Raw genomic sequence first — 52,529 nt, 5'->3', positions numbered from 1 at the left:
CGCAGCCGCGCAACCGTGTGGCGCTCAAGGTCAATATCAATGAAGGCACCGTAGCTGGGCTGACCAGATCGTCATGGGGCCACAGGGCCTTGGGCGCGCAGATGCGCACGTCCATGCCGAGCTTGGCGCCCACCAGCAGCAGCGAGTTGCCCATGTTGTTGCGGGCGTCGCCCAGGTAGGCGTAGCTGATGTCGTGGATCGGCTTGTCGGCGTGCTCGCGCATGGTCAGCACGTCGGCGATCATCTGGGTCGGGTGGTATTCGTCGGTCAGGCCGTTGAACACCGGCACCCCGGCGAACTTCGCCAGTTCCTCGACGATTTCCTGCTTGAAGCCGCGGTACTCGATGGCGTCGTACATGCGCCCCAGGACCCGGGCGGTGTCCTTCATGCTTTCCTTGTGGCCGATCTGCGACGAGTTCGGGTCGATGTAGGTGACGTTGGCGCCCTGGTCATAGGCGGCGACTTCGAAGGCGCAGCGGGTACGGGTCGAGGTCTTCTCGAAGATCAGCGCGATGTTGTTGCCTTTGAGGTGCTGCTGCTCGGTGCCGGTGTATTTGGCGCGTTTCAGGTCGCGGGACAGGTCGAGCAGGTAACGCAGCTCCCGTGGAGTGTGGTGTTCCAGGCTCAGCAGGTTACGGTTGTGGATATTGAAAGCCATGATGGATCTCCTTTGATTTCGGTCGTCCACTTGCCGGGGCCCTTTGTGGGGGCAACGGCAAGCTGCTGTATTCGAATGAGGGCGCTTAGTAGTCGATCGGATCGCGCACGATCGGGCAGGTCATGCAGTGGCCGCCGCCACGGCCACGGCCGAGTTCGCCGGCGCTGATGGTGATCACTTCCACGCCAGCCTTGCGCAGCAGGGTGTTGGTGTAGGTGTTGCGGTCGTAGCCGATGACCACACCGGGCTCCAGGGCCACCACGTTATTGCCGTCGTCCCACTGTTCGCGTTCGGCGGCGAAGCTGTTGCCGCCGGTTTCCACCACGCGCAGTTGCTTGAGGTTCAGGGACTCGGCCACCACCTCGATGAACGACTTGTTCTCCCGTCGCACGTCCATGCCGTACGGCTTGCTGCTGTCGGGGCGGATGACGAACGGCACGATTTCCTTGACCACTTCCGGGAAGACCGTGACCAGGTCGCGGTCGCAGAAGCTGAACACGGTGTCCAGGTGCATCGCCGCCCGGGATTTCGGCAGGCCGGCCACCACCACTTTCTCCACCGCGCCCTTGGCGAACAAGGACTGCGCCAGCTGGCCGATGGCCTGGCGCGAGGAGCGCTCGCCCATGCCGATCAGCACCACGCCGTTGCCGATCGGCATCACGTCGCCGCCCTCGAGGGTGGCCTGGCCGTGATCCTTGTCCGGGTCGCCGTACCAGACTTCGAAGTCGGCGTTGGTGAACTCGGGGTGGAATTTGTAGATGGCGTTGGCCAGCAGGGTTTCCTGGCGACGGGCCGGCCAGTACATCGGGTTGAGCGTCACGCCGCCGTAGATCCAGCAGGTGGTGTCACGGGTGAACTGGGTGTTGGGCAGCGGCGGCAGCAGGAAGCTGGAGTGGCCCAGGTAGTCGCGGTACATCTTGATCACGCTGGCGCCTTCGCTTTCCGGCAGGTCCTCGCCGGCCACGCCACCGATCAGGAACTCGGCCAGCTTGCGCGGCTCCAGGCCTTCGAGCCAGCTGCGCACTTCGTTGGTCAGGCCGACACCGACGGTGTCGGGGGTGATCTTGCGATCCAGGATCCATTTCAGGGCTTCGGGGTTCTGGATCGTATCGGTCAGCAGGTTGTGCATTTCCAGGACTTCGACGCCACGCTCGCGCATCTTGGTGACGAAGTCGAAATGATCGCGCTTGGCCTGGTTGACCCAGATCACATCGTCGAACAGCAGCTCGTCGCAGTTGTTCGGGGTCAGCCGCTGATGGGCCAGGCCTGGGGAACAAACCATGACTTTGCGCAGTTTGCCGGCTTCGGAATGGACGCCGTACTTAACTTTTCCCGTGGTCATTACAGTGATCCTCCAGAGGTAAAAACAATAGTGCTGTTACAGGGTCAGGAAGCCGGTGTAGAGCCCATAGGCGGCCACCAGGGCGCCTATGACCACTGCGGCGAAAATCAGCTTCTCGACGTTGGTGAAAACCGGTTTGCCCAACTCCAGCTTGGCCTTGGCGAACAGGATCGCGCCGGGGGCATAGAGCAGGGCGGAAAGCAGCAGGTACTTGACCCCGCCGGCGTACAGCAGCCAGATCGCGTAGAGCAGGGCGATGCCACCGATGAACAGGTCTTTCTTGCGTTCGGCCAGGGCCGTTTCGTAGGTTTCGCCGCGCACTGCCAGCAGCACGGCATAGGCCGCCGACCACAGGTAGGGCACCAGGATCATCGAGGTGGCGAGGTAGATCAGCGACAGGTAGGTACTGGCCGAGAACAGGGTGATGACCAGGAAGATCTGCACCATGACGTTGGTCAGCCACAGGGCGTTGACCGGCACGTGGTTGGCGTTTTCCTTGCGCAGGAACTCCGGCATGGTGTGGTCCTTGGCCGCGGCGAACATGATCTCCGCGCACAGCAGCACCCACGACAGCAGCGCCCCCAACAGCGAGATGATCAGGCCGACGCTGATCAGCACCGCGCCCCAGTGGCCGACCACATGTTCCAGTACCGCGGCCATGGACGGGTTCTGCAGTTTCGCCAGTTCCGGCTGGGTCATGATGCCCAGGGACAGCACGTTCACCAGCACCAGGAACAGCAGCACGGTGATGAAGCCGATCACGGTGGCCTTGCCCACGTCCGAGCGTTTTTCCGCGCGGGAGGAGAAGATGCTCGCGCCCTCGATACCGATGAACACCCAGACGGTGACCAGCATCATCTTGCGCACCTGGTTCATTACGCTGCCCAGGTCCGGGTTCTTCACGCCCCAGATGTCTGCGGTGAAGATGTCCAGCTTGAAGGCGAACAGGGCGATCAGCACGAACAGCAGCAGCGGCACCACCTTGGCGACCGTGGTGATCAGGTTGATGAAGGCGGCTTCCTTGATCCCGCGCAGCACCAGGAAGTGCACGGCCCACAGCAGCACCGAGGCGCCGATCACCGCGGCAGGAGTATTCCCCTCCCCAAATAGCGGGAAGAAGTAGCCCAGGGTGCTGAACAAGAGTACGAAGTACCCCACGTTGCCCAGCCAGGCGCTGATCCAGTAGCCCCAGGCGGAGGAGAACCCCATGTAGTCGCCGAAACCGGCCTTGGCGTAGGCGTAGACGCCGCCGTCCAGGTCGGGTTTGCGGTTGGCCAGGGTCTGGAACACGAAAGCCAGTGTCAACATACCGACGGCCGTAATGGCCCAACCAATAAGAACAGCGCCTACATCGGCACTGGCGGCCATGTTCTGTGGCAACGAAAAGATCCCGCCGCCAATCATCGAGCCGACTACCAAAGCGACTAGCGCACCCAGTCTTAGTTTTCCGGGAGTGTCAGACATTGCGTGACTCCATTGCAGGAGAAGAGAGATGTCAGAGTAAATCCGCGCGTCATACGAACAGCTGACTTAGATCAGGTCATCGCTACATTCCATTGTGAATGAACGACTTAAACAGTCTTCGCGACAGTCTGTACTAGGTCTGGAAGTGCCATTGCGGAAGGCCTGGAAGGCTGGGGGGACAGGGCTTCTCATTGATGCCAGATTGAACCTAGTCCGCTTTCGAGAATGCGCAACTAGTAAAAAAGTTATAAGGGAACTGTCCGGTTGATGGCATTCAGCCTTTATGCAAAATAAAAGTCTCCACTATTCAATATGTTCTGATCGGCGTCATATTGATGAGGCCGCAAAAGATGAATAATTGACAATTTTAGTCCGTCGCCAGCCTGTGGAAGTTGTTTACTTGCATATAGTTTGGTTGTCGGACAAATGGACCGGATGCAGAGGTAGGCATGCCACAAACCACACAAAAATTGCGGCTCGGCGCCCTGGTCGCCCTGGTGGTGGGGTCGATGATCGGCGGCGGGATCTTTTCGTTGCCGCAGAACATGGCGGCCCGCGCCGACGCTGGGGCAATCCTGATCGGTTGGGCGATCACCGCGGTGGGCATGCTGACCCTGGCCTTCGTGTTCCAGACCCTGGCCAACCGCAAGCCCGAGCTGGACTCGGGGGTGTACGCCTACGCCAAGGCCGGGTTCGGCGACTACATGGGGTTCTCCTCCGCCTGGGGCTACTGGATCAGCGCCTGGCTGGGCAACGTCGGCTACTTCGTGCTGCTGTTCAGCACCCTGGGCTATTTCTTCCCGGTGTTTGGCCAGGGCAACACCCCGGTGGCCATCGCCTGCGCCTCGGTGCTGCTGTGGGCCGTGCACTTCCTGGTGTTGCGCGGGATCAAGGAAGCCGCCTTCATCAACCTGATCACCACGGTGGCCAAGATCGTGCCGCTGGTGATGTTCATCGCGATTGCCGCGGTGGCGTTCAAGGCCGATATCTTCACCCGCGATATCTGGGGCCACAGCAACCCGAACTTCGGCGGCGTGCTGGACCAGGTGCGCAACATGATGCTGGTCACGGTCTTCGTGTTCATCGGTATCGAAGGCGCCAGCGTCTACTCGGCCCGGGCCGAAAAACGCACGGACGTCGGCCGGGCCACGGTGATCGGCTTCATCGGCGTGCTGGCCCTGCTGGTGCTGGTGAACGTGCTGTCCCTGGGGATCATGAGCCAACCGGAACTGGCGACCTTGCAGAACCCGTCGCTGGCGGCGGTGCTGGAGCGCATCGTCGGGCCCTGGGGCGCGTTGCTGATCAGCGTCGGCCTGGCGGTGTCCCTGCTCGGGGCCTTGCTGTCGTGGGCGCTGCTGTGTGCCGAGATCCTGTTCGCCACGGCCCGCGACAAGACCATGCCGGCCTTCCTGAAAAAGGAAAACGCCAACCACGTGCCGGTCAACGCCCTGTGGCTGACCAACAGCATGATCCAGGTGTTCCTGCTGATTACCCTGTTCTCCGCCGGGACCTACACCAGCCTGATCTACCTGGCGTCGTCGATGATCCTGGTGCCCTACCTGTGGTCGGCGGCCTACGCGGTGTTGCTCAGCGGCCGCGGCGAGACCTATGAGCACGCTTCGGCCGAACGCATGAAAGACTTGCTGATCGGTGGGGTCGCCCTGTGCTACGCGATCTGGCTGCTGTACGCCGGCGGGGTCAAGTACCTGTTGCTCTCGGCGCTGCTCTACGCCCCCGGGGTGATCCTGTTCGCCAAGGCCAAGCACGAGCAGGGCGAGCCGTTGTTCACGGGTGTCGAGAAGGGCATTTTCAGCTGTGTGGTCATGGGGGCCATGCTGGCCGCCTATGGCTTGTACAGCGGGGTGTTGTCGTTGTGAGGCTGGTCTACCGTCCGCCTTACGACTGGCCGGCGATGCTGGCCTTTCTCCAGGCGCGGGCCATCGACGGGCTGGAGCGGGTCAGCGGCGAACGCTACTGGCGCAGCATCAGCCTCGATGGCGTGCACGGCTGGTTCAGCGTGGGCCCGGGGGAGGCCGAGGCGCTGGCGCCGTCCCTGGATCTGCAGCTGCACTTTCCCGAGCCGCACGCCCACCCCCGGATCGTCGCGCGCATTCGCCGCCTGCTGGACCTGGACACCGACCTTGCGCCCATTCACCGGCACCTCTCCAACGATCCGCTGATGGCGCGTTTGATCGCCGTGCGCCCGGGGTTGCGCGTGCCTGGGGCCTGGGACGGTTTCGAGCTGGCGGTACGCGCGGTGCTGGGGCAGCAGATCACGGTGACGGCGGCCATCCGCCTGGCGGGCAAGCTGGTGGCGCGGTATGGCCAGCCGTTGTGTGACGTGGGCGTGCCCGAGGGGCTGAGCCATGTGTTTCCCGAGCCGGCGCGGATGGCCGGCGCCGACCTGGCGAGCCTGGGCATGCCGCGCAGCCGCGGGCGAACCCTGTCCGGCGTGGCCCAGGCGGTCCTCGACGACCCGCAGCTGTTTGCGCCCAAGGCCAGTCTCGAGCACAGCCTGTCGGCCTTGCTGGCGTTGTGGGGCGTCGGCGACTGGACCGCGCACTACGTGGCCCTGCGGCAGTTCCGCGAGGCGGATGCGTTTCCGGCGGCGGACGTGGGCCTGATCAATGCCCTGACAGCGCTCGAAGGCGGGCCGGTCACCCCTAGCCAACTGCTGGCCCGCGCCGAAGCCTGGCGCCCCTGGCGCGGCTATGCGGCGCAGCATCTGTGGACGGCTCTGTAATCCCGTAACCCCATAACCCCTGTACCCCCGCGATCCTGTAGCCGCTGCCGAGCGTCAGCGAGGCTGCGATCGGCCGCGAAGCGGTCGCAAATCAGGCCACGCATTACGTCATTCATACCGCATGGGCAGGCTTGGCGAGGACTGCGTCCTCGATCGCAGCCTCGCTGACGCTCGGCAGCGGCTACAGGGCTACGGGGTTACAGCCGCGCTTACCATTGCGGGCGATGGGCGCCCAGGTCGCTGGCGGGGTGGTCCCATTGCAGCGGTGTGCCGCTGATCTGCAAGGGCACCCGCAGGCGATGGGCCGGGCCCCAGGATGTCTGCTCCACCAATAATCCCTGATCGTTCTGGTCTTCGGCGCGTAAGGCGTCTTCGGCATGGCCCTGGGAATGCTCGATCAACAGCTTCGCCGTGCGCGCCAGCGACAGCCGGGCGCTGCCGACGGCCCCGGTTTTCAGGCGTTCGGTCAGGGCACGGATCGCCGCGGCGGCCATCAGGTAGCCGGTGGCATGGTCCAGGGCCTGTACCGGCAGTGGCAGCGGTTTATCGGCCTGCTGCCAGCGCTGGCCGGCCTCGGCGATGCCGCAGCTCATCTGCACCAGGCTGTCGAAGCCGCGGCGGTTCTGCCACGGGCCGCTCCAGCCATAAGCATTGAGGCTCACATCGATCAGCGCCGGGGCGATGCGCTGGCGCTCGGCCGCCCCGTAACCGAGACGCTCCAGGGCATCGGCGCGATAGCCGTGCAGGAGCAGGTCGGCGTCGCCCAGCAGGTTTTCGAATACCTGGCGGTCGGCGGTGTCGTGCAGGTCCAGCCGGGCGCAGCGCTTGCCCAGGGTGACCTCCGGGACCACGCCGGGCTCGTTCCAGTCCGGCGGGTCGATACGCAGCACCTCGGCCCCCAGCCCGGCGAGAAAGCGGCTGGCGATGGGGCCGGCCAGCACCCGGGTCAGGTCCAGCACCTTGATCCCGGCCAGGGGCCGGGCTTGCGAACCACGCCAGGGTTGCGCGGCGCCTACGCTGTGCGCCAGCCAGTGCACCAGCGGTTCGGCATTCACCGCCTGCCCCTGGGGGTGAGCCTGCCAGTCGTTCCAGCTGCGCATTTGCGCGGCGCAACCGCCGGCCGCGACCACCGCCTGTTCCAGGTCGTGCTTGTTCCATTGCGCGACCCGGGCGGCCATGGCCGGACGATCCGCGACCGGGCCGAGCACCTGTTCGGCGGCACGGCGATGATGGGGCGCGTTGGTGTGCAGGCGAATCCAGCCGTCCTGGGTGGCGTAGTCGCCGGCGACCGGGTCCCACAGCGGCGGCACGCTCCAGCCGAGCGGGCGCAGGGAGGTGGCGAACCAGAAGGAGGCGAGGCGCCGGTCGACGCTCAGGGCGGGCAGGCGCCCGGTCCGGTCGTGTAGCAGTTCGGCCGTTGCCTGGCCGGCCGCGGCGATGCTGGCGCTGGCCAGTTCGGTCACGGCAAAGGCCGAGGGCAGGGCGCCGCTCGAGGTCAAGGCAATCGGGGTTCGGGGTAAGCCAAGCGCGGCTTGAACAGACGACAGTAGATCGGTCATTGCAGGCCCTCCGCTAGAGAGGGGGCAGCATAGAGCAAAAGCGTGAAGCGCCGCAGCACGGAGCAGGGCTACCTGTAGGAGCGAAGCTTGCTCGCGAAAGAACGCCAACGATAACGCGGTGCCTGGGGAACCGCCGCTGCACGGCTATCGCGAGCAAGCTTCGCTCCTACAAAGAGGGGGTCAGACGCGGAACTGATCCATCAGCTTCATCTGCTGGGTGGTCAGGGCGTTGAGCTGGCTGCTGACCTGGGCCGATTCGGTGGCCTGTTCGGTGAGGGATTCGGTCACGCTGCGGATTGCCGAGACATTGCGGTTGACCTCTTCGGCCACCGCGCTCTGCTGTTCCGCGGCGCTGGCGATCTGCAGGTTCATGTCGCTGATCACCGTGACCGCGTCGCTGATCCGGCCCAGGGCCTGCACCGCCTGCTGGATCTGCCCGGCGTTGCTCTGGGCCTGGGCCTGGCTCGAATGCATGGTCGCCACCACGCCCCGGGTGCCGCTCTGGATGCGTTCGATCACCAGGCGGATTTCCTCCACCGAATCCTGGGTGCGCTTGGCCAGGTTGCGCACCTCGTCGGCGACCACCGCGAAGCCGCGGCCGCTTTCCCCGGCCCGCGCCGCCTCGATGGCCGCGTTCAGGGCCAGCAGGTTGGTCTGCTCGGCGATGCTGCGGATCACTTCCAGCACCGAGCCGATCTGCTCGCTGTTGACCGCCAGGGCTTCCACCTCGAGCACCGCCTTGCTGACTTCCTCGGCCAGGGTGCCGATGTCGCGGGTGCTGCGCTCGATGATGCTCAGGCCGTCTCTGGCCGACTGGTCGGCGCCACGGGCGGCATTGGCGGCGTTGGAGGCACTGTTGGCGACGTCGTGGGCCGTGGCGCTCATTTCGTTGGAGGCGGTGGCCACCTGGTCGATCTCGCGGAACTGCACCTGCATGCCTTCGCTGGTCTGGCGGGCGATCTCCGAGGACTGGTCGGCGGTGCCGCGGGCGTCGCTGATGCTCTGCTTGATCTGGGCGATGGTCGGTTGCAGCTTGTCGAGGAAGCGGTTGAACCAGCCCACCAACTTGCCCAGTTCGTCTTTCTTGGCGTAGTTCAGGCGCTGGGTCAGGTCGCCGTCGCCGCTGGCGATTTCCTTGAGCATCTGCGCGACGCTGTTGATCGGCCGGGTCACGCCGGAGGCGGTCAGCCAGATCAGCAGCAGGCCGAGCACGCCGGCGACTGCCGCCACCAGCAGGGATATCAGGGTGCCCTGGGTCTGGGACTCGTCGAGCACGGCCTGCAGCTTCACCGAGTCGGCCAGCAGCACCTGCTCCGGCAGGTCGATCACCACGCCCCAGGGGCGGGCGCCGGGGATCGGGCTGACCGGGTACACCGCGCGGATCAGGTCGCCCTGCTTGAGGATTTTCGGCGCAGTGCCGCCCAGGGTTTGCAGGACATCCTTGCCGTCGGCGCCCAGGGTCTCGGCGATGCCCTTGCCGACCTTGGCCGCATCGTTGCTGTAGGCGGCGAGGACCCCGCTGCCGGCAACGATCAGCATGTGCCCGGCACCGTCGAACAGCCCGCGCTGGGAGTCGACGGCCGCGGCTTGCAGGGCATCCAGGGCGATGTCCACGCCGACCACGCCTATGACCTTGCCCTCGACGATCAGCGGCAGGGAAATGGTGGTCATCAGCATCAGCTTGCCGCCCACGGTGTCGGCATACGGCTCCAGCAGGCAGCTGCGCTTGTTGTCGCGCGGGCAGGTGTACCAGCTGTTGTAGGGGGTGCCGCTGAGGCTCAGGGTGGTCTTGTTCATGTCTTCTTCGACCATCACCGTGTTCAGCCCGGTGCCACCGGCGCGGCTCCAGTAACTGGCGAAGCGTCCGGCTTCGTTGGAGACCCGTGCGGCGTCGTTGGCGAATTCGCTGTCCTTGCCGTCGAGGGCGTTGGGTTCATAGGCGAGCCAGACGCCCAGCACCTGGGTGTTGCGCTCGAAGGCGGTCTTCAGGCTGTGGTTGAGTTCTTCGCGCAGGGCCTGGGCGTCCAGCCCGCGCTTGCCGGCCATGGCCCGCAGGTCGCTGACCTGGTCGGCCAGGGCGGTGATCACCAGCAGGCTCTCGCCAAAGGTTTTCTGCACCCGCACCGCCTGCTCGGCGGCCCGGGCCTGCAGCAGGTTCTGCACGCTGTCGGTGAGCATCCGCGAGCTGGAACTGCTGACCAGCTGATCGTTCTGGTTGGTCTGGTAGATGTTCATCCCGACGATCAGGCCCACCACGCCGAGCAGGCACAGTCCGGACAACAGCACGATTTTCAGGCGAATGGACAGAGAGTCGAACATAAGGCGATCTCGCGAATGGACAGGTGATGGGCGGTGAGTCGAGTGACTCCAGTCGCCAAATCCATTCAGCGCCATGCCCGAAACATCGGCTTGGGTAGGATTTGTCTGAATAAAAGCCGACGAGCGGTCACATGTTTGACATACACGGGAGAACGCCGGTCAGCGGGCCCCGTGAACGGGAGGCGAGGGCGATTGCGCTCAGGAGGCCTGGGCCAGAGCCTCCGGGCGCGACCAGATCCACAGGTTGCCCAGGCCCATCCCGGCCAATGCCAGGTACAGGGTCCAGTGATGGTTGAGCAGGCTCAGCATCAGGCCAGCGCACAGCAGCATGCTGACGGTGGCGCTGATCTTGGCCCGGCGGCTGACGATCCGGCCGTTGCGCCAGTTGCTCAGGATGGGGCCGAACAGGCGGTGGTTTTCCATCCAGGCGCTCAGGCGCGGCGAGCTTTTGGTCGCGGCCCAGGCGGCCAGGAGCACGAACTCGGTGGTGGGCAGGCCGGGGATGACGATGGCGATCAGGCCGATGGCCAGGCTGACGTAGGCCAGGCAAGCGAAGAACAGGCGGGAAGCTTTGGACGGGGATCGGGTCTTGCCGGTCATGGGTTCGCTGATGAGGTGACGAGCATAGGGGCAGTCTGCAACGGTTATCGGCCAGCCCGCGCCTTAGAGAGGCGGGCTGGCTCGCGCACTATATCAGGCCAGTTCGGGGGCCGTGGCGTAGGCCTGTTCCAGCAGCACGGTAAACCGGGTGAAGGCATCCAGCGCGCCTTTTTCCGCGGCGGCTTCTTCTTCGGCGCTCAGTTGCAGGCCGTCGAGGATGCGGGTGAAGGTTTTCCAGCCCTCGGCGCGACCGCCGGCCGGTTCGCCCAGGTGCCGGGCGCCGAAGGTTTCACTGAGGCCCAGGCCCACCGCGCGCTTGATCAGGAACGCCGCGCCGAGCTTGGAGCCTTCGGAGACGAACAGCCAGCCCAGGGCTTCGGCCTTGCTCGGGTTGTGCAACGCGCCCGCTACCGGGGCCGGGACTTCGGTGTCCAGGTCCGCCAGGTCGGCCTTGGCTGCCTCGGCGCGGCAGCGCTGGGCCAGGTCCGGGACGATGGCGATCAGCGCCGGGTCGTTGTACAGCGCCACCAGTTCGGACTGGAACAGGTACTGGGCGACGACGAAGCGGGCGAAGCTGCTGGCGCTCTCAAAGGGCGCATGGGCCTTGACCAGGGCGTCGAGCTTGGCATGGGGTTCGTGGGTGATCTGGTTCAGGCGCTGGGAGCGCAGGCTCGGACGCTGGGTGGAATCGGGGGCAGTCATGACGATGTCCTTGAAGAATGAAAATGAGATGCAGTTGCTAACTAGACGAACAAGAAGACGCGGCACAGTAAAAAAACCTCACTGCGCCCCATCGAAAAGCGCAGTGAGGGGGCACGGGCTCAGATGTCCCAGATCAGGTTGACCGCGAAGTTGCGGCCCGGCTGGGTCAGGCGGTCGAGGTTGGCCGGGCTGAGGACGGCGGCCTCGCCGACGCTGTCGTAGCCGCGCACGTCGTCCCACAGCCAGTACTTCTTGTCGGTCAGGTTGTAGACGCCGGCGCTGACGGTGACGTCGTCGGTGACCTTGTAGAAACCGGTCAGGTCGAGCACGCCGTAGCCCGGGGTCTTGAACTGGCCGCTGGTGCCATCCGGGGTCTTGAAGCTGCTGCTGTCGACGCGGTCCTTCTTTTTCACCAGGGTCCAGCTGAGCAGGGCGCCGTAGTGGTCCTGGTCGTAGCCCAGACCGAACACGCCGGTCAGCGGGTTGACCGCGTTCAATGGCTCGCCGGTGTCGTTGTTGCGACCGTAGGCGTAGGCCACCGAGCCCTGGGTGTAGAGGCCCTGGGGGGCGCCGAGGGCGTCCAGGTTCAAGCGGCCTTTGACTTCCACGCCCTTGATGGTGGCGTGCTTGATGTTGTTGCTCTGGAACGTCAGTTCGTCGTAGCCCGGTTTCACCGCGTCTTCGTTGATGAAATCGCGGTACTTGTTATAGAACACCGCCACGTCGAAGTTGCCAGACTCGAAGTTGCCGCGCAGGCCGGTTTCATAGCTCTGGCTCTTCTCCGGTTCCAGGTTCGAGTTCGGGGCCACGCGGTAGCCGGTGGTGGTGTTCTCGAAGCGGCCGTACAGCGCCTTGGCGCTCGGGGTACGGAAGCCTTCGGCGTACTGGCCGTACCAGGTGTACTGGTCGCTCAGGGCGTAGGTCAGGCCGAACTTGGGCGAGACCCGGTGCCAGGTCTTGTTCTCGTCGCTCACCGAGCCCCGGCCGTCGGCGGACACGGTGTTGAGGAACTCCTGGGTCACGTGGGGCTTGAGCTGGGTGTAGTCGTAGCGCAGGCCCGGCAGGAAGGTCCAGCGGTTCCAGCTGATCTGGTCCTGGGCGAACAGGCTGTAGGTGTTGATGGTCGGGTCCGGGAAGTCGCTGGACTTCTTCAGCACGTCGGCCGGGCTGATGGCGCCGACCGCCGTGCAACCGCGGCCGACCGCCAGGCAGGTGCCGCTGCCGCTGCGCGAGCCGGTGACCTTCTCCTGCTTGACGGTGGCGCCGTAGGTCAGCAGGTGCTCGGTTTCGCCGAGGGCGAAGGCCTTGTCGGCCTGGGCGTCGAGTACCCACTGTTTCTCTTCGTAGAGGGTCTGGCGGCTGCGCATGACGTTGCGGACGAACGGGAAGTAGTTTTCCAGGGTGCTCTGGTCGGTCTTGGCGATCTGGTAGTTCAGGCTCCACTTGAGGTGGTCGGCCACCAGGCTATCGAGGGCGAAGCGGTTGTCCAGGCCGAAGCGCTCGCGGGTGATGGTGTCGTTGCCGGTGCGCGAGCGATACATGCCCTGCGGCCGGCCGGCGTCGAACGGGCCGCCCACGGCGCTTTTCTGGTTGGTGTCGCGGTCGTCCTTGTACTTCTCGTAGGTCAGGCCCAGGCGCGCGTCGTCGGCATAGTTCCAGCCGGCCTTGGCCAGCACGTTGGTGGTGCGCACGTCTTCCGGGTTGGCGGCGGTACGGTCCAGGCCGGTACCGTTGTGGCTGCCGTAGGACTCGGTTTCGTGGCCGTCGCGCTGGCTGAAGTGCAGCAGGCCGTCGAATTCGCCGCTGCGCCCGGCCAGGGTGGCGGACTTCAGCCAGCTGTCGTCCGCCGAGCTGTAGCCGGTCTTGAGACGGGCGCCGACGTCCTGGCCGGGCTTGATGATGTCGTCCGGGTCCAGGGTGAAGTAGCTGACCGCGCCGCCGATGGCGTTGCTGCCGTACAGCACCGACGCCGGGCCGCGGAGGATTTCCACGCGCTTGACGATTTCCGGGTCGACGTAGTTGCGCTGGGTCTTGGCGTAGGGGCCGTTGAAGAAGCCGTTGGGAATCTCGACGCCGTCGACCTGGGTCAGGATGCGGTCGCCGTCGATGCCGCGGATGTTGTAGCCGCTGATGCCGCCGCGCTGGCCGGCGCCGCCGACCGAAACCCCCGGTTCGTAACGCACCAGTTGCTTGATGGTGTTGACGTTGTTGCGGTCCAGGTCCTGGCGGTCATGCACGGTCACGGTGCTCGGCACGCTGTTGATGTCCTGCTCCTGGCGCGTGGCGCTGATGGTCACCTGTTGCAGGTTCAGGGCGCCGCCGCTGGCGCGTTTTTCCAGGACGATATTGTTGCTGCCCAGCTTGCGGTAGCTCAGGTTGGTGCCCATCAGCAGGCGCTCCAGGGCTTTTTCCGGCGGCAGCGAACCGTGCACGCCCGGGGAGGCGATACCTTCGCCCAATTCGGCCGGCAGGCCGACCTGCCAGCCGGTGACGGCGGTAAAGGCGTTCAGCGCCGATACCAGCGGCTGCTGGTCGATGGCGAAGCGGTAGTCGCCCATGTTGTGCGCCGGCTGGGCCGGGGCGGTGGCGGCCATGACCGGCGCGGCCTGGGCTCCAGCCAGCAGGATGGCGGCGGTCAGCAGGGACAGGGTGCAGTGCTGCCGGCGGGCCTGGCGAGGGGAAACAGAGGACCGGCTGTTGAGGCGAGAGGACATCGATAGCGCTCCGTGTCGCACGAATCTTTATAGGTGCTGATTCGTATTTTTAATGCGAATCAATTGCATTGGCTATAACGAGACGAACGACCGTGGGCGATCGCGTAAAAATAAATGCGTCAGCCTTTGTACGAAAACTCGGCGAGCGAAGATCAGGCAAGGCAAAAACAGGCGAGGAACGGCCGGGGTCGCGCTCGACTGTAGGGGCCTACATGAGCATTCCGAGCCTGTTTTTAACGCAGCATGATCGAGCGCAGCCAGTTTTCGTGCAGAGGCTAGTTGAGAATCACCAGGGCGGGGAACTCTTGCAGGCGCGCCGAGGTGATGTGGGCCAGGGAGCGCACCACGTCCAGGGGCTGGTCGAGGCGGTAGTTGCCGGTGACGGCGACGTCGGCCAGGCGCTGGTTGTTGTTGACGATCCAGCCTGGGTAATAGCGGCCCAGTTCGGCCAGCACCTGGCTCAGCGGGCAGTTCTCGAACACCAGCCGGCCCTGGATCCAGGCCAGGTCCTTGTCGAGGTCGAGCCTGGCCGGGCGGTCGAAGCCGTTGGGGCCGATGCGGATGCTTTCGCCGGCCGACAGGCGCACCCGGGCGTCGTCGTGGGTGGCGCGCAGGTCGACATCGCCGCGTTGCACCCGGACCTGGGCCACGCCGTCCAGGTAGCGCACGGCGAAGGCGGTGTCGCGCACGCTGGCGCGCACCGGGCCGGCGTCCAGCTCCAGCGGCTGGCCGCGGCTGGCGGGAATCTCGAAGAAGGCTTCGCCCTGGTACAGGCGGGCCGTGCGCCGCTGCTCGTCGATGCGGCTGGAGAACGCCGAATTGGTGTTGAGCAGGACTTTCGAGCCGTCCTCCAGTTGCAGGCGCTGGCGCTCGCCAACCACCGTCAGGTGATCGGCCTGCAGGCGCAGGGGCAGGTTGCTGAAACTGAACAGGCCGAGGATCAGCACCGCCGCGGTGGCCAGCGGTCGCCAGTGCGGGCGCAGGCGCGCCAGCACGCCGCGCCTGGGCTTTTGCGCGCTCAGGCTTTGCGCGCAGCGGGCCACCTGCGGGCCGTTCCAGATGGCCTGGGCCTGGTCGAAGGCCTCGCTGTGCCGGGGCGAGGCGTTCAGCCACGCCTGAAACTGCCGGGTCTGCTCGGGGCTCGGGTTGTCCAGCAGGATCAGCCAGTCCAGGGCCTGGTCCATGGCCTGCTCGGCGGTGGGCTGCCCGTCCTGGGGAGTCGGCCGGGTGCTGTGGATGTCCGTCACGGGTGTTCCTCGGCTGTGTCTGGGCACGGCTGTTTTTTAGTAGGGGAGTGCAGGGCGATCAAGGGTAGCAAAGGGCCGCGGCCGACGCCTGCCCGGCTTGGCCTTCAGCGCCCGTTCAAGCGCTCGGCGACGCCAATGCAGATGGCCATGATCAGCTTCAGTTCCTTTTGCACGGTGCTCTGGGAAACGGCGAGCTTTTCGGCGATCTCCAGGTAGCTGTGGCCGTGCAGGCGGCTGAGGATGAAGATCTGCTGTTGGCGCGGGCTGAGTTGGGCCAGGCTCATGTTCAGGCGCTCCAGCAACTGTTCGGCGTGGGCGGCATCCTCGGCGCTGCTCAGGGGCGCGGCGACGTTTTCGACCACGTCCACCGGTACGTCCTCGAGCAGGGTGCGGGCCTGGATGCGTCGCGCGCGCAGGTGGTCCAGCGCCAGGTTGCGGGCGGTCTGGAAGACGAAGGGTTCAAGGTGTTCGACGGCGCGTTCGCTCAAGGCCCGTGTCACGCGCAGGTAGGTTTCCTGCAACAGGTCCTCGGCGGTGCTGGGGTTGTCGACCATCCGCTGCAGCGTGCGCAGCAGCGAAACGCGCTGGGCGAGAAAGACGTGATTGAAGTGCGATTGACTCACTGCGGGACCTGACTGATTTCGGCAGCAGATGATAATGCTTATCATCTGCGCCAAAGGTCAAGCCCCGGGTGAGTTATCGACGCCCGGCGAGGTAGGCCTGGTAGTCCGGAATCCGGTAGCGGTGGGCCTGGTCCATCAGCGGGCTGCCGAGCAGGTAGTCGGCGCTGCATTCGTTGCAGGCCACGGGGATATTCCACACCGCCGCGACCCGCAGCAGGGCCTTGATGTCTGGGTCGTGGGGCTGGGGCTCGAAGGGATCCCAGAAGAACACCAGCATGTCGACCCGCTGCTCGGCGATCCGCGCCCCGAGTTGCTGGTCGCCACCCAGGGGGCCGCTGATCATGCTTTCCACCGGCAGGCCCAGGCGCTGCTGCAGCAACTGGCCGGTGGTGCCGGTGGCCAGCAGGTCGTGCCGGGCGAGGGTGTCCTTCTGCCGTTCGGCCCAGTCCAGCAGGAAACTCTTGCAATGGTCGTGGGCCACCAGGGCGATACGCTTGCGCGCCGCCATGCTGGCCTGGGTGAAGCTGATACCGATCATCGGTGGCTGCTCCCGCATGAGTGAAATCTGCAGGAGCGGCCGAGGCTGCGATCTTTGCGCGCTTGAAGCTCCGGGTTGAAGTTCAAAAGATCGCAGCCTGCGGCCGCTCCCGCGTCGCTGGCCGCCGGTTTATTCGGCGTTGCACAGGGCCAGGCAGTTATCCAGCATGCGGTTGGAGAAGCCCCACTCGTTGTCGTACCAGGCCAGTACCTTGAGCAGCTTGCCGCCGCTGACCTTGGTGTGATTGGCGTCGAAGATCGACGACAGCGGGTTGTGGTTGAAGTCGCTGGAGACCAGCGGCAGGCTGTTGTAGCCGAGGATCTTCGAGTGCTGGCTGGCGCTCTTGAGCAGGGCGTTGACCTCCTCGCTGGTGGTGTTGCGCTTGAGCTGCACGGTCAGGTCCACCAGGGAGACGTTGATCACCGGCACCCGCACCGCCATGCCGGTCAGCTTGCCCGCCAGCTCCGGCAGTACCAGGCCCACGGCTTCGGCGGCGCCGGTCTTGCTCGGGATCATGTTCTGGGTGGCCGAACGGGCGCGGTACGGATCGCTGTGGTAGACGTCGGTCAGGTTCTGGTCGTTGGTGTAGGCGTGGATGGTGGTCATCAAACCGCTTTCGATGCCCAGCTCGCGGTTCAGCACCTGGGCCACCGGCGCCAGGCAGTTGGTGGTGCACGACGCATTGGAAATGATCTGGTGCGAGGCGCGCAGGATGTCGTGGTTGACCCCATACACCACGGTGGCGTCGGCGCCTTTGGCCGGGGCGGAAATGATCACTTTGCGCGCGCCGGCGGTGAGGTGGGCGGCGGCCTTGGCCCGGTCGGTGAACAGACCGGTGCATTCGAATACCACGTCGATCTTCTCGGCGGCCCAGGGCAGTTCGGCCGGGTTGCGGATGGCGCTGACGGCGATCCGGTCGCCGTTGACGGTCAGGCTTTCCTGATCGTGCTGCACCTCGGCGTCGAAGGTGCCGTGGACGGTGTCGTATTTGAGCAGGTGGGCATTGAGCGAGCTGTCACCCAGATCGTTGATGGCGACGATCTGCAGATCCTGACGATAGCCTTGGGTATACAGTGCGCGCAGGATGTTGCGGCCGATACGGCCAAAGCCATTGATTGCGATGCGTAGAGTCATTGGAAAAGCGCCTGCCGTGTTTTGTTGTTGGAATTACAAGATTATTCGCAAAAAAATAGAAAACAAGCCTTTTTGATGGCAGTATTTTGTTTTATCTACAACGAGTGACCTGAATCAACTGGTCCAAATGGTCAAGAAACCCTCTGCCATCCCCTGTGCGGCGGGCGTTTTGACCAGCATAGACAAACAGGTCGCCACTTCCGTTAGCCTGGAGTTCTACACATGCATCCCCGCGTTCTTGAGGTCACCGAACGGCTTGTCGCCCGTAGTCGCGCCACTCGCGAGGCCTACCTCGCCCTGATCCGCGGCGCCGCCAGCGATGGCCCGCAGCGGGGCAAGCTGCAGTGTGCGAACTTCGCCCACGGCGTCGCCGGCTGCGGTGCCGAAGACAAGCACAGCCTGCGCATGATGAATGCGGCCAACGTGGCGATTGTTTCGTCATATAACGACATGCTCTCGGCGCATCAGCCCTATGAGCACTTTCCCGAACTGATCAAGAAGGCCCTGCGGGAGATGGGTTCGGTCGGCCAGTTCGCCGGCGGCACTCCCGCCATGTGCGACGGCGTGACCCAGGGCGAGGCCGGCATGGAGCTGAGCCTGCCGAGCCGCGAGGTGATCGCCCTGTCCACCGCGGTGGCGCTGTCCCACAACATGTTCGACGCCGCGCTGATGCTCGGCATCTGCGACAAGATCGTCCCGGGCCTGATGATGGGCGCGCTGCGCTTCGGCCACCTGCCGACCCTCTTCGTGCCGGGTGGACCGATGCCGTCGGGCATTTCCAACAAGGAAAAGGCCGACGTGCGCCAGCGCTACGCCGAGGGCAAGGCGACCCGCGAAGAGCTGCTGGAATCGGAAATGAAGTCCTACCACAGCCCCGGCACCTGCACCTTCTACGGCACCGCCAACACCAACCAGCTGCTGATGGAGGTCATGGGCCTGCACTTGCCGGGCGCGTCCTTCGTCAACCCCTACACGCCGTTGCGCGATGCCCTGACCCATGAGGCGGCGCAGCAGGTCACCCGCCTGACCAAACAGAGCGGCAACTTCACGCCAATCGGCGAGATCGTCGACGAGCGTTCGCTGGTCAACTCCATCGTCGCCTTGCACGCCACCGGCGGCTCGACCAACCACACCCTGCACATGCCGGCCATCGCCCAGGCCGCGGGCATCCAGCTGACCTGGCAGGACATGGCCGACCTCTCCGAGGTGGTGCCGACCCTGTCCCACGTCTATCCGAACGGCAAGGCCGACATCAACCACTTCCAGGCCGCGGGCGGCATGGCGTTCCTGATCCGCGAACTGCTGGAAGCCGGGCTGCTCCACGAAGACGTCAACACCGTGGCCGGCCGTGGCCTGAGCCGCTACACCCAGGAGCCGTTCCTGGACAACGGCAAGCTGGTGTGGCGCGACGGCCCGACCGAAAGCCTCGACGAAAACATCCTGCGCCCGGTGGCCCGGGCGTTCTCCCCGGAAGGCGGGCTGCGGGTGATGGAAGGCAACCTCGGGCGCGGGGTGATGAAGGTGTCCGCGGTGGCCTTGCAGCATCAGATCGTCGAAGCCCCGGCGGTGGTGTTCCAGGACCAGCAGGACCTGGCCGACGCGTTCAAGGCCGGCGAGCTGGAGAAGGATTTCGTCGCGGTGATGCGCTTCCAGGGGCCGCGCTCCAACGGCATGCCGGAGCTGCACAAGATGACGCCGTTCCTCGGCGTGCTACAGGACCGCGGCTTCAAGGTCGCGCTGGTCACCGACGGGCGCATGTCCGGGGCCTCGGGCAAGATCCCGGCGGCGATCCACGTCAGCCCGGAAGCCCAGGTCGGCGGTGCGCTGGCCCGGGTGCGCGATGGCGACATCATTCGCGTGGATGGCGTAAAGGGCACGCTGGAGCTTAAGGTAGACGCCGCCGAATTCGCCGCCCGTGAACCGGCCCAGGGCCTGCTGGGCAACAACGTCGGCAGCGGTCGCGAATTGTTCGGTTTCATGCGCATGGCCTTCAGCTCGGCGGAGCAGGGTGCCAGCGCCTTTACCTCTGCCCTGGAGAACCTTAAGTGAAGTTAGCGCTGGTCGGTGACATTGGCGGAACCAATGCACGTTTTGCGTTGTGGAAAAACCAGCGCCTGGAATCGATCCAGGTCTTGGCGACGGCGGACCACGCCAGCCCGGAACAGGCCATAGGCGTCTACCTGGACGGGCTCGGCCTGGCGCCGGGGGCCATCGGCGCGGTGTGCCTGTCGGTGGCCGGCCCGGTGGGCGGCGACGAATTTCGTTTTACCAACAACCACTGGCGCCTGAGCCGCAAGGCCTTCTGCCAGACCCTGCAGGTGGACGAACTGCTGCTGGTCAATGACTTCTCGGCCATGGCCCTGGGCATGACCCGCCTGCAGCCGGGGGAGTTCCGGGTGGTCTGCGAAGGCAAGGCGGAGCCGCTGCGTCCGGCGGTGGTGATCGGCCCGGGCACCGGCCTGGGTGTCGGCACCTTGCTGGATTTGGGCGAAGGCCGCTGGACGGCCTTGCCGGGGGAGGGCGGGCATGTCGACCTGCCGCTGAGCAGCCCGCGGGAAACCCAGCTGTGGCAGCACCTCTACAGCGAGAGCGGTCACGTCAGCGCCGAGACGGTCCTCAGCGGCGGCGGCTTGCCGCGGCTGTACCGGGCGATCTGCGCGGTGGACGGCCACGAGCCGCTGCTCGAGACCCCGGAAGCCATCACCGCGGCCGGCCTGGCCGGCGACCCGGTGGCCCTGGAAGTGCTGGAGCAGTTCTGCTGCTGGCTGGGCCGGGTGGCGGGCAACAACGTGCTGACCACCGGCGGGCGCGGCGGCGTGTACATCGTCGGTGGGGTGATCCCGCGGTTCGCCGACTTTTTCGTCAAGAGCGGTTTCGCCCGTTGTTTTGCCGACAAGGGCTGCATGAGCGATTACTTCAAGGGCATCCCGGTGTGGCTGGTGACCGCGCCGTATTCCGGGCTGACCGGCGCCGGTGTGGCGCTGGAACAGGCGTTCGCCTGAAGCGGGGCTCTTTCTCTGTAGCCGCTGCCGAGCCTGCGAGGCTGCGATCGACCGCGAAGCGGGCGCGGGGATCTGAAGATCGCTGAAGGCCTTCGGCCTTATCGCAGCCTCGCGGGCTCGGCAGCGGCTACAGGGCTTTCGTATCAACGTTTTGCTGATCTGTAAGGCATAATTCGGCCCCATTCATAACAACAAAGGACGGCCCGCGTGAGTTCAGTCAGTAAGTCGATCTTGTTGGTTGATGACGATCAGGAAATCCGCGAGCTGCTGGAGACCTACCTCAGCCGCGCCGGCTTCCAGGTTCGTAGCACGCCCAATGGCGCCGGCTTTCGCCAGGCGCTGAACGAGGCGCCGAGCGACCTGGTGATTCTTGACGTGATGCTGCCGGACGAAGACGGCTTCAGCCTGTGCCGCTGGATTCGCCAGCACCCGCGGGTCGGCCAGGTGCCGATCATCATGCTCACCGCCAGTTCCGACGAAGCCGACCGGGTCATCGGCCTGGAGCTGGGCGCCGACGATTACCTGGGCAAACCCTTCAGCCCCCGGGAATTGCAGGCGCGGATCAAGGCCCTGTTGCGCCGTGCGCAATTCGGCCAGGAGCGCGCCGGCGGCGAGGTGCTGTGCTTCGACGAGTGGCGCCTGGACATGGTCAGCCACCGGTTGTTCCACAACGACGGCGAAGAGGTGATCCTCTCCGGCGCCGACTTCGCCCTGCTCAAGCTGTTCCTCGACCACCCCCAGGAAATCCTCGACCGCGACACCATCGGCAATGCCACCCGCGGGCGTGAACTGATGCCCCTGGACCGCATCGTCGACATGGCGGTCAGCCGCCTGCGCCAGCGTCTGCGCGACACCGAGAAGCCGCCGCGGCTGATCCGTACCGTGCGCGGCAGCGGCTATCAATTGGCAGCCACTGTGGTTGCCGGCAATGGCCACTGAGTTCTGGCGCAAACTGCTGGCCCGGGTACCGGTGCCGCGTTCGCTGCTGGGCCGGATGTTGCTGCTGACCCTGTTGGTGGTGCTGTTCGCCCAGGCCCTGTCCAGCGTGATCTGGGTGTCGCAGTTGCGCGCTTCCCAGCTCGAAGGCCTGGTCACCAGCGCTCGCAGCCTGGCCCATTCGATGACCGCCAGCGTCAGCTACTTCCGCTCGCTGCCGGTGGCCTACCGGCCGCTGGTGCTCGACCAGTTGCGCAGCATGGGCGGCACCCGCTTTGTGGTGACCCTCAACGACAAGCCGCTGGGCATGGAAGTGCTGCCCATCACCCCGCGCAAGCAGGCGGTGCTCAAGGCGGTGGAAGAGGTGCTGCGCCAGTCCCTGGGCAATGACACCTATATCTCGGTGACCTTCGTCAGTCCCGGCGACCTGCGGATTTTCAACGGTGGCCTGAAGCTCGACGAGCTGCCGCGTTCCTGGGCCCACTACGCCCTGACCCTGGAACCGGTGAACCCGCCGGTGCTGGTCACCCAGATCGAGATGGCGCCGGGGGAATGGCTGTACATCGCCTCGCTGCTGCCCGAGCCCTACACCAGCCTCGAAGAGCAGGGGCTGCCGGCGCAGCAGGTGTGGTTCATCGTACTCACCAGCGGTTTCCTGCTGCTGTTCATCGGCCTGCTGGTGCACTGGCAGAGCCGGCCGCTCAAGCGTCTGGCGCGGGCCGCCCGGGACATGTCCCTGGGCGCCGATGTGCAGCCGGTGGCCGAGGGCGGCGGCAGCGAAGTGGTGGAGGTCGGCCGCGCCTTCAATGCCATGCGCGAGCGCATCAGTCGCTATCTGACCGAGCGCAGCCAGCTGTTCAGCGCCATTTCCCACGATCTGCGCACGCCCATCACCCGCCTGCGGCTGCGGGTCGAGCTGCTGGAAGACGAGCAGATGCAAGCCAAGTTCGGCCGCGACCTGGATGAGCTGGAGTTGCTGGTCAAGGGCGCGCTGCAATGCGTCAAGGACACCGATATCCACGAGAACATCGAACCGGTGGACCTCAACCAGGTGCTCGACTGCCTGGTGGAGCCTTACCTGGGGCCCGACGGCAACGGCCGGGTGACCCAGCAGGGGCGGGCGCTGGCGCCGTATCCGGGCAAACCCCTGGCGCTCAAGCGCTGCATGGGCAACCTGATCGACAACGCGCTGAAGTACGGGCAGAACGCCCATCTGCACATCGACGACGATGCCAACGCGTTCATCCTGCATGTCGACGACGAAGGCCCCGGTGTGCCGGAGCAGCGTCTGGAGCAGGTGTTCGAGCCGCACTTCCGGCTGTCCGGCCAACAGCAGGGCTACGGCCTGGGCCTGGGCATCGCGCGCAACATCGCCCACAGCCACGGCGGCGAGGTCAGCCTGCAGAACCTGCGCGAAGGCGGCCTGCGCGTCACCCTGTACCTGCCCCGTCCCGCGGACTGAATGCCCTCACCTTGTAGGAGCGAGGCTTGCCCGCGATAGCCGCGCAGCGGCGCTCGTTCAACCACACCGTGTCATCGTTGACGTTTTTCGCGAGCAAGCTTCGCTCCTACAGAAGTCCGGTGTTTTGTCACGGGGCGGTGACATTTCCCGTGACCTTCGTTACCTGCCAGCGCGAACCCGTTGTTTAGACTCAAGGCCCTGATAAAAACAACAACAGGTCCGCCATGAACAGTATTCCCCTGGCGTTCAGCAGCTGGCTGAACGCCCCTGCCCACCATCGATGGCTGGCCGCCGAAGGCCAGCGCCTGCTGGAGTTCGCCTGCGCGGCGCAGCTGCCCGAGGGCTTCGGCGACCTGGACGAGCGCGGGCGCCTGCCGAGCGGCGCCCGGGCCGGCACCATGAACACCGCGCGCATGACCCACAGCTTCGCCATGGCCCATATCCAGGGCATTCCCGGTTACGCGGCGCTGGTGGACCACGGCATCGCCGCGCTCAACGGCGCGCTGCGCGACGGCGAGCACGGCGGCTGGTTCGCTGTCCCCGATCACTGCGACGGCAACAGCGGCAAGGCCGCGTACCTGCATGCCTTCGTCGCCCTGGCGGCCAGTTCCGCAGTGGTGGCCCGGCGCCCTGGCGCCGAGGCCTTGCTGGCGGAGGCGATCCGGGTCATCGACCGCTATTTCTGGAGCGAGGAGGAGGGCGCGATGCGCGAGTCCTTCAACCGCGACTGGAGCGCGGAAGAGGCTTATCGCGGCGCCAACAGCAACATGCACGCCACCGAGGCGTTCCTCGCCCTGGCCGACGTCACCCAGGACCCGCGCTGGCTCAACCGCGCCCTGCACATTGTCGAGCGGGTCATCCATCGGCATGCCGCCGCCGGCGATTACCGGGTGCTGGAGCATTTCGACCGGCAGTGGCAGCCGCTGCCGGACTACAACCGCGAGCATCCGGCCGACGGATTCCGCCCCTACGGCACCACCCCTGGCCACGCGTTCGAGTGGGCCCGCCTGCTGCTGCACCTGGAAGCCGCGCGCTGCCAGGCCGGAATGCTCACCCCCGGCTGGCTGCTGACGGACGCGCAGAAACTCTTCGACAACGCCTGCCGCGATGCCTGGGACGTCGATGGCGCGCCGGGCATCGTCTACACCCTGGATTGGGACCAGCGCCCCGTGGTGCGCCAGCGCCTGCACTGGACCCACGCCGAAGCCAGCGCGGCGGCCAGCGCCCTGCTGCAACGCACCGGCGATGTGCAGTACGAAACCTGGTATCGGCGCTTCTGGGAGTTCACCGCCGAGCATTTCATCGACCCGCTGCACGGCAGCTGGCACCACGAACTGGGCTGTGACAACCGGCCCAGCGCCGAGATCTGGGCCGGCAAGCCGGACCTGTACCACGCCTGGCAGGCGGTGCTGATTCCACGTTTGCCATTGGCGCCGAGCATGGCTTCAGCATTGGCGCAGGTGTCTAGACTGCAGGTTATGTAACCATGCGGTGACATTCGCGCGGCTGTTCGTTACCTGCGCGGGCCGGTCCCCTGTTTAGAATCCCATGCAGCGCAAGCTCCAGACTTGCATGCATAACAACAAGAAAGGTACATCTCAGATGAATGCGATTTCTCGTCTCGCTGCTGTCATTTCCGTTGCCTCGTTGTTCCCCCTCAGTGCATTCCCTCTCGTTTCCGTTGCCGCCGACGCCAAGGGCTCCGTGGAAGTCGTCCACTGGTGGACTTCCGGCGGCGAAAAGGCTGCGGTCGATGTGCTCAAGGCCCAAGTCGAAAAAGACGGTTTCACCTGGAAAGACGGCGCCGTCGCCGGCGGTGGCGGTGCCACGGCCATGACCGTGCTGAAAAGCCGCGCCGTGTCCGGCAACCCGCCCGGCGTCGCCCAGATCAAGGGCCCGGACATCCAGGAGTGGGGCAGCACCGGTCTGCTCAGCACCGATGCCCTGAAAGACGTGGCCCAGTCGGAAAACTGGGACGGCCTGCTGTCCAAGAAAGTCTCCGACACCGTGAAGTACGAAGGTGACTATGTCGCCGTGCCGGTGAACATCCACCGCGTCAACTGGCTGTGGATCAACCCGGACGTGTTCAAGAAGGCCGGGATCGACAAGGCCCCGACCACCCTCGAAGAATTCTATGCCGCCGGCGACAAGCTCAAGGCCGCCGGTTTCATCGCCCTGGCCCACGGCGGCCAGCCATGGCAGGACAGCACCGTGTTCGAAGACGTGGTGCTCTCGGTCATGGGCGCCGACGGCTACAAGAAAGCCCTGGTCGACCTGGACCAGAAAACCCTCGCCGGCCCGGAGATGACCAAGGCCTTCACCGAGCTGAAGAAAGTCACCGGCTACATGGACCCGAACCGCGCCGGGCGTGACTGGAACATCGCTGCGGCCGACGTCATCAACGGCAAGGCCGGCATGCAGATGATGGGCGACTGGGCCAAGAGCGAGTGGACCGCGGCGAAGAAAGTCGCCGGCAAGGATTACCAGTGCGTGGCCTTCCCGGGCACCGACAAAGCCTTCACCTACAACATCGACTCCCTGGCGGTGTTCAAGCTCAAGGCCGACCGCAAGGGCGACATCGCCGCGCAGCAGGACCTGGCCAAGGTCACCCTGGGCAAGGACTTCCAGAAGATCTTCAGCATCAACAAGGGCTCGATCCCGGTGCGCACCGACATGCTCAACGACATGGCCGCGCAGGGCTTCGACTCCTGTGCCCAGGCGGCGGCCAAGGACTTCCTGGCGGACGACAAGACCGGCGGCCTGCAGCCGAGCATGGCGCACAACATGGCTACCTCCCTGGCTGTGCAGGGCGCGATCTTCGACGTGGTGACCAACTTCATGAACGACAAGGACGCGGACCCGGCCAAGGCCAGTGCGCAGCTGGCATCGGCCGTCAAGGCCGCCCAGTAATCCCGCTGCCGCGGGTACCCCCGCGGCCGTTCCTGAAATGCTCCCCCTGTAGGAGCGAGGCTTGCCCGCGAAGGCGGTGCATCGGTCGACATCAATCCTGAATGTCAGCCTGCATTCGCAGGCAAGCCTCGCTCCTACGGATACTCACTCCTTCACACTGGATTATCCCCATGAGCTCTGTGGCGGTTTTCAGCAAAGCCTCACCGTTCGACGCGCTGCAGCGCTGGCTCCCCAAGTTGGTCCTGGCGCCGAGCATGCTGATCGTCCTGGTCGGCTTCTACGGTTACATCCTCTGGACGTTCGTTCTGTCCTTCACCAATTCCAGCTTCATGCCGAGCTACAAGTGGGTCGGCCTGCAGCAATACATGCGCCTGATGGAGAACGACCGCTGGTGGGTGGCGAGCAAGAACCTGGCGCTGTTCGGCGGCCTGTTCATCGGCATCAGCCTGGTGCTCGGGGTGTTTTTGGCGGTGCTGCTGGACCAGCGCATCCGCAAGGAAGGCTTTATCCGCACCGTCTACCTGTACCCGATGGCGCTGTCGATGATCGTCACCGGTACCGCCTGGAAATGGCTGCTCAACCCCGGCCTGGGCCTGGACAAGATGCTCCGCGACTGGGGCTGGGAGGGCTTTCGCCTGGACTGGCTGGTGGATCAGGACCGGGTGGTGTACTGCCTGGTGATCGCCGCCGTGTGGCAGGCCTCGGGGTTTGTCATGGCGATGTTCCTCGCCGGGCTGCGGGGCGTCGACCAGTCGATCATCCGCGCTGCCCAGGTCGACGGCGCGAGCCTGCCGACCATCTACCTGAAGATCGTCCTGCCGAGCCTGCGCCCGGTGTTCTTCAGCGCCTTCATGATCCTCGCGCACATTGCGATCAAGAGCTTCGACCTGGTGGCGGCGATGACGGCCGGCGGCCCCGGCTACTCCTCCGACCTGCCGGCGATGTTCATGTATTCCTTCACCTTCAGCCGCGGGCAGATGGGCATAGGGTCGGCCAGCGCCATGCTGATGCTCGGCGCCGTGCTGACCATCCTGGTGCCGTACCTGTATTCCGAACTGCGAGGCAAACGCCATGACTAACACGCTCGGAAAACCGGCACTGAGCTTCAGCCGCGTTGCCATCTACGTCACCCTGCTGCTGGCGGCGGCGGTGTACCTGGTGCCGCTGGTGGTGATGCTGCTGACCAGCTTCAAGACCCCGGAAGACATCCGTACCGGCAACCTGCTGAGCTGGCCGGCGGTGATCGACGGCATCGGCTGGATCAAGGCCTGGGACGTGGTGGGCGGCTACTTCTGGAACTCGGTGAAGATCACCGTGCCGGCGGTGATCATCTCGACCTTCATCGGCGCGCTGAACGGCTACGTGCTGTCGATGTGGCGCTTCCGCGGTTCGCAGCTGTTCTTCGGCCTGCTGCTGTTCGGCTGCTTCCTGCCGTTCCAGACCGTGCTGCTGCCCGCTTCGTTCACGGTCGGCAAGCTCGGCCTGGCCAACACCACCAGCGGCCTGGTGCTGGTGCACATCGTCTACGGCCTGGCGTTTACCACGCTGTTCTTCCGCAACTACTACGTGAGCGTGCCGGACGCCCTGGTCAAGGCCGCGCGCCTGGATGGCGCCGGATTCTTCACCATCTTCGGCAAGATCCTGCTGCCGATGTCGGTGCCGATCATCATGGTCTGCCTGATCTGGCAGTTCACCCAGATCTGGAACGATTTCCTGTTCGGCGTGGTGTTCGCCAGCGGCGACGCGCAGCCGATCACCGTGGCCCTGAACAACCTGGTCAACACCAGCACCGGGGTCAAGGAATACAACGTTGACATGGCGGCGGCGATGATCGCCGGGCTGCCGACACTGCTGGTCTACATATTCGCTGGCAAGTATTTCCTGCGTGGGCTGACGTCCGGCGCGGTCAAGGGGTAAAAGATGGCAACTCTCGAATTACGCAACGTCAACAAGACCTATGGCGCCGGCCTGCCGGACACCCTGAAGAACATCGAACTGCAGATCGACGACGGCGAGTTCCTGATTCTCGTGGGACCGTCGGGCTGCGGCAAATCCACCCTGATGAACTGCATCGCCGGTCTGGAGACCATCAGCGGCGGGGCGATCCTGGTGGACGGCGCCGACATCAGCGGCATGAGCCCGAAGGATCGCGACATTGCCATGGTGTTCCAGTCCTATGCGCTGTACCCGACCATGAGCGTGCGCGACAACATCGCCTTCGGCCTGAAGATCCGCAAGATGCCCACTGCCGAGATCGATGAGGAAGTCGCCCGGGTCGCCAAGCTGTTGCAGATCGAACACCTGCTGGGGCGCAAGCCCGGCCAACTGTCCGGCGGCCAGCAGCAGCGCGTGGCCATGGGGCGGGCCCTGGCGCGGCGGCCGAAGATCTACCTGTTCGACGAGCCGCTGTCCAACCTCGACGCCAAGCTGCGGGTCGAGATGCGCACCGAAATGAAACTGATGCACCAGCGCCTGAAGACCACCACGGTCTACGTCACCCACGACCAGATCGAGGCCATGACCCTGGGCGACAAGGTGGCGGTGATGAAGGACGGCATCATCCAGCAGTTCGGCACCCCGAAAGAGATCTACAACGACCCGGCCAACCTGTTCGTGGCCAGCTTCATCGGCTCGCCGCCGATGAACTTCATCCCCCTGCGCCTGCAGCGCAGGGACGGCCGCCTGCTAGCCCTGCTGGACAGCGGTCAGGCCCGTTGCGAGCTGCCCCTGGGCATGCAGGACGCCGGCCTGGAAGACCGCGAGGTGATCCTCGGCATCCGCCCGGAACAGATCGGCCTGGCGAACGGCGAAGGCAACGGCCTGCCGACCCTGCGCGCCGAGGTCCAGGTCACCGAGCCGACCGGTCCCGACACCCTGGTGTTCGTCAACCTCAACGACACCAAGGTCTGCTGCCGCCTGGCCCCGGACGTGGCGCCCCAGGTCGGCGACACCCTGACCCTGCAATTCGATCCGGCCAAGGTCCTGCTGTTCGATGCCAAGAACGGCGAGCGCCTGGGGGGAGTGGTGCCGGCGCAGGCCGAAGCCCACGCCAGCAACGTGGCGCAGTTCAAGGGGCGTTGAAGCCCGGGTTGCCGAAAATGCGCGGCGGATGGCCTGTCATCCGTCGCATCAGGTGTAAACCGCGTTAGAGAAAAACAGTTAATAACAATAAAGACGAGGATGTAGGGATGAAAAAGAAGAGTACCAACGCACGCTTGATCTGCCAGTTGTCGGCGATCGCGGCCATGACCCTGGCCGGTAGCGCCCACGCCGACGAGGCATTCAGCGCCGACTCGAAGTGGATGACCGGCGACTGGGGCGGCGAGCGGACCAAGCTGCTCGAGAAGGGGATCGACATCAAGGCCGATTACGTCGGGGAAATGGGCGCCAACCTGCATGGCGGCTACAACGACGACAAGACCGGGCGCTACAGCGACCAGTTCGGCCTGGGCGTGGCGCTGGACCTGGAAAAACTGTGGGGCTGGGACAACACCCAGGCGAAGATCCAGCTCACCAACCGTAACGGCCAGAACATCTCCAACGACCGGATCGGCGACCCGCGTGCCGGCACCCTGAGTTCCTCCCAGGAAGTCTACGGTCGCGGCCATATGGTGCGTCTGACCCAGTTGTGGATCCAGCACCAGTTCCTCGACGGCAAGCTGGACGTCAAGGCCGGTTACTTCGGCGAAGGCGAAGACTTCAACACCTTCCCCTGCGAGTTCCAGAACCTGGCGTTCTGCGGCTCCCAGGTGGGCAACTGGGCGACCAACATCTGGTACAACTGGCCGGTCAGCCAGGCGGCGCTGCGGGTGAAGTACCACATCACGCCTGAGCTGTATGCGCAGATCGGCGCGTACAACCAGAACCCGTCGCAACTGGAACACGGTAACGGCTTCAAGCTCAGTGGCAGCGGCACCAAAGGCACCGTGCTGCCGGTGGAGCTGGTCTGGTCGCCGAAGGTCAACAACCTGCCGGGCGAATACCGCGTCGGTTACTACAAGAGCACGGCTGATGCCAGCGACGTGCGCGAGGACGTCAACGGCCAGGACGCCGCGGTCACCGGCAACGCCTACCGCGTTCACAACAGCAAGCACGGTTACTGGTTTGTCGGCCAGCAGCAACTCACCACCCACAACGGCGATGCGACCCGCGGCCTGAATATCGCGGCCAACGCCACCTTCCACGACAAGGACACCAATTTCATCGACAACTACCAGTCGCTGATGCTGGTGTACAAGGGCCCGTTCGACGCACGTCCCAAGGATGACGTCGGCATCGGTTTCGCCCGTATCCATGTCAACGACGACGTGAAGAAGAACGCCCAGTTGCTCAACGACAGCAACGGTGTCAGCAACTACGACGATCCGCTGTTCTCGCCGCTGCGCGAGACCGAGTACAACTACGAAATCAACTACGGCTTCCATGTCACCAACTGGCTGACCGTGCGTCCGAACCTGCAATACATCACGCATCCGGGCGGTGTGGATGAAGTCGACAACGCCCTGGTGGCCGGCCTGAAAATTCAGTCGGTGTTCTAGGGTCTGGATGAAAAGTCGGCGAGCGAAGGCCAGGCAAGGCAAAAACAGGCGAGGACGCGGAGTTTAGGGGCCTAAATGAGCATTCCGATCGGACTCGCGCACGAGCCTGTTTTTAACGCAGCATGGCCTGCGTAGCACCGAAGGTGCCCAGCGCGCAGCCACTTTTCGTACAGAGCCTAACGCTGTTGCGATAAGCTCCCTCTCCATGTGCGCATTGTTGCGGATGGCTCAGGCTATCCGCTTTTTTTTGCGAGCGACTTCGCCTGCGGGAATCCGCGCAGCATGACGACTATCGAGACAGCAATGATATTCAGGACCGTGGCCCATGCATGAGCATCCGCTACAACGCTTTTTCAGGACCTTGCGCGAACGCCCGACCTTCGCCTGGGAGCGGTATCAGATGCGCGATGTGCTGGTGATCGACCACCCGCTGTGCCAGGCGGTGTTCAGTCGCCAGGGCGCGCAGTTGCTGCACTTCCAGCCGACCGGGCAGAAGCCCTGGCTGTGGTGCGCGGCGAAGTGGCCGCAAGTGGGGGCGATTCGTGGCGGGGTGCCGGTGTGCTGGCCCTGGTACGGCCGTCACCCGAGCGAGAACGCCTGGCCGTCCCACGGCTGGGCCCGGCTGCTGGACTGGAAGTTGCTCGACAGCAGCAGCGATGACGAAGGCGTGTCCCTGCACTGGCAGTTGCAGCTGTGCGACTGGCAGGTCGACCTGCACGCGCACCTCGGCGAAAGCATGGACCTGCGCCTGAGCACCGAGCATCAGGACAGCCTGCCGTGCCAGCTGAGCCAGGCTTTGCACGCCTACTGGCGTATTGGCGACGTTGGTGAGGTAGCGCTGTCTGGGCTCGACGGCGCCGAGGGTTACGACCAGTTGAGCCGCCAGGCATGCCGGCAGACCGGCGAGTTGCGGGTCGATGGCGGCTGCCAGCGGGTGTTCCAGCACGAGGGCGAATTGCAGCTCAAGGACCACGCCTGGCAGCGTGAATTGCGCATCGACACCGGCGATACCGCCGACACCGTGGTCTGGCATCCGGGCAGTCGGCCGCTGTTGGGGGTGAGCTGGAACGAGGTGGCGGGGTTCGTCTGCGTCGAAGCGGCGGCGGGCGGCACCGACAGCCTGTGCCTGGCGCCGGGGGAGCGGGCGCATTTGAGCTTGCAGGCGCGGGCGGGGGCTGAAGTGAGCGTTCGGGCTTGCCCGCGATAGGGTCGACGCAAAATCAGCCGAACTCGTCGCCCACCGGGTAGCGGCTGGCGTTGAGGCTTTCCTTGATCTTGCGCAGGTGCGGCTGGAAGTCTACGCCGCGGCGCAGGGTCATGCCGGTGGCGAGTACGTCGAGCACAGTGAGCTGGATGATCCGCGAGGTCATCGGCATGTAGATGTCGGTGTCTTCCGGCAGCGGGATGTTCAGGCTCAGGGTGCTGGCCTTGGCCAGCGGCGAGTTGGCGGCGGTCAGGCCGAGCACCGAGGCGCCGTTTTCCCGGGCGATGCGCGCCACTTCCACCAGCTCGCGGGTGCGCCCGGTATAGGAAATGATCACGAACAGCTCGCCGGTGTGGGCCACCGAGGCGATCATCCGCTGCATCAGCACATCGGCGTGGGCGGTCACCGCCAGGTTGAAGCGGAAGAACTTGTGCTGGGCATCGAGGGCCACCGGGGCCGAGGCGCCGAGGCCGAAGAAGTGGATCTGCCGGGCCTGGATCAACAGGTCGACGGCGCGGCTGATCAGGTTCGGGTCCAGGGCCTGGCAGGCGCTGTCCAGGGAGGCGATGGCGCTGCCGAAGATTTTCTGGGTGTAGGCCTCGGGGTTGTCGTCGGCTTCCACCGCGCGGCTGACGTACGCCGCGCCGCTGGCCAGGCTCTGGGCCAGCTGCAGCTTGAGTTCCGGGTAGCCGCTGACGCCGAACGAGCGGCAGAAACGGTTGACCGTCGGCTCGCTGACCGAAGCGGCCTGGGCGAGGGCGGCGATGCTGAAGCGGGTCGCCTGCTGTGGGTTGAGCAGGATGACTTCGGCGACTTTACGTTCCGCCTTGTTCAATTCTTCAAGGCGATTCTGGATCTGTTCCAGAAGATTTCGCACGCGGTCCATTAAGGTTTTCCTGGGTCGGCAATGCAAAGGAGGCCGGTCTTAACCGGTCTTTGGCGGTGGCTTATCCTACTGATGGCTCCGGCTGACCACCACTTCGAATCTGTATTTTGCAAAAATGTTGTGTTTATTACTACATTTTCCCTTGAGTGATGCCTTGAAAAAAGGTATTTCTAACTGAACTTGATAAAAGAACAAACATCATGCCTTCGATAACGGTTGAACCCTGCACCTTTGCCTTGTTCGGCGCGCTGGGGGATCTGGCGCTTCGCAAACTGTTTCCTGCCCTGTACCAGCTCGACGGCGCCGGCCTGCTGCATGACGACACGCGGATCCTCGCCCTGGCCCGCGAGCCGGGCAGCGAGCAGCAGCATCTGGCGTCCATTGAAGCCGAGCTGCGCAAGTACGTTGGCGCCAAGGAGATCGACGCCGCGGTGCTGGAGCGCTTCCTGGCGCGCCTGACCTACCTGCATGTGGATTTCCTCAAGGCCGAGGACTATCTGGCCCTGGCCGAAGTGGCCGGGCGCGAGCAGCGCCTGATCGCCTATTTCGCCACGCCGGCGGCGGTGTACGGGGCGATCTGCGAGAACCTGTCGAAGGCGGGCCTGGCCGACAACACCCGCGTGGTGCTGGAAAAGCCCATCGGCTCGGACCTGGAATCGTCGCGCAAGGTCAACGACGCGGTGGCGCAGTTCTTCCCGGAGAACCGCATCTATCGCATCGACCACTACCTGGGCAAGGAGACGGTGCAGAACCTGATCGCCCTGCGTTTCGCCAACAGCCTGTTCGAAACCCAGTGGAACCAGAACTACATCTCCCACGTTGAAATTACCGTGGCCGAGAAGGTCGGCATCGAAGGCCGCTGGGGCTACTTCGACAAGGCCGGCCAGTTGCGGGACATGATCCAGAACCACCTGCTGCAGCTGCTCTGCCTGATCGCCATGGACCCGCCGGCCGACCTCTCGGCCGACAGCATCCGCGACGAGAAGGTCAAGGTGCTCAAGGCCCTGGCGCCGATCAGCCCGGAAGGCCTGACCACCCAGGTGGTGCGCGGCCAGTACATCGCCGGGCACAGCGAAGGCAAGGCGGTGCCGGGGTACCTGGAGGAAGAGAATTCCAACACCCAGAGCGACACCGAGACCTTCGTCGCCCTGCGGGCCGACATCCGCAACTGGCGCTGGGCCGGGGTGCCGTTCTACCTGCGGACCGGCAAGCGCATGCCACAGAAGCTGTCGCAGATCGTCATCCACTTCAAGGAGCCGTCGCACTACATCTTCGCCCCCGAGCAGCGTCTGCAGATCAGTAACAAACTGATCATCCGCCTGCAGCCGGACGAAGGGATCTCCCTGCGGGTGATGACCAAGGAGCAAGGCCTGGACAAGGGCATGCAACTGCGCAGCGGCCCGTTGCAGCTGAATTTTTCCGACACCTACCGCAGTGCGCGGATTCCCGATGCCTACGAGAGGTTGTTGCTGGAAGTGATGCGTGGCAACCAGAACCTGTTTGTCCGCAAAGATGAAATCGAAGCCGCGTGGAAATGGTGCGACCAGCTGATCGCCGGCTGGAAGAAATCCGGCGACGCGCCCAAGCCGTATGCGGCCGGCTCGTGGGGGCCGATGAGCTCCATCGCACTGATCACGCGGGACGGGAGGTCGTGGTATGGCGATATCTAAATTGAAGCTGCCCCAGGGCGTGCACGCCCACGAGTTCCGTAGCCCTGTGCTGCTGGCCGAGGGGCTGGCGCTGAAGGTGGCCGGGCAATTGAGCCAGGCGATCCAGGTCCGCGGCGAAGCCACCCTGGTGGTGTCCGGCGGGCGCAGCCCGGTGGCGTTCTTCCAGCACCTGGCCAAGCAGCAGCTGGACTGGTCCAAGGTCCTGGTGACCCTGGCGGACGAACGCTGGGTGCCGGTGGAGCACGCCGACAGCAACGCCGGCTTGCTCAAGCGCTACCTGCTGCAGGGCCCGGCGGCCGAGGCGAAATTCCTCAGCCTGTACAACGCGGCGGCGAACCTCGAAGAGGCCGCGATCAAGGCCGATCGCCTGCTGGCCGAGGTATCGGCCATCGATGCGCTGATCCTGGGCATGGGCGATGACGGGCATACCGCCTCCCTGTTCCCCAACAGCCCGAACCTGGCCGAGGCCCTCCAGGCCGATGGCCAGCGTCGCTGCTGGCCGATGCTGGCGCCGAGCGTGCCCCATCAGCGCCTGAGCATGAGCCGCGCCTTGCTGGCTTCGGCCGCGTTCAGTGTGCTGTCGATTTCCGGTCAATCCAAGTTGACCACCCTGAGTGCCGCACTGGCTGGTGACGATGTCGCCGCGATGCCGATTCGTGCCTTCCTGCAACCTCCCTTAGAGATTTACTGGTGCCCATGAGCCAAGGATCAGCCGCTATGACAACCCCACAACCGACCGTTTCCATGGCGGATAAAGTTGCCCTGATCGACAGCCTCTGCGCCAAGGCGCGGATTCTGCCGGTGATCACCATCGCCCGCGAACAGGACGTGCTGCCCCTGGCGGACGCTCTGGCCGCCGGTGGCCTGACCGCCCTGGAAGTGACCCTGCGCTCGCAGTTTGGCCTCAAGGCGATCCAGATTCTGCGCGAGCAGCGTCCGGAGCTGGTGACCGGTGCCGGTACCGTGCTCGACCGGCAGATGCTGGCCGCTGCCGAAGCCGCCGGTTCGCAGTTCATCGTCACCCCGGGCATTACCCGCGACCTGCTGGAAGCCAGCGTCGCCAGCCCGGTCCCGCTGTTGCCGGGGATCAGCAATGCCTCCGGGATCATGGAGGGATATAGCCTGGGCTATCGCCGCTTCAAGCTGTTCCCGGCGGAAGTCAGCGGCGGCGTGGCGGCGATCAAGGCCCTGGGCGGTCCGTTCGGCGAAGTGAAATTCTGCCCGACCGGCGGTGTCGGTCCGGCCAATATCAAGAGCTACATGGCGTTGAAGAACGTGATGTGCGTCGGCGGTAGCTGGATGCTCGACCCCGAGTGGGTGAAGAACGGCGACTGGGCGCGGATCCAGGAGTGCACGGCCGAGGCCCTGGCTCTGCTGGACTGATCGTTTTCCGGCTTTTTACGAAATTCGTTGGTGTGTTCTACGGCTTTACGGTGCGCTTGGTCGGTGCACCGTTTTTTTTTGCCTGGAGAAAAGCTGCCTGGCGACGCGCGATCTTCTGTAGGAGCGAAGCTTGCTCGCGATGACGGTGGGCCAGGCAACGGGGTTGGATGGCCTTTACGCGGATCGCGCGCAAGCTGCGCTCCTACAGCGGCGCCAGATTTCAGCCGCTCAGATGCACTAGCGCCTCGACCAGCAACTGGATATCCGAGGCCGGGGTGGTGAAGCCCGGCGTGACTCGGATGCAGGGTCCGCATCGCGAGCCGTCGCGGACTACGGTGAACAGGTTGTATTCCTCGAGCAGCTGCTTGGCCATTGCCTGCTGGTCCGCATGGCGGGTGAAGCGGAACGAGGTGATGCTGCAATACAGCCGCGGGTCGTCCGGGGTCAGCACCTCGATGCCTGGCAAGTCGCGCACCTGGCTCACCCACAGGTCGCGCAGGTAATTCAGGCGCGCGCCCTTGAGGGCCGCGCCGCCCAGGCTGCGGTGCTCGTCGAACACCCGGGGCAGGGTCAGCCAGGCCGGAATGTTCGGCGTGCCGTAGGGCGCCCGGGAGCGGATGTCATTCGGGGCGTAATGATCCTCACCCATGTCCGGGTCGATATCGCCCAGGCGTTGCGGGTCGATGTAGGCAAAACCCAGGCTCAAGGGCGCGCCCATCCATTTCTGCAGGTTGTAGCCGGCGAACGCCACGCCCAGTTCCTTGAGGTCGAAATCCACCTGGGCCAGGGCGTGGGCGCCGTCGAGGACCACGTCGATCCCCCGTTCCCGGGCCTCCAGGGCGATGGCCTGGATCGGCATCACCAGCCCGGTGCGATGGGTGACGTGGGTCAGGGCCATCAGCTTCAGGCGCGGGTAGCGCTCGAACGCCTGGCGGTAGCTGGCCAGCAGGCTGTCGAAGCTCGCCGGGTGGGCGTGCTCGATCTCGATCACCTCGACCCCGCGGTAACGGGCCAGCCAGCGCATGGCGCCCTTGACGCTGCTGTAGTCCAGATCGCTGAACAGCACCTGGTCGCCCGGTTCGAGGCGGTTGTAGTTGCGGATCAGCGATTGCAGCGCCTCGGCGGCGCTGCGGGTGAGGGCGAGCGCCTGGCTGTCGACGCCGAGCAGTTCGGCCAGTTGCTGGCGAATCTGCAGGCTGCCGATCCGATCGAAATGCTGGCGCACGTGCACCGAGTTGCTGCGGTTCACGAAGGCGATCTGCTGCTGGTACTCCTCGACCACGGCGCGGCTCATGCGTCCGAAATAGCCGTTTTCCAGGTTGATCGGCCCGGGTTCGACGTCATAGCGCCGGGCGATTTCCCGCCAGTAGTCTTCGTCGCGGGCGAGTTGGGCAATCCGTGGCATGGGGGCGTCTCTGTTCGATGGTGGTGGGTGGGGCTCAATGGCGGGGCTTGGGTTTACCGTGTTTGGCCCGCAACGGGTCCAGCAGGTCGGAAAGGCCGTTGTGATCGATTTCATGCATCAGCGCCAGCAGGCCGCCCAACTCGCCGTGGGGGAAACCCTGGCGGGCGAACCAGTTCAGGTAGGGGCCGGGCAGGTCGGCGAGGATACGGCCCTTGTACTTGCCATAGGGCATTTCGCGGGTGACCAGCAATTCGAGGGTTTCGGGATTCATGGCGACTGTCTGTTGAGGTGACGAACACCCTGGAAAATACAGGCATTACGCAGGCAGGCCAAATGACAGATCAGGCAAATAACGCGGATACAGAACTGCGCTTCCGTCCTCGCTGGTCCGGACTGAAGAGCGCCAGCCGGCCTGGCGTTCTTGGTGTCCCTCATTTAGTACTGGACTAATGATAGTTAGCTAGCTAATAATTTGTTCGGTTCATCCTCTCGTCCCATTGCAACTATCGTTGTCTTGTCCTCCCCGGGGTTCTTTCCGTGCGTATCACTTTGCAGGCGCTGTTCGCCCCCAACCTGGCGGCCGTGCAATTCGCGATCAAGACCGTGCTCGGCGCCGGGCTGGCGTTGTGGCTGGCCATGCGCTGGGGGCTGGAGCAGCCGTCCTGGGCCTTGATGACCGCGATCATCGTGGCCCAGCCGCTGTCGGGGATGGTCCTGCAAAAAGGCATGGCGCGACTGCTGGGGACCCTGGTGGGGACCTGCATGTCGGTGGCGTTCATGGGGCTGTTCGCCCAGACGCCCTGGCTGTTCCTGCTGGCCCTGGCCCTGTGGCTGGGGCTGTGTACCGCCAGTTCGACCCTGCTGCGCAGCGCCTGGTCCTATTCGTTCGTGCTGGCCGGCTACACCGTGGCGATCATCGCCTTGCCGGCCATCACCCATCCGTTGTCGATCTTCGACCAGGCGGTGGCGCGCTGTACGGAAATCTCCCTGGGCATTATCTGCGCCACCGCCAGCAGCGCCTTGCTCTGGCCGCTGCGGGTCGAACGGCAGTTGATGCAACAGGCACGCAGCGCCTGGCAAAGCGGGATGCACACGGCGCGGGCGACCCTGGCTGGCGATGCGCTGGCGCGCAAAGGGCTGCTGGAAATCCTCGGGCGCATCGTCGCCGTGGACTCCCAGCGCGAGCACGCCTGGTTCGAAGGCCCCCTGGGCCGGCAGCGGGCGCGGGCGATCGGCGGCCTGAGCCAGAAGCTGCTGATGCTGCTGCGCATTTCCCGTTCGGTACGCCGGCAATGGAAGCAACTGGAGCCGGCCGAAGCGGATCAACTGGTGCCCTGGATGGAACAGGTGCAGCAAGCCCTGGCGGCCGAGGACACCTCAACCCTGCAAGCGCTGCGGGCGCAGTTGCTGGAGGCCTCCCGCGACCCGGCCATCAGTTCGGCGCAAAGTTATTGCCTGGCCCGTTTCGCCCTGTTGCTCGACACCGCCCTGGCGGCTGGCGTGGCGTTGCAGGCGGTGGAGGAGGGCAAGGCGCCGATAGAGCAGCCGGCGACCCTGACGCCCCATCGCGATCTGTCCCTGGCATTGCTGTTTGGCGCCCGCAGCGCCCTGGCCTTTTTGACCGTGGCCAGCTTCTGGCTGGCCACGGCCTGGCCGGCGGCCTCGGGGGCAATGCTGCTGACCTGCGTGGTGTGCGGCCTGTTCGCCAGCCGGGAAAACGGCGCGCAGATCGGCATGAGTTTCATGCGCGGTATTTTCCTGGCGATCCCGGTGGCGTTCGTGGTCGGGCAGATCCTGCTGCCGCAGTGGAGCAGTTTTGCCTTGCTCGCGATGGGCATGGGCGTGCCGCTGTTTTTTGGCGCGCTGGGCATGGCCAAGCCGCAGATCGGCGCCACGGCCACCTCGTTCTGCCTGCACTTCGTGGTACTGATTTCGCCGCAGAACCGGATGAGCTTCGATGTCGCCAGCTTCCTCAACAGCGCCCAGGCGATGACGCTGGGCGTGGGCGCCGCGGTGCTGGCATTCCAGCTGTTGATCTTGCGTGACCCGACCTGGCACGGACGGCGCCTGCTGGCGGCGACCCTGCACGACCTGGTACGCCTGACTCGGCGCAACCTGCGCGGCGCGGAAAGCTGGTTCGGCGGGCGCATGGCCGACCGCCTGCTGCAACTGGCGCGGCATTACCCGGAGTTGCCGGAGCAGGCCCGCAGCCGCTGGGACGATGGCCTGCTGGGGCTGGATATCGGCGACGAGCTGATGCACCTGCGCCTGAGCCTGGCGGCGGCCGGAGTACCGGCGCAGGTTCCGCAGCGGCGCTATCTGGAGCATCTGGAGAAGGTGCTGCAGCAGGGGCCGGGGGCCGGCCGCGGCGAAGCGCTGGCAGAGTCCAGCGCGGTCTTTTTGCGCAGTCTGGAGAGCCATCCGCCCAGCGACGCCTTGAAGCTGGCCCAGGGCGCGGTGGTGCAATTGCAGAAGAGCTGGCACGCCTGGTGCCGGCAGCAGGAGGAAAGCCATGGGGCTGCGTGAGTGGTCGCTGGGTGGAGTGTTGCTCAGCCCGTTTCTGATTTATGTGGTGCTGGCGCTGGTGCTGACCGGGGCGTTGCGTATGTTGCTGCGCGTAACGCCGCTAGGGCGCTGGATCTGGCACGAAGCACTGTTCGATGTGGCCTTGTACGTCTGCGTCCTGACGTTGGTCACTGTCGTACTCGGACCTTTATAAGGAGTTGTTCATGCGTGCCTCCGTGCGTATCGCTTTTACCCTGTGCCTGGTGGCGGCGGCGCTGTTCGCCGGCTTTCACCTGTGGCAGTACTACATGCTCACGCCCTGGACCCGGGATGCGCGGATTCGCGCGGACGTGGTGATAGTCGCCCCCGACGTATCCGGCTGGGTGCGCGAACTCAAGGTCCGGGACAACCAGGCGGTGAAGGCTGGCGAGCTGTTGCTGAGCATCGACCGCGAGCGCTTCGAGGCGGCGCTGGAAAAGGCCCAGGCGGTGGTGCAGACCCGTCAGCAGCAACTCAACCTGAAGGAACACGAAGCCAGTCGCCGGGCCAGCCTCGGCCCGGCGGCGATCAGTACCGAGCTGCGGGAGAACGCCCAGATCAACGCCGGCGTGGCCCGTGGTGAGCTGCGCCAGGCCCAGGCCGAGGCCAAGGTCGCCGAGCTCAACCTGGCGCGCAGCCAGGTCCTGGCGCCACGCAGCGGGCACATCACCAACCTGCGCCTGGCCGAAGGCAATTACGTGAACACCGGGCAGTCGGTGATGGCCCTGATCGACGATTCGACCTTCTACGTGCAGGCCTATTTCGAGGAAACCAAACTGCCGCGGATCCAGGTCGGCGACCCGGTCAAGGTCTGGCTGATGAGCGCGGGCGAGGCTCTGCAGGGCCATGTGGAAAGCATCAGCCGCGGTATCACCGACCGTAACACCACGCCGGACGGGCAACTGCTGGCCGAGGTGGAACCGACCTTCAATTGGGTGCGGCTGGCGCAGCGGATTCCGGTGCGGATCAGGCTCGACAAGGTGCCCGAAGGGGTCAACCTGAGCGCCGGGATGACGGCGAGCGTGCAGGTGGAGGAGGGCAGTCGATAGTCACAATTCCCCTGTAGCCGCTGCCGAGCCTGCGAGGCTGCGATCGACCCCGAAGGGGGCGCAGGGTCTTGAGGCCGCAGGAGGACCTGCGGTCCTGTCGCAGCCTCGCCAGAGCTCGGCAGCGGCTACCGGGCTACGGGGAATCTCAGCCGATGCTGATGGCCGGCAGGGTCGGCAGGGTCACGGTCTGCTGTTTGCGCGGGGCGAGGATTTCGGCTTCGCCGTCCACCACCAGCTCATCGCGCTGGTTGAACACACGGGTGGCGATACGCACGCGGAATTTCGGCAGTTTTTCGAGGATCTCCAGGCGCACGGTCAGGGTGTCGCCGATCTTCACCGGCTTCTGGAAACTCATCTGCTGGCCGATGTAAATGGTGCCCGGCCCAGGCAGCTCGCAGGCCACTGCGGCACTGATCAACGCACCGCTGAACATACCGTGGGCGATGCGCTCCTTGAACATGCTGGCGGCGGCGAACTCGGCGTCCAGGTGCACCGGGTTGTGGTCGCCGGACATGGCGGCGAACAGCTGGATGTCACGCTCTTCCACGTGCTTGCTGTAGCTGGCGGTCTGGCCGACTTCAAGGGCTTCGTACGGGGTGTTGGTAACCTGGGTCATCTCTCTCAAGTCCTGTGTTGAAATGTACTGAGGGTAAAAAAACTCATTCGGTCTTCGGCGGCCGGCGATGCTGCAACACCTGGTTGAGCCAGGCCAGCACATCGGCCGTCACTTCGTCGCGGTTGCTTTCATTGAACAATTCGTGCCGTGCCTGCGGGTAGATATTGAGCTGCAGGTACTGGTTGCCAGCCTCGCGCAGAGCGCCGGACAGATCCTTGAGACGTATGCCGTCGCTCACCGGATCACATTCTCCGCCCATCACCAGCAATGGCAGGCCCGGATCGATCTGGGCCAGGTTGGAAGCCTTGCTGATCTGCTGCAGGCCGCCCAGCAGGTCGATCCACAATTGGTTGCTGCAGCGAAAGCCGCAGAGCGGATCGTGGACGTACTTGTCGACCTCGTCGGGGTCGCGGCTGAGCCAGTCGAAGGCTGTGCGGTTGGGTTTGAAGGCATTGTTGAACGAGCCGAAGGACAGCCACTCGATCAACGCGCTGCGGCCCAGGGCGCCCTGGCGCCAGCGTTCGAAGCGGGCGATCTGGCGGGCGACGCGGTACAGCGCCACCGGCTGGAAGTTCGAGCCACTGAGGATCGCCCCGTCCAGGCTGGCGCTGTGGTGCAGCAGGTAGGCCTGGGCGATGTAGCTGCCCATGCTGTGGCCCAGCAGCACGATGGGCTTGCCCGGGTGCCGCTGGCCGATGCACTGGTTGAGGCTGGCCAGGTCGCCCACCACCTTGCACCAGCCGTCGTGGTCGGCGAAGTGCCCGAGCACGCCATGCTCGGCAGTCTTGCCATGGCCGCGCTGATCCAGGGCATAGACACCGTAACCCTCGGCGCACAACGCCGCCGCCAGCCTGGCGTAGCGCCCGCTGTGCTCGGCCATGCCGTGGGCCAGCAGGATCACGGCCTTGAGCGAGGCATCCGGCAGCCACTGGTTGACGTAGAGCTGGCTGTGGTCGCTCGCGGTCAGCCAGAAAGAGTGGTGGATCATGGCGATTCCTTTGCGCAGGGTCGTTGCATTGTATAGCTCATCGCCGTGGCCCCGTCCGATCTGTGCGCGCCATGGCGGCAAGATTCACGTTATCAATGACGTAGCGGCCCATATTTGCCCTATTGGCCATAGCTGCTAACGTCCGCAGAGCCCCGCTTTGGTAGCGTCGGAAGCGGCCCGGACAACTCAGGTAACGAGGACAAGAACAATGCAGCCTGATTTCTGGAATGACAAACGCCCGGTCGGCGTGCCCGTCGATATCGATCTGGGTGCCTACAAGTCGGTGATCGAGGTGTTCGAACGTTCCTGCAAGAAATTCGCCGACCGCCCGGCCTTCAGCAACATGGGCGTGACCCTGACCTACGCCGAGCTGGAGCGCTACAGCGCCGCATTCGCCGGCTACCTGCAAAGCAGCACCGACCTGGTGCCGGGCGACCGCATCGCGGTGCAGATGCCCAACGTCCTGCATTACCCGATCGCCGTATTCGGCGCCTTGCGCGCCGGGCTGATCGTGGTCAACACCAACCCGCTGTACACCGTCCGGGAAATGCGTCACCAGTTCAAGGATTCCGGCGCGCGGGCCCTGGTGTACATGAACCTGTTCGGGCAGAAAGTCGAGGAGGTGCTGCCCGACACCGGGATCCAGTACCTGATCGAGGCGAAGATGGGCGACCTGATGCCGTCCGCCAAGGGCTGGCTGGTCAATACCCTGGTCGACAAGGTCAAGAAGATGGTGCCGGCCTACCGCCTGCCCCAGGCCCTCTCCTTCAAGAGCGCGCTGCGCCTGGGCCGCGGCCAGTCGATCAAGCCGCTGCCCGCCAGCCTGGACGACGTCGCCGTGCTGCAATACACCGGCGGCACCACGGGGCTGGCCAAGGGCGCGATGCTGACCCACGGCAACCTGGTGGCCAATATGCAACAGGCCCGGGCCTGCCTCGGCCAGTTGGGCGCCGACGGCCATCCGCTGCTGCGCGAAGGCCAGGAGGTGATGATCGCGCCGCTGCCGCTGTACCACGTCTATGCCTTCACTGCGAACTGCATGTGCATGATGGTCACCGGCAACCACAACGTGCTGATCACCAATCCGCGGGACATCGGCGGCTTCATCAAGGAGCTGAAGCAGTGGCGCTTCTCGGCGTTGCTGGGGCTGAATACCTTGTTTGTCGCGCTGATGGATCATCCCGAGTTCAAGAGCCTCGACTTCTCCAATCTCAAGCTCACCAACTCCGGGGGCACGGCGCTGGTCAAGGCCACCGCCGAGCGCTGGGCGCAACTGACGGGCTGCCGCATCACCGAAGGCTACGGCCTGACCGAAACCTCGCCCGTGGCCTGCACCAACCCTTACGGCGACCAGTCGCGCCTGGGTACGGTGGGGCTGCCGGTGCCCGGTACGACCCTCAAGGTCATCGACGACCAGGGGGTCGAGCAGCCGTTGGGCGAGCGCGGCGAGCTGTGCATCAAGGGTCCGCAGATCATGAAGGGCTACTGGCTGAAGCCGGACGCCACCAGCGAGGTGCTGGATACCGAGGGCTGGTTCAAGTCCGGGGATATCGCGGTGATCGATCCCGACGGTTTCGTGCGCATCGTCGACCGCAAGAAAGACATGATCATCGTCTCGGGTTTCAACGTGTACCCCAACGAAATCGAAGACGTGGTGATGGCCCACCCGAAAGTCGCCAATTGCGCGGTGATCGGTGTGCCGGACGAACGTTCGGGCGAGGCGGTGAAGCTGTTCGTGGTGGCCCGCGAATCGGGGGTCAGCCTGGAAGAGCTGAAGGCCTACTGCAAGGCCAACTTCACCGGCTACAAGGTGCCCAAGCACATCGTGTTGCGTGAGTCGTTGCCGATGACGCCGGTAGGCAAGATCCTGCGTCGGGAGCTGCGCGACATCGCCTGATGTATCACCGGATGTAACACCTCCCGCGCCGTGGCGCGGTTATCGCGAGCAAACGTCGTTCCTGCCAGGGCCTTCGGTTTCTGTAGGAGCGAAGCTTGCTCGCGCTGCTTTTGCAGGCCGCAAAGGCCCGTCCCAGAGCGGAATCCGGGGTGCTAGAATTTTTGCTCTAAAAATGACTATTGAATATTCTTGAGTCACAAAAGTGACTGTTTGGAGCTGCTTTGGCTCTAGTCGGCCCTTGGCAAAGCTGCTACTCTCGGCGCGCTTTGTGACTTCTCGGCCTATCTAAACAGCCAGATTCACCCATAAAAAGACAGACAAATAATAATCGCATCAAGTGCGCTGACGAATTCGCGTTGCTGAGGAGTGGGCTTCCATGATCGAAGACTTTTGGAAGGATAAGTACCCAGCTGGGATTGCTGCCGAAATCAATCCAGACGAGTATCCGAATATTCAGGCAGTGTTGAAGCAGTCCTGCCAACGCTTTGCCAACAAGCCGGCCTTTAGCAACCTCGGCAAGACACTCACCTACGGTGAGCTGTACGAACTGTCAGGTGCTTTTGCCGCGTATCTGCAACAGCATACCGATTTGCAGCCCGGCGATCGAATCGCCGTGCAACTGCCCAACGTCCTGCAGTACCCGGTCGCAGTATTCGGCGCTATCCGCGCCGGTCTGATCGTGGTCAATACCAACCCGCTCTACACCGCGCGGGAAATGGAACACCAATTCAACGACTCCGGCGCCAAGGCCCTGGTCTGCCTGGCCAACATGGCGCACCTGGCCGAAGCCGTGGTGCCCAAGACCGGCGTCAAGCATGTGATCGTCACCGAAGTGGCGGACCTGCTGCCGCCGCTCAAGCGCCTGCTGATCAACAGCGTCATCAAGTACGTGAAGAAGATGGTGCCGGCCTATCACCTGCCCAAGGCCGTCAAGTTCAACGACGTACTGAGCAAGGGCCATGGCCAGCCGGTGAAGGACGCGAGCCCGGCCAGCAGCGACGTGGCCGTGCTGCAATACACCGGCGGCACCACCGGCGTGGCCAAGGGCGCGATGCTGACCCATCGCAACCTGGTGTCGAACATGCTGCAGTGCCGGGCGCTGATGGCCTCCAACCTCAATCAGGGTTGCGAGATCCTGATCACGCCGCTGCCGCTGTACCACATCTATGCCTTCACCTTTCATTGCATGGCGATGATGCTGAGCGGCAACCACAACATCCTGATCAGCAACCCGCGCGACCTGCCGGCGATGGTCAAGGAACTGTCGAAGTGGAAGTTCAGCGGCTTCGTCGGCCTCAACACCCTGTTCGTGGCCCTGTGCAACAACGAAAACTTCCGCAAGCTGGATTTCTCGGCGCTGAAAGTCACCCTGTCCGGTGGCATGGCGCTGCAACTGGCGGCGGCCGAGCGTTGGAAGGACGTGACCGGTTGCCCGATCTGCGAAGGTTACGGCATGACCGAAACCAGCCCGGTGGCCACCGTCAACCCGGGGCAGAATATCCAGGTCGGCACCATCGGCATCCCGGTGCCGTCGACCCTGTGCCGGATCGTCGACGACGCCGGCAACGAGCTGCCGCTGGGTGAAGTCGGCGAGCTGTGCGTCAAGGGCCCGCAGGTGATGAAGGGTTACTGGCAGCGCCAGGACGCCACTGATGAGGTGATGAGCGATGGCTGGCTGAAGACCGGCGACATCGCGCTGATCCAGCCCGATGGCTACATCCGCATCGTCGATCGCAAGAAAGACATGATCCTGGTCTCCGGTTTCAACGTGTACCCGAACGAACTGGAAGACGTGCTCACGACCCTGCCGGGCGTGCTGCAGTGCGCGGCCATCGGTGTGCCGGACGAGAAGTCGGGCGAGTCGATCAAGATCTTCATCGTCGCCAAGCCGGGTGTGACCCTGACCAAGGAGCAAGTGATGGAGCACATGCGCGCCAATGTCACCGGCTACAAGGTGCCCAAGGCCATCGAGTTCCGCGATGCCCTGCCGACCACCAACGTCGGCAAGATCCTGCGCCGCGAGCTGCGCGACGAAGAGCTGAAGAAGCTGGGCGTGAAGAAGTAAGGCGCCAGGCCAACAAAAAAGCCCCGCATTCGCGGGGCTTTTTCTTGGGCGCTGTTCGCCGGATTACTGCTGGAACTGCGCGAAGTTCACGCCGGTGCCGGCGGGGCGTACATCGGTGAGGAAGCAGTCCTTGTCGGCGCTCAGTTCCAGGCTCAGGGCCGCCTTGCGCTTGCCGGCGTTGCGTACCACCAGGCCTTCCAGTTTCTCGCGCAGGAACAGGGTCGGCACCTTCAGGTGCAGCAACTGGTCGCTGCTCGGGGTGTAGAGCAGCAGGTGGACCCATTCGTACTGCCCGATGGCCAGGCGGCTGACCGGCAGATCGAACCACCAGATATTGCGGTTGCGGCTCAGTTCCGCGAAGTGGCAGTTGTTGACGCCCAGCACCGCACCGCCCAGTTCCTGGTTTCGGCGGGCGATGGCCAGCTTTTTATCGAGTTTCATAACATTCCTACGGGATTGGATCTTCGGCGCGGAGCCTGAATACGTTGCGCATTCTCATGGGTTGGCCGGCAAACATAAAGCGCAACCTGCGTGAGGCGGCTAAATAAGGCGATGAAATGCCCAGGGGGGAAATGACTGACCCCCCTACGAGAAGTCTGGAAGGGTACAAAGCATCGGCGGAAGCCGTTTTCTTGTCGGTCATGGCACGAAACGAGACGAAAGGGTTCAAAGTCGCCAAACTAGGCTAGTTTGTTGTAGAAAACGGCCTCTGAGTCGCCACCGACCACACACATTGCGGCGAAAGGAGACGCTATGATTTTCCCGGATTTGAAAGGCCAGCCCCTGCATCGTGTGCTGGTGCGCACGGTCAGCGAGTTCATCGCCGACGAAATGTCGACCTATGCCTCGGCACTGGCCTATCAGATGCTGTTCTCGCTGTTCCCCTTCATCCTGTTCCTGATCGCCCTGATCGGTTTCCTGCATCTGCCGGACTTCTTCTCCTGGTTGCGCCTGCAATCGGAGTTGGTGCTGCCGCCCGAGGCCCTGGAGCAGGTCAACCCGGTGATCGACCAGTTGCAGCAATCCAAGGGCGGCCTGCTCTCGGTGGGTATCGTGATTGCGCTGTATACCGCCTCGGCCGGCGTGCGGCTGATGATGAGCGCGATGAACGCCGCCTACGACGTGGTGGAAAAACGCCCGCTGTGGAAGCGTTTCCCGCTGTCGATCATCTACACCGTCGGCATCGCCGGCATGCTCCTGGCGGCCGCGGCGCTGATGGTGCTCGGGCCGCAGGTGATGGGCTGGATCGCCGGGCAGGTCGGCCTGGAGGACTTTATCGTCACCGTCTGGACCATCCTGCGCTGGCCGGTGATCGTGATCCTGATGATGGTCGCCGTGGCCTTGATCTACTACGTGATGCCCGATGTGAAACAGGAATTTCGCCTCATCACCCCGGGCTCGGTGCTGGCGGTGGTGGTGTGGATAGTCGCCTCGCTGGCCTTCGCCTTTTATGTGAAGACCTTCGCCAACTACAACGCCATGTATGGCAGTATCGGAGCGATCATCGTCCTGCTGCTGTACTTCTACATTTCCTCGGCGGTGCTGTTGCTGGGGGCGGAGATGAATGCGGTGATCGAACACATGTCGTCCGAAGGCAAGAGCCCTGGAGAAAGGGCTCCCGGCGAGCACGGCGAGCCTAAACAACACGTATCGGGACTGGGCCGGGACCACTCGCTCAAGCCGACCTCTGACGAAGCCTGAACATGATCCGTGAAATCCTCAAGATGGGCGACCAGCGCCTGCTGCGCATCGCGCCACCCGTACCGCCCGAAATGTTCGACAGCCCCGAGCTGTGGCAGTTGATCGACGATATGTTCCAGACCATGGAAAGCGTCGGCGGGGTCGGCCTGGCCGCGCCGCAGATCGGCGTCGACCTGCAACTGGTGATCTTCGGCTTCGAGCACAGCGCGCGTTACCCGCAGGCCGAAGCGGTACCCCAGACGATCCTGATCAATCCCCTGATCACCCCCTTGAGCCCGGTGCTGGAGGAGGGGTGGGAAGGTTGTCTGTCGGTGCCGGGGCTGCGGGGCGCGGTCGAGCGTTACCAGCACATCCGCTACGAAGGCGTCGACCCCAGGGGCGAGCCGATCGTGCGGGTCGCCTCGGGCTTTCATGCGCGGGTGGTGCAGCACGAGTGCGACCACCTGATCGGGCGCCTGTACCCGTCGCGGATCAGCGACTTCAGCAAGTTCGGGTTTACCGAAGTGATGTTCCCCGACCTCGATCCCAACGCCGACGACTGAGCGATCAACCCCGGCCCATGGCGATCAGGCTCTTGCTCCGGCGATAACGGGCCAGGCGGTCCGCCAGGGATTGGGGCAGGGCGGGGTCCGGGACGAACCCCATGGATTCGTACAGCGCTTGCAGGTCCGGATGGCAGAACAGCCAGATCGGTCCCGCCTGTGGCGCGCAGGCCCGTTCCACCAGCCGGGCGGCGATGCCCTGGCCACGCTGGGCCGGGTCGACGAACAGGCCGGTCAGCCAGTGGCCCTGGGCCACGGGCTTCAGGTTCAGCCCGGCAACGATTGCGCCTCGTTTCGCTACCCAGGATTGCCCTTCGCCGGCCGCGCGCATCGATGAGTCATGCGCCCGATAGAACTTGTTCAGCAGCGGCCGCAGGCTGTCGGCGAGTAGCAGGTATTGGGTGTCGGGCATGGGGTTCGCAGGCTGGTTCGAAAGGCTGAATTATAAAGCGCAGGGCGCGTGGGATAGGTGTATACCTGATAAACCATCCCCGTGTGTGGAGCGTGCATCATGAAAGGCGTGGAACCGAAAAAGGCGGCGAAAAAGAAACCGGCGCGCACCGCCGTCGAGAAACGCGCGGACAAGCGAGCCAAAAAGGCCGAGCACAATATTTTCGGCCATTGACCCTCCCACGAAGCCCGCCCCGCGGGCTTCCTTGTTTTTGCTTCTAAACCAATAACCCATCGATCTGCAAGATTTCCCCGGCCCGTTGCACAGAACAGCCAGACCCCGAAGATTCGCCCTTCGGCCCGCCCCTGTCCTGAGTAGCGCCATGGCCCATTATTTTGATCCGCTGCACCGCGAAGAAATCGAAACCCTGCGTCAGACCTTCACCGCCCGTACCGAATGGCCCACCTGGCTGTTGCTGATCGGCACTGGCGCCAGCTGGTTCGCCGTGCTGCTGGCCAGCCCGCTGCTGGGGCTCTGGCCGAGCAGCCTGTTGCTGATCCCGATCCTGGTGCTGTGGCTGTCGGTGCAGCATGAACTGTTGCATGGCCATCCCACGCGCTGGCTGTGGCTGAACAAGTTGCTGGGCTACGCGCCCTTTGCCGTCTGGTATCCCTACACCCTGTACCGCGACAGCCATCTGCAGCATCACCGCGATGAAGACCTGACCCTGCCCGGTCGCGACCCGGAAAGCCGTTACCTGGGCCAGCGCCAGTGGCATAGCCGTTCGCCGTTCGAGCAGGGCCTGCATTGGCTGAACAAGACCCTGCTGGGGCGCCTGCTGCTCGGCGCGCCCCTGGCCCTGCTGGCGCTGGCGCGGGAGGAAGCGCGGCGCCTGCGCCAGGGCCACCGCCAGGCCTGGCTGATGTGGCTGACCCATGGCGCGCTGACCCTGCTGATGCTGGCGTTCGTTGCCCGCTACAGTGTGCTGCCGGTCTGGCATTACCTGCTGTTGGTGAGCGTGCCGGCGCTGTCGCTGGCGATGCTCCGCTCCTATTACGAACACCGCCCCCACGCTGACGCGGAGCAGCGCACGGTACTCAACGAAGCGGCGTGGCCATGGACCTGGCTGTTTCTGCACCTCAACCTGCACCTGGTGCACCATGACTTGCCGGGGCTGCCCTGGTACTGCCTGCCGCAGGCCTATCGCCAGCGCCGCGAGCAATGGCAGGCGCGCAGCGGCGGTTTTGTCGTGCGGGGCTATGGCGAGCTGCTGCGGCGCCATGCCCTGAAACCGATCGACAGCCCCGAACATCCCTTCGCCCTGTAACCCTGACCCAAGAGCTGCGCACCATGACTGCCCGCTATGCCGAACTGCTGATGTACGTCGCCCCCGAACCGGTGCGCCAGGCCAACGAACAATGGCTGGCGGCGATCCTGCAACGCCTCGGCCAGACCCGGCTCGATGCCCGGGAGCTGGACCTGATGCAGTTGTGGCGGTCGCCGCGCCTGTTGCTGACCCAGACCTGCGGCTACCCGCTGATGACCGCCCTGTGCGGCAAGGTCAGGGTCATCGGCCGGCCGCGTTACGAGCTGCCGGACAGCTCCGGCGGCAACCATTGCAGCCTGCTGCTCGGCCGCGCAAGCGACCCGCGCCGGACCTTGCAGGCGCTGCGGGGCAGCCGCGGGGTGATCAATGGCGAGGATTCCAACAGCGGCATGAACCTACTGCGCCAGCGCCTCGCGCCGTTGCAGCGCGACGGCCGGTTTTTCGCCAGCGTCGGCATCAGCGGCAGCCATCGGCAGAGCCTGCGCTGGCTGCGGGAAGGGCAGGCCGACCTGGCCGCCGTCGACAGCGTGACCTTCGCCTACCTGGCCCGCTACGCCGAGGACGAAGTGGCCGGCCTGCGGGTGATCGCCCGCAGCGCCTTCAGCCCGACTCTGCCCTATATCGGCGTAGCCGGCCTGGGCGAGGAGCAGGTCGAACGGATTCGCGCCGCGATGAATGCGGCGCTGACGGCACTGCCCGCGGTAGCCGCGACCCTGGGGTTGCGCGAGGTGCTGCCGGCCGCCGAAGCGGACTACCGGATCCTTCTCGACTATCAGCGCGAGGCGCAAGAGCTGGGCTACGCCCGCTTGCGCTGAAGCCCCCAGAAAGCACCGCGGGCTCGCTCGCGAAAAGTCTATCTGGCACCGTCGACCTTTTATTCTTAAATATTCTATAAAAATGAATTTTAAATATTATTAGGGAATAAGCCTTCCTTGCTAGGATCGCCGCACCGGAACACCGGACATACCGCGCAACCTTCTTCAATGGAGCCACTATGTCCGGCACCGACACGACTCACAGCGACTATGTGGGCGGCCTGTTCCGCAGTCATTACGACTGGCTGTGCAACCGCCTGCGCGGCCATCTGCACTACTCCTCGGATGCTGGCGCCAGCGCCGAAGACATTGCCGCCGATACCTTCGTCCAGCTCTTGAGCCGGCCCGAAGTGCTGCCGATCCGTCAGCCCAGGGCGCTGCTGACCACCATTTCCCAACGCCTGATGTACCAGTTGTGGCGTCGCCGCGACCTGGAGCGGGCTTGCCTCGGCAGACTGCGGCACGGCGACGAAACCCTGCAGCCATCGCCCCAGGACCAGGCACAGGCGTTCGAGGCGCTGGAAGCCATCGACCGCCTGCTCGACGGCCTGCCTGCCAAGGTCAAGGCGACCTTCCTGCTGTCCCGGGTCAACGGCCTGACCTACCCGCAGATCGCCGAGCAACTGGGGATCTCGCCACGTTCGGTCAGCGACTACATGGCCCGGACACTCCAGCGTTGCCTGGGCCCGAACACGGCGTGGTCCTGGCGTGACACTCGACCCGGTTACGACTTGCCAGCGCTGTAGCAGCCGCCGCAGACGGTGCTCGCGGCCGGCAACAGTGGCTGCCGGCCCCCCATGAATAATCAGCCAGAGGTTCACCATGAACATCATCAAACACCTGCTCGGCACCTCGCTGCTGACCTTCAGCCTGCTGGTCCAGCAGGCGCCGGCGGCGGACAAACCGGCACCGATCCATTTCGGCGACATCACCTGGGAAAGCGGCAGCCTGATCACCGAGGTGCTGCGGCTGATCGTCGAGAAGGGCTACGGCTACCCCACCGAAACCCTGCCCGGCAGTACCGTGAGTCTGGAAGCGGCTTTGGCCAGGAACGATATCCAGGTGATCGGCGAAGAGTGGGCCGGACGCAGTCCGGCCTGGGTCAAGGCCGAAGCCGAGGGCAAGGTGTTCGGCCTGGGCGACACGGTCAAGGGCGCCACCGAAGGCTGGTGGGTGCCGGAATACGTGATCAAGGGCGATGCCGAGCGCGGCATCGAACCGCTGGCCCCGGAGCTGAAATCGGTGGACGACCTGGCGCGCTACAAGGCAGTGTTCAGCGATCCGGAAGACCCGGGCCGCGGGCGCTTTCTCAACAGCCCCAGCGGCTGGACTTCGGAAATCGTCAACAGCCAGAAGCTCAAGGCCTATGGGCTGAGCGACAGCTTCGTGAACTTCCGCACCGGTTCCGGCGCGGCCCTGGACGCCGAAGTCAGCTCGTCGATCCGCCGCGGCAAGCCGGTGCTGTTCTACTACTGGTCGCCGACGCCGCTGCTGGGCAAGTTCAAGCTGGTGAAGCTGGAAGAGCCGGCCTTCGATGCCGAGGCCTGGAAGACCC

Annotated in this window: 45 protein-coding genes and 1 pseudogene (1 of these 46 running past the window's edge); 27 read left to right on the top strand and 19 right to left on the bottom strand. The window is 64.6% G+C overall.

All coding sequences use genetic code 11. The annotated features are described in order from the left end of the window. The 3 genes and pseudogenes from ACQKQA_RS07600 to arcD (ACQKQA_RS07590) all read right to left on the bottom strand — a co-directional run. A pseudogene (locus tag ACQKQA_RS07600) lies at positions 1-658 on the bottom strand (ornithine carbamoyltransferase); the annotation flags it as partial. 85 nt (positions 659-743) lie between these two features. Next, positions 744-2,000, bottom strand: a complete 1,257-nt coding sequence (gene arcA, locus ACQKQA_RS07595) for an arginine deiminase (protein WP_427555096.1) — start codon at positions 1,998-2,000, stop codon at positions 744-746. A gap of 36 nt (positions 2,001-2,036) precedes the next feature. Beyond that, positions 2,037-3,464: an arginine-ornithine antiporter gene (gene arcD / locus ACQKQA_RS07590; protein WP_427555094.1), complete on the bottom strand. Its 1,428-nt coding sequence runs from the start codon at positions 3,462-3,464 to the stop codon at positions 2,037-2,039. A gap of 449 nt (positions 3,465-3,913) precedes the next feature. Between arcD (ACQKQA_RS07590) and arcD (ACQKQA_RS07585) the strand changes: the two genes are divergently transcribed. After that, the gene (gene arcD, locus ACQKQA_RS07585) at positions 3,914-5,341 is read left to right on the top strand and encodes an arginine-ornithine antiporter (RefSeq protein ID WP_427555092.1); all 1,428 of its coding nucleotides are present in this window, start codon (positions 3,914-3,916) and stop codon (positions 5,339-5,341) included. Continuing rightward, entirely contained in the window at positions 5,338-6,207 is an 870-nt protein-coding gene (locus ACQKQA_RS07580; RefSeq protein ID WP_427555090.1) for a DNA-3-methyladenine glycosylase family protein, read from the top strand. The genes arcD (ACQKQA_RS07585) and ACQKQA_RS07580 overlap by 4 nt, the downstream gene beginning before the upstream one ends. Before the next feature lie 209 nt (positions 6,208-6,416). Here ACQKQA_RS07580 and ACQKQA_RS07575 read toward each other — a convergent pair whose 3' ends face one another. The 9 genes from ACQKQA_RS07575 to gap all read right to left on the bottom strand — a co-directional run bounded on the left by ACQKQA_RS07575 (position 6,417) and on the right by gap (position 17,643). Then, the gene (locus tag ACQKQA_RS07575; protein ID WP_427555088.1) at positions 6,417-7,766 is read right to left on the bottom strand and encodes a CoA transferase; all 1,350 of its coding nucleotides are present in this window, start codon (positions 7,764-7,766) and stop codon (positions 6,417-6,419) included. Positions 7,767-7,946: 180 nt separating this feature from the next. Further along, on the bottom strand, positions 7,947-10,085 hold the full coding sequence (locus ACQKQA_RS07570) for a methyl-accepting chemotaxis protein (protein ID WP_427555086.1): 2,139 nt from the start codon (positions 10,083-10,085) through the stop codon (positions 7,947-7,949). 198 nt (positions 10,086-10,283) lie between these two features. Continuing rightward, positions 10,284-10,685, bottom strand: coding sequence for a YbaN family protein (locus ACQKQA_RS07565; protein WP_427555084.1), 402 nt, complete (start codon positions 10,683-10,685; stop codon positions 10,284-10,286). Between the two features lie 93 nt (positions 10,686-10,778). Beyond that, positions 10,779-11,387: a biliverdin-producing heme oxygenase gene (locus ACQKQA_RS07560; protein WP_427555082.1), complete on the bottom strand. Its 609-nt coding sequence runs from the start codon at positions 11,385-11,387 to the stop codon at positions 10,779-10,781. 119 nt (positions 11,388-11,506) lie between these two features. Beyond that, a complete protein-coding gene (locus ACQKQA_RS07555; protein ID WP_427555080.1) occupies positions 11,507-14,101 on the bottom strand; it encodes a TonB-dependent receptor in 2,595 nt (864 codons plus the stop codon). 275 nt (positions 14,102-14,376) lie between these two features. Further along, complete coding sequence (locus ACQKQA_RS07550) at positions 14,377-15,348, bottom strand: FecR family protein (RefSeq protein WP_427555078.1); 972 nt, start codon at positions 15,346-15,348, stop codon at positions 14,377-14,379. A 104-nt stretch (positions 15,349-15,452) separates the two neighbouring features. Continuing rightward, positions 15,453-15,971: an RNA polymerase sigma factor gene (locus ACQKQA_RS07545; RefSeq protein ID WP_427555076.1), complete on the bottom strand. Its 519-nt coding sequence runs from the start codon at positions 15,969-15,971 to the stop codon at positions 15,453-15,455. Between the two features lie 73 nt (positions 15,972-16,044). Further along, entirely contained in the window at positions 16,045-16,509 is a 465-nt protein-coding gene (locus tag ACQKQA_RS07540; protein ID WP_427555074.1) for a methylglyoxal synthase, read from the bottom strand. Positions 16,510-16,638: 129 nt separating this feature from the next. Then, the gene (gene gap / locus ACQKQA_RS07535; protein WP_427555072.1) at positions 16,639-17,643 is read right to left on the bottom strand and encodes a type I glyceraldehyde-3-phosphate dehydrogenase; all 1,005 of its coding nucleotides are present in this window, start codon (positions 17,641-17,643) and stop codon (positions 16,639-16,641) included. 222 nt (positions 17,644-17,865) lie between these two features. On the opposite strand from gap, the gene edd reads away from it, so the two are divergent. From edd to ACQKQA_RS07480, 11 genes are all read left to right on the top strand, one after another. Next, positions 17,866-19,692, top strand: a complete 1,827-nt coding sequence (gene edd, locus ACQKQA_RS07530; RefSeq protein WP_427555070.1) for a phosphogluconate dehydratase — start codon at positions 17,866-17,868, stop codon at positions 19,690-19,692. Further along, a complete protein-coding gene (locus tag ACQKQA_RS07525; RefSeq protein WP_427555068.1) occupies positions 19,689-20,645 on the top strand; it encodes a glucokinase in 957 nt (318 codons plus the stop codon). Before edd ends, ACQKQA_RS07525 begins: the two co-directional genes overlap by 4 nt. A 207-nt stretch (positions 20,646-20,852) precedes the next feature. Next, positions 20,853-21,584, top strand: a complete 732-nt coding sequence (locus tag ACQKQA_RS07520) for a response regulator (protein ID WP_427555066.1) — start codon at positions 20,853-20,855, stop codon at positions 21,582-21,584. After that, positions 21,574-23,043 carry an ATP-binding protein gene (locus ACQKQA_RS07515; RefSeq protein ID WP_427555064.1) on the top strand — a complete coding sequence of 490 codons (1,470 nt, stop codon included), beginning with the start codon at positions 21,574-21,576 and terminating at the stop codon, positions 23,041-23,043. Before ACQKQA_RS07520 ends, ACQKQA_RS07515 begins: the two co-directional genes overlap by 11 nt. A 224-nt stretch (positions 23,044-23,267) precedes the next feature. Continuing rightward, positions 23,268-24,527: an AGE family epimerase/isomerase gene (locus ACQKQA_RS07510; RefSeq protein ID WP_427555062.1), complete on the top strand. Its 1,260-nt coding sequence runs from the start codon at positions 23,268-23,270 to the stop codon at positions 24,525-24,527. 118 nt (positions 24,528-24,645) lie between these two features. Continuing rightward, positions 24,646-25,953, top strand: a complete 1,308-nt coding sequence (locus ACQKQA_RS07505) for an ABC transporter substrate-binding protein (RefSeq protein ID WP_427555060.1) — start codon at positions 24,646-24,648, stop codon at positions 25,951-25,953. A gap of 170 nt (positions 25,954-26,123) precedes the next feature. Beyond that, positions 26,124-27,032 (top strand): carbohydrate ABC transporter permease, encoded by a 909-nt coding sequence (locus ACQKQA_RS07500; protein WP_427555058.1) that lies wholly within the window; start codon positions 26,124-26,126, stop codon positions 27,030-27,032. After that, positions 27,025-27,870 carry a carbohydrate ABC transporter permease gene (locus ACQKQA_RS07495; RefSeq protein WP_427555056.1) on the top strand — a complete coding sequence of 282 codons (846 nt, stop codon included), beginning with the start codon at positions 27,025-27,027 and terminating at the stop codon, positions 27,868-27,870. The genes ACQKQA_RS07500 and ACQKQA_RS07495 overlap by 8 nt, the downstream gene beginning before the upstream one ends. Positions 27,871-27,873: 3 nt before the next feature. Continuing rightward, the gene (locus ACQKQA_RS07490) at positions 27,874-29,034 is read left to right on the top strand and encodes an ABC transporter ATP-binding protein (protein ID WP_427555054.1); all 1,161 of its coding nucleotides are present in this window, start codon (positions 27,874-27,876) and stop codon (positions 29,032-29,034) included. Positions 29,035-29,141: 107 nt separating this feature from the next. After that, entirely contained in the window at positions 29,142-30,491 is a 1,350-nt protein-coding gene (locus tag ACQKQA_RS07485; protein ID WP_427555052.1) for a carbohydrate porin, read from the top strand. A 325-nt stretch (positions 30,492-30,816) separates the two neighbouring features. Beyond that, positions 30,817-31,698, top strand: a complete 882-nt coding sequence (locus ACQKQA_RS07480) for a D-hexose-6-phosphate mutarotase (protein ID WP_427555050.1) — start codon at positions 30,817-30,819, stop codon at positions 31,696-31,698. A 13-nt stretch (positions 31,699-31,711) separates the two neighbouring features. Here ACQKQA_RS07480 and ACQKQA_RS07475 read toward each other — a convergent pair whose 3' ends face one another. Further along, a complete protein-coding gene (locus tag ACQKQA_RS07475; protein WP_427555108.1) occupies positions 31,712-32,572 on the bottom strand; it encodes a MurR/RpiR family transcriptional regulator in 861 nt (286 codons plus the stop codon). A gap of 209 nt (positions 32,573-32,781) precedes the next feature. On the opposite strand from ACQKQA_RS07475, the gene zwf reads away from it, so the two are divergent. The 3 genes from zwf to ACQKQA_RS07460 are packed head-to-tail and all read left to right on the top strand — an operon-like array spanning position 32,782 to position 35,634. Beyond that, on the top strand, positions 32,782-34,251 hold the full coding sequence (gene zwf, locus ACQKQA_RS07470) for a glucose-6-phosphate dehydrogenase (RefSeq protein WP_427555048.1): 1,470 nt from the start codon (positions 32,782-32,784) through the stop codon (positions 34,249-34,251). After that, positions 34,238-34,951, top strand: coding sequence for a 6-phosphogluconolactonase (gene pgl / locus ACQKQA_RS07465; protein ID WP_427555046.1), 714 nt, complete (start codon positions 34,238-34,240; stop codon positions 34,949-34,951). Before zwf ends, pgl begins: the two co-directional genes overlap by 14 nt. 17 nt (positions 34,952-34,968) lie before the next feature. Further along, the gene (locus ACQKQA_RS07460; RefSeq protein WP_427555044.1) at positions 34,969-35,634 is read left to right on the top strand and encodes a bifunctional 4-hydroxy-2-oxoglutarate aldolase/2-dehydro-3-deoxy-phosphogluconate aldolase; all 666 of its coding nucleotides are present in this window, start codon (positions 34,969-34,971) and stop codon (positions 35,632-35,634) included. A gap of 220 nt (positions 35,635-35,854) precedes the next feature. Here the strand turns inward: ACQKQA_RS07460 and ACQKQA_RS07455 are convergent, their stop codons facing one another. After that, positions 35,855-37,039: an aminotransferase class V-fold PLP-dependent enzyme gene (locus tag ACQKQA_RS07455; protein ID WP_427555042.1), complete on the bottom strand. Its 1,185-nt coding sequence runs from the start codon at positions 37,037-37,039 to the stop codon at positions 35,855-35,857. A 34-nt stretch (positions 37,040-37,073) separates the two neighbouring features. Next, entirely contained in the window at positions 37,074-37,310 is a 237-nt protein-coding gene (locus tag ACQKQA_RS07450; RefSeq protein ID WP_427555040.1) for a DUF3820 family protein, read from the bottom strand. A gap of 266 nt (positions 37,311-37,576) precedes the next feature. Here ACQKQA_RS07450 and ACQKQA_RS07445 point away from each other — a divergent pair, with 266 nt between their 5' ends. Genes ACQKQA_RS07445 through ACQKQA_RS07435 form a run of 3 tightly spaced genes read left to right on the top strand, consistent with a single transcriptional unit; the run spans position 37,577 to position 40,632 of the window. Beyond that, positions 37,577-39,565 (top strand): FUSC family protein, encoded by a 1,989-nt coding sequence (locus ACQKQA_RS07445; RefSeq protein WP_427555038.1) that lies wholly within the window; start codon positions 37,577-37,579, stop codon positions 39,563-39,565. After that, entirely contained in the window at positions 39,552-39,758 is a 207-nt protein-coding gene (locus ACQKQA_RS07440; protein WP_427555036.1) for a DUF1656 domain-containing protein, read from the top strand. Before ACQKQA_RS07445 ends, ACQKQA_RS07440 begins: the two co-directional genes overlap by 14 nt. Before the next feature lie 10 nt (positions 39,759-39,768). Beyond that, positions 39,769-40,632: an efflux RND transporter periplasmic adaptor subunit gene (locus ACQKQA_RS07435; RefSeq protein ID WP_427555034.1), complete on the top strand. Its 864-nt coding sequence runs from the start codon at positions 39,769-39,771 to the stop codon at positions 40,630-40,632. 145 nt (positions 40,633-40,777) lie between these two features. Here ACQKQA_RS07435 and ACQKQA_RS07430 read toward each other — a convergent pair whose 3' ends face one another. Continuing rightward, a complete protein-coding gene (locus ACQKQA_RS07430) occupies positions 40,778-41,248 on the bottom strand; it encodes a MaoC family dehydratase (RefSeq protein ID WP_044464608.1) in 471 nt (156 codons plus the stop codon). A 43-nt stretch (positions 41,249-41,291) separates the two neighbouring features. Further along, a complete protein-coding gene (locus ACQKQA_RS07425; protein WP_427555031.1) occupies positions 41,292-42,236 on the bottom strand; it encodes a lysophospholipase in 945 nt (314 codons plus the stop codon). 208 nt (positions 42,237-42,444) lie between these two features. Here ACQKQA_RS07425 and fadD2 point away from each other — a divergent pair, with 208 nt between their 5' ends. Then, positions 42,445-44,133, top strand: coding sequence for a long-chain-fatty-acid--CoA ligase FadD2 (gene fadD2, locus ACQKQA_RS07420; RefSeq protein WP_427555029.1), 1,689 nt, complete (start codon positions 42,445-42,447; stop codon positions 44,131-44,133). Positions 44,134-44,509: 376 nt separating this feature from the next. Beyond that, positions 44,510-46,198 carry a long-chain-fatty-acid--CoA ligase FadD1 gene (gene fadD1, locus ACQKQA_RS07415; protein ID WP_427555027.1) on the top strand — a complete coding sequence of 563 codons (1,689 nt, stop codon included), beginning with the start codon at positions 44,510-44,512 and terminating at the stop codon, positions 46,196-46,198. Between the two features lie 63 nt (positions 46,199-46,261). Here the strand turns inward: fadD1 and ACQKQA_RS07410 are convergent, their stop codons facing one another. Next, positions 46,262-46,639 (bottom strand): hypothetical protein, encoded by a 378-nt coding sequence (locus ACQKQA_RS07410; RefSeq protein WP_427555025.1) that lies wholly within the window; start codon positions 46,637-46,639, stop codon positions 46,262-46,264. A 312-nt stretch (positions 46,640-46,951) separates the two neighbouring features. Between ACQKQA_RS07410 and ACQKQA_RS07405 the strand changes: the two genes are divergently transcribed. Then, positions 46,952-47,899, top strand: a complete 948-nt coding sequence (locus ACQKQA_RS07405; protein ID WP_427555023.1) for a YihY/virulence factor BrkB family protein — start codon at positions 46,952-46,954, stop codon at positions 47,897-47,899. Positions 47,900-47,901: 2 nt separating this feature from the next. Then, complete coding sequence (gene def, locus ACQKQA_RS07400; RefSeq protein ID WP_427555021.1) at positions 47,902-48,441, top strand: peptide deformylase; 540 nt, start codon at positions 47,902-47,904, stop codon at positions 48,439-48,441. A 4-nt stretch (positions 48,442-48,445) separates the two neighbouring features. On the opposite strand, the gene ACQKQA_RS07395 is transcribed toward def, so the two are convergent. Then, the gene (locus ACQKQA_RS07395) at positions 48,446-48,853 is read right to left on the bottom strand and encodes a GNAT family N-acetyltransferase (RefSeq protein ID WP_427555019.1); all 408 of its coding nucleotides are present in this window, start codon (positions 48,851-48,853) and stop codon (positions 48,446-48,448) included. A gap of 361 nt (positions 48,854-49,214) precedes the next feature. Between ACQKQA_RS07395 and ACQKQA_RS07390 the strand changes: the two genes are divergently transcribed. From ACQKQA_RS07390 to ACQKQA_RS07375, 4 genes are all read left to right on the top strand, one after another. Then, on the top strand, positions 49,215-50,159 hold the full coding sequence (locus tag ACQKQA_RS07390) for a fatty acid desaturase (RefSeq protein WP_427555017.1): 945 nt from the start codon (positions 49,215-49,217) through the stop codon (positions 50,157-50,159). A gap of 23 nt (positions 50,160-50,182) precedes the next feature. Then, positions 50,183-50,974 carry a phosphate/phosphite/phosphonate ABC transporter substrate-binding protein gene (locus ACQKQA_RS07385; RefSeq protein ID WP_427555015.1) on the top strand — a complete coding sequence of 264 codons (792 nt, stop codon included), beginning with the start codon at positions 50,183-50,185 and terminating at the stop codon, positions 50,972-50,974. A gap of 179 nt (positions 50,975-51,153) precedes the next feature. Further along, the gene (locus ACQKQA_RS07380) at positions 51,154-51,720 is read left to right on the top strand and encodes a sigma-70 family RNA polymerase sigma factor (RefSeq protein WP_427555013.1); all 567 of its coding nucleotides are present in this window, start codon (positions 51,154-51,156) and stop codon (positions 51,718-51,720) included. A gap of 76 nt (positions 51,721-51,796) precedes the next feature. Then, on the top strand, positions 51,797-52,529 hold the 5' portion of the coding sequence (locus tag ACQKQA_RS07375) for an ABC transporter substrate-binding protein (protein WP_427555011.1). 281 nt of this gene lie beyond the right edge of the window; 733 of the gene's 1,014 nt are visible here — the first part of the coding sequence; its start codon is at positions 51,797-51,799; the stop codon falls past the right edge of the window.

The organism is Pseudomonas sp. NPDC089530, assembly GCF_050280705.1.
GTDB lineage: Bacteria > Pseudomonadota > Gammaproteobacteria > Pseudomonadales > Pseudomonadaceae > Aquipseudomonas.
Note: the sequence above shows the minus strand (reverse complement) of the source record. Positions and strands in the feature narration are given on the sequence as shown.

Excerpts from the sequence above, each read along its gene's own strand:
- ACQKQA_RS07440 (WP_427555036.1), top strand. The coding sequence starts at position 39,552 with ATGGGGCTGCGTGAGTGGTCGCTGGGTGGAGTGTTGCTCAGCCCGTTT.
- ACQKQA_RS07385 (WP_427555015.1), top strand. The coding sequence starts at position 50,183 with ATGACTGCCCGCTATGCCGAACTGCTGATGTACGTCGCCCCCGAACCG.
- ACQKQA_RS07510 (WP_427555062.1), top strand. The coding sequence starts at position 23,268 with ATGAACAGTATTCCCCTGGCGTTCAGCAGCTGGCTGAACGCCCCTGCC.
- ACQKQA_RS07430 (WP_044464608.1), bottom strand. The coding sequence starts at position 41,248 with ATGACCCAGGTTACCAACACCCCGTACGAAGCCCTTGAAGTCGGCCAG.
- arcA (WP_427555096.1), bottom strand. The coding sequence starts at position 2,000 with ATGACCACGGGAAAAGTTAAGTACGGCGTCCATTCCGAAGCCGGCAAA.
- ACQKQA_RS07410 (WP_427555025.1), bottom strand. The coding sequence starts at position 46,639 with ATGAAACTCGATAAAAAGCTGGCCATCGCCCGCCGAAACCAGGAACTG.
- fadD1 (WP_427555027.1), top strand. The coding sequence starts at position 44,510 with ATGATCGAAGACTTTTGGAAGGATAAGTACCCAGCTGGGATTGCTGCC.
- ACQKQA_RS07505 (WP_427555060.1), top strand. The coding sequence starts at position 24,646 with ATGAATGCGATTTCTCGTCTCGCTGCTGTCATTTCCGTTGCCTCGTTG.
- ACQKQA_RS07565 (WP_427555084.1), bottom strand. The coding sequence starts at position 10,685 with ATGACCGGCAAGACCCGATCCCCGTCCAAAGCTTCCCGCCTGTTCTTC.
- ACQKQA_RS07500 (WP_427555058.1), top strand. The coding sequence starts at position 26,124 with ATGAGCTCTGTGGCGGTTTTCAGCAAAGCCTCACCGTTCGACGCGCTG.
- ACQKQA_RS07495 (WP_427555056.1), top strand. The coding sequence starts at position 27,025 with ATGACTAACACGCTCGGAAAACCGGCACTGAGCTTCAGCCGCGTTGCC.
- arcD (WP_427555094.1), bottom strand. The coding sequence starts at position 3,464 with ATGTCTGACACTCCCGGAAAACTAAGACTGGGTGCGCTAGTCGCTTTG.
- def (WP_427555021.1), top strand. The coding sequence starts at position 47,902 with ATGATCCGTGAAATCCTCAAGATGGGCGACCAGCGCCTGCTGCGCATC.
- ACQKQA_RS07490 (WP_427555054.1), top strand. The coding sequence starts at position 27,874 with ATGGCAACTCTCGAATTACGCAACGTCAACAAGACCTATGGCGCCGGC.
- ACQKQA_RS07540 (WP_427555074.1), bottom strand. The coding sequence starts at position 16,509 with ATGATCGGTATCAGCTTCACCCAGGCCAGCATGGCGGCGCGCAAGCGT.
- pgl (WP_427555046.1), top strand. The coding sequence starts at position 34,238 with ATGGCGATATCTAAATTGAAGCTGCCCCAGGGCGTGCACGCCCACGAG.
- ACQKQA_RS07395 (WP_427555019.1), bottom strand. The coding sequence starts at position 48,853 with ATGCCCGACACCCAATACCTGCTACTCGCCGACAGCCTGCGGCCGCTG.
- ACQKQA_RS07515 (WP_427555064.1), top strand. The coding sequence starts at position 21,574 with ATGGCCACTGAGTTCTGGCGCAAACTGCTGGCCCGGGTACCGGTGCCG.
- zwf (WP_427555048.1), top strand. The coding sequence starts at position 32,782 with ATGCCTTCGATAACGGTTGAACCCTGCACCTTTGCCTTGTTCGGCGCG.
- ACQKQA_RS07555 (WP_427555080.1), bottom strand. The coding sequence starts at position 14,101 with ATGTCCTCTCGCCTCAACAGCCGGTCCTCTGTTTCCCCTCGCCAGGCC.
- ACQKQA_RS07460 (WP_427555044.1), top strand. The coding sequence starts at position 34,969 with ATGACAACCCCACAACCGACCGTTTCCATGGCGGATAAAGTTGCCCTG.
- ACQKQA_RS07575 (WP_427555088.1), bottom strand. The coding sequence starts at position 7,766 with ATGACCGATCTACTGTCGTCTGTTCAAGCCGCGCTTGGCTTACCCCGA.
- arcD (WP_427555092.1), top strand. The coding sequence starts at position 3,914 with ATGCCACAAACCACACAAAAATTGCGGCTCGGCGCCCTGGTCGCCCTG.
- ACQKQA_RS07455 (WP_427555042.1), bottom strand. The coding sequence starts at position 37,039 with ATGCCACGGATTGCCCAACTCGCCCGCGACGAAGACTACTGGCGGGAA.
- ACQKQA_RS07480 (WP_427555050.1), top strand. The coding sequence starts at position 30,817 with ATGCATGAGCATCCGCTACAACGCTTTTTCAGGACCTTGCGCGAACGC.
- ACQKQA_RS07390 (WP_427555017.1), top strand. The coding sequence starts at position 49,215 with ATGGCCCATTATTTTGATCCGCTGCACCGCGAAGAAATCGAAACCCTG.
- fadD2 (WP_427555029.1), top strand. The coding sequence starts at position 42,445 with ATGCAGCCTGATTTCTGGAATGACAAACGCCCGGTCGGCGTGCCCGTC.
- ACQKQA_RS07380 (WP_427555013.1), top strand. The coding sequence starts at position 51,154 with ATGTCCGGCACCGACACGACTCACAGCGACTATGTGGGCGGCCTGTTC.
- ACQKQA_RS07425 (WP_427555031.1), bottom strand. The coding sequence starts at position 42,236 with ATGATCCACCACTCTTTCTGGCTGACCGCGAGCGACCACAGCCAGCTC.
- gap (WP_427555072.1), bottom strand. The coding sequence starts at position 17,643 with ATGACTCTACGCATCGCAATCAATGGCTTTGGCCGTATCGGCCGCAAC.
- ACQKQA_RS07570 (WP_427555086.1), bottom strand. The coding sequence starts at position 10,085 with ATGTTCGACTCTCTGTCCATTCGCCTGAAAATCGTGCTGTTGTCCGGA.
- ACQKQA_RS07405 (WP_427555023.1), top strand. The coding sequence starts at position 46,952 with ATGATTTTCCCGGATTTGAAAGGCCAGCCCCTGCATCGTGTGCTGGTG.
- ACQKQA_RS07435 (WP_427555034.1), top strand. The coding sequence starts at position 39,769 with ATGCGTGCCTCCGTGCGTATCGCTTTTACCCTGTGCCTGGTGGCGGCG.
- ACQKQA_RS07485 (WP_427555052.1), top strand. The coding sequence starts at position 29,142 with ATGAAAAAGAAGAGTACCAACGCACGCTTGATCTGCCAGTTGTCGGCG.
- edd (WP_427555070.1), top strand. The coding sequence starts at position 17,866 with ATGCATCCCCGCGTTCTTGAGGTCACCGAACGGCTTGTCGCCCGTAGT.
- ACQKQA_RS07560 (WP_427555082.1), bottom strand. The coding sequence starts at position 11,387 with ATGACTGCCCCCGATTCCACCCAGCGTCCGAGCCTGCGCTCCCAGCGC.
- ACQKQA_RS07450 (WP_427555040.1), bottom strand. The coding sequence starts at position 37,310 with ATGAATCCCGAAACCCTCGAATTGCTGGTCACCCGCGAAATGCCCTAT.